Source organism: Nocardia caishijiensis NBRC 108228 (assembly GCF_001612825.1).
GTDB lineage: Bacteria > Actinomycetota > Actinomycetes > Mycobacteriales > Mycobacteriaceae > Nocardia > Nocardia caishijiensis.
In genome coordinates this window covers 1-57,671 of the sequence record NZ_BDBE01000026.1, presented here as the reverse complement: position 1 = coordinate 57,671, position 57,671 = coordinate 1, and the positions used below count along the sequence as shown (strand labels likewise).

Genomic DNA, 57,671 nt, shown 5'->3' with positions numbered 1-57,671 from the left:
GACGAACTCACCGCGCGGCTGCGCGAGACCGACGCGGCCGCGATCATGAAGCTGGGGCGCACCTTCCCCGGCGTGCGGCAGGCGCTCGCGGACGCCGGTCGCCTCGACGACGCCTACTACGTCGAACGGGCGAGCAGCACCCGTCAGCGGGTGCTCGCGGCCGCCGATGTCGACGAGGCCGATGTGCCGTACTTCTCGATCACGCTGGTTCCCGGGCCAACCCCGACCACCGGGGTCGCGTCCCTCGTCGGCGCCAAGCACCGCGGCGCGCCGACGTACACGTCGGAGGCGGCGACCGTCGCCGGGCAACGCACTACGGCGGCTGCTGCCGACACCCAGGTACCCACCCTCGGCAGCCCGCTCCTCGCCACGCCGAGTACGGCAGAAGGCACCGAACACCACGATGCGCTCGCCCTGCGGACCGAAACTAGTCCACGCGTCGAATCGGTGAGCGCAGCAGGCGAAGTCGTCGTTGTCGGCCTCGGGCCCGGCGCGGCCGACTGGACCACACCGGAGGTCACCGCCGCGCTGGACGAGGCGACCGATCTCGTCGGCTACACCACCTACATCGACCGCGTCCCCGAGCGGGCCGGTCAGCGCAGGCACGCCAGCGACAACAAGGTCGAGTCCGAGCGCGCCGCGATGGCACTCGACCTGGCCAAGCGGGGCGCGCGGGTGGCCGTCGTCTCCTCCGGCGATCCCGGCGTGTTCGCGATGGCGGCGGCCGTGCTCGAGGTTTCGGCCGAACCGCAGTTCAAGGACGTACCGGTGCGGGTACTGCCCGGGCTCACCGCGGCCAACGCGGTGGCAAGCCGGGTCGGTGCGCCGCTCGGCCACGACTACGCGATGATCTCGCTCTCCGACCGGCTCAAACCGTGGGAGGTCGTGGCGCAACGACTTTCGGCCGTCGCGGCGGCGGACATGGCCATCGCGATCTACAACCCGGCCTCCTCCCAGCGGCGCTGGCAGGTGGGCGCCATGCGCGAGATCCTGCTCGTCCACCGCGACCCGGAAACCCCGGTGGTACTCGGTCGCGATGTCGGCGGCCCGACCGAGTCGGTGCGGGTGGTGACGCTGGCGGAACTGAACCCCGACGAGGTCGACATGCGCACCTTGCTCATCATCGGCGCCTCCACCACCACGGCTTTCGACACGCCGGAGGGGACCCGCGTTTTCACCGCGCGCCGCTACGAGCACGCCTGAGCACGACACGCCGCGACACGGGCCGTTTTGGCGCGACCTCCACCCTGGCCTAACATTCCACATAGGAATGTAGTTCGAAGGGAGTTGACCGTTGACCGACACCGCGACTCGACGCCGCCCACTGAACTCCACCGCGGCCTCGCTGCTGGGGTTCCTGCACGAGGGTCCGATGTCGGGCTGGGACCTGGCGACCCTGGCCCAGCAACGCATCGGCGATTTCTGGACCATCACCCAGAGCCAGGTCTACCGCGAACTCGCCACGATGGACACCGCGGGCCTGGTGACCAAGGGTGAGCGGGGCGCGCGCGAGCGCATCCCCTATCGGATCACCGAGACCGGGCGGGAGGCGTTCGCCGAATGGATCGCGCGCGATCCCGGTGCCGAGACCATCCGGGTGCCACTGCTGCTCACCCTGTCGTTCGGCGAGCATCTCGATCCCGCGCACCGCGACCGGATCATCAAGGCCAACCGCAATATCCACCAGGACCGACTCGATCGCTATCTCGACGAGGACGCGGGCGCGCTCGCGCCGCATCAGCGCGCAACCCTCGAATTCGGGATCTCCTACGAACGTGCGGTCCTGGAGTGGTTCGACCAGCTGCCCGCCGTCTTTGCCGAGCAACCGCCGCGCTGAGCTCAGGAAACGCTGTGCGCGGTCGCGAGCCGCAACCAGTCGAGAGCAGCGCCCACCTCGTCGACGACCTCGGCGCCCTCGGGCAGGGGTGGGCGTTCGATCATGACGACCGGCACGCCCGCGGTGCGCGCCGCGGCGATCTTCGCCTCGGTCTGCGCGCCGCCGCTGTTCTTGGTGACCAGGACGTCGATGCGATGACGCGACATCAGCACCAGCTCCTCGTCGAAGGTGAACGGCCCGCGCGCGAGCAGCAGTTCGTAGCGGGGCGGTAGGGGGCCGGTCGGCGCGTCGATCGACCGGATGACAAAACGCTGTCTGCGACAGCCGGTGAAGGCGCCGACGCCTTGACGGCCGATGGTGAGCAGCACGTTCTCGCCCCGGTCGGCCAGGGCGGAGGCGGCACCGGCCAGATCCGGCACGCGCGTCCACAGGTCGCCCCGGCGCGGCACCCACTGGGGGCGGCGCAGGTGCAGCGCGGGCAGGCCGAGGTCGGCGGCCGCGGTCGCCGCATGGGAACTGACCTGGGCCGCGAAGGGGTGGGTGGCATCCACGACGGCATCGATCCGGTTCTCGCGTAGCCAGGTTCGGAGGCCCTCGACACCACCGAATCCACCGATACGCACCGGGCCGACCGGCAATCGCGGGTTGGCGACCCGTCCGGCCAGCGAGGAGACGATGTCGACTCCACGCTCGCCGCACGCCAGGTTCGCCAGCTCACGAGCCTCGCCCGTACCGCCGAGGATCAGAACTCTCAGGACTGCCCGCTGACGTCGTCCCGGTCAGGGGTGGTCGACCTGGTGCACCGCATACAACTCCGTCCATCGAAATCGAGGCCCCGAGTTTTGCCCGGGCCGCGCCCGACCATACCCCCGTTGAGGAAGTGTTACACCTTCGGTGCATAACTTTCTGGGTGAGCTTGCAGATGCACTCACCGATGGTCCGTGATCTGGTCGTGATCTGTCCGTGATCGGTCGAGCATGGATATGGACGGTTGACCAGCACGTTCGCCGTCGGCGGCGACCTCAGCCGTCCGCGCCGTTTCCCACGCCCGGCACCGGTTTCGAGTCCGGCAGCGGCACTGGGCGATTGCCCAGCATCTCGATGCCCTGGCGGGCACGAGGTGTCGCCGGGCGATGTCCGGCCGGTGGGGTGCGAGGCCACGCCAGGACTGAACAGTCGCGGCCACCCGCCGGGCGTAAAGGAGCAAATTCGGGGCGCACACCCTCTGACATCGTTATGCGAGGGCAGGTGACTCGTCAGGAATTGCCGAACGGCTTGACGACAATCCACTGTGCCACCGGGAGCTGTGGGCGCCACGCCGTGAACCCGCCGAGCGGCTCGCCACGGTAGATCTGGAATTTGCGCAGGACGCCACCGTGGCGCCCGCACCAGGCCAGCAGCAGCGCTTCCGACTCGGCCGTGACCGCATTGGCCACCAACCGCCCACCCGGCCGCAGGCGTTGCCAGCAGGCGTCGAAAACGCCGTCCTGGGTGAGACCCCCGCCGAGGAAGACCGCATCGGGTGCCGGGGCGCCGGTGAGGTCCTCGGGAAACGCGCCGCGCACCGCGACGGCGGGCACACCGAGCGCGTGCGCGTTGGCGGCGATCTGCTCGCGACGGGCGGGCAGGCGTTCATAGGTGACCGCGCGACACGCGGGATGGGTGCGGCACCATTCGATCGCGATGGTGCCCGAGCCACCGCCCACGTCCCACAGCAGTTCGCCGGGAGCCGGGGCGAGGGCGGTGACGGTGAGTGCGCGGACCTCGGCCTTGGTGAGCTGGCCGTCGCCGGTGAACGAATCGTCGCGCAAGCCGGGCATTCTCGTGCGGCGGGGGTGGTCGGGGTCGGCCACGCAGTCGACGGCACAGAGGTTGAGCGGGTCGCCGGGCGGGTGCGGCCAGTCGTCGGCCGTGCCGGTGAGCAGACGCTCGCGCTCACCGCCGAGCTGTTCGAGAACGGTCAGCGTCGAGGCACCGAAACCGTTGTCGCGCAGCAGTTCGGCCAGTGCGACGGGGGTGGTTTCGTTCTCGCTCAGGACCAGGAGGCGACGGCGGTCGGCCAGTTCGGGCAGCACTGTGGCGAGCGGCCGGGCCACGACGCTCACGACCGGGGTCTCGGCCAGGGGCCAGCCGAGCCGGGCGCAGGCAAGCGATGCCGACGAGGGCTGCGGGTAGACGTCGAGGGCGCCGGGTCCGACGAGGCGAGCCAGGGTGACGCCGATGCCGTAGAACATGGGGTCGCCGCTCGCGAGCACCGTGAGGCGCCGATCATGGTGGCGCGCAAGCAGTTCCGGTAGGGCGGGCAGCAGAGGTGTCGGCCACGGAACCCGCTCGAAGTCGCCGTTCGGGAGGAGCGACAGTTGCCTGCGCGACCCGAAAACGACTTCGCTGTCCTCGACGACGGTTTTGACCCGCTCCCCCAACCCTGCCCAGCCGTCGGCGCCGATACCGACCACCCTGATCGGTGCGCCTGACCTCGCGGCAGCGGTCATCGGATCGCCCTCCCCGTCCGAGGAGAGAGCGGGATCGGCACAACCGCCCCGGCTGCGTCGACGGCATGCTGGGCGACCAGTGTGGTGGTCACCGTGGCATCCGGCGCCAGATCGATTGCGGCAGCAGGCGCATCACGAAGAACGCCACGGCGAGACGGCCGGGGATCGCGACGCGGGTCACGCCCTTGCCCAGCGCGCGGACCACGCCGTCGGCGACCTGATCGGGAGTACTCGCCGCGGGTGCGGGCGTCATCCCCTCGGTCATGCGGCCGATGACGAAACCCGATCGGACGAGCAGCAACTGGACGCCGGTGCCGTGCAGGGCGTCGCCGAGGCCGCTGGCGAAACCGTCCAGGCCCGCCTTGGCCGAACCGTAGACATAGTTCGCGCGCCGCACCCGCACGCCCGCGATGGAGCTGAACACGACGATCTGACCGCTGCCCCGCACCCGCATCAGATTCGCGAGCGTGGTCAGGACGCTCACCTGGGCGACGTAGTCGGTGTGCACGACGGCGACCGCGTGGTCGGGGTCCTGTTCGGCGCGGGCCTGGTCGCCGAGCACACCGAAAGCCAGGACGGCCGTGGCGATGCCTCCGTGTTCGGCGGCGATCTTCTCGAGCAGGGTGGCGTGCGACGCGGTGTCGTCGGCGTCGAATTCGACCGTGTGCACCGCGGTCGCCCCGGCCGCGCGCACCTGGTCGACCTCGGCGGCCAGCGCGTCGGAGCGGCGGGCCGCGAGGATCACCACCCGATCGGGCGCCAGCCTGCGCGCCACTTCCAGCCCGATCTCACTGCGCCCACCCAAAACCAGAACCGGCCCCCGGTTCGCCTGCTGCTTACCCATGCGCCCAGTCTGTCATCCCGGATCACCGCCACCACCGGGCCGTCCCCCGATCACGAAGCGCGATCGCCTGGGTGTAGCGCCCGCCGACCGGGCGCGCGTGGTGACGGACTAGCGTCGAATCCATGCCCACCGCGACCACACAGCTCTCCCCCGCCGCCCTCGCGTTCGTCGCCGAGCGGCACCTGGCCACCCTCACCACCCTGCGGGCGAACGGCACACCCCACGTTGTCGCCGTCGGGTTCACCTGGGACGCCGACAGCGGCATCGCACGGGTGATCACCGATGGCGCGTCGGTGAAGGCCCGTAATGCCGCGCGGGGTGGGTACGCGGCGGTCAGCCAGGTCGACGGGGCGCGGTGGCTCACCCTCGAAGGACCGGCCACCGTGCTGACCGAGGCCGACGACGTCGCCGAGGCCGTTCGCCGCTACACCGAGCGCTACCGGGTGCCGCGCGAGAACCCGACGCGGGTGGTCGTCGCGATCCAGGTGGGCCGGGTGCTGTCGTCGAGCACGCTCAAATAGCTTGTGGCCGCTTACAGCACGGTGAGGCCGTGCGGGCGCTGGTTCATGGACTCCACGCCGTCCTCGGTGACGACCACGATGTCCTCGATCCGCGCGCCCCATTGCCCCGGGAAGTAGATGCCCGGTTCGATACTGAACGCCATGCCCGGCTCGAGCACCAGGTCGTTGCCCGCCACGATGTAGGGCTCCTCGTGCACCGACAAGCCGATGCCGTGCCCGGTGCGATGCACGAACGCATCGCCGAGGCCCGCGTCGGCCAGCACGGTGCGGGCGGCGGCGTCGACGGATTCGGCGGTGACACCGGGGCGGACCGCAGCCACCGCAGCCGCCTGCGCCGCCTCGAGCAACGCCATCCGCTCGCTGACCTGCTTGCCCGGCTTGCCGAGTACATAGGTGCGGGTGGAATCGGAGTAGTAACCGGGCGCCACCGGACCACCGATGTCGATCACCACCACATCACCCTGTTCGATGACGCGGTCGGAGAACAGGTGGTGCGGGATGGCGCCGTTCGGGCCGCTACCGACGATGACGAACTCCGCCTCGGTGTGCCCCTCCTCGCGAATCGCCGCCTCGATATCGGCATGCACCTCGGCCTCGGTGCGGCCCGCCCGCAAGAACTCGCCCATCCGGGCGTGCACACGGTCGATCGCGGCGCCCGCACGGCGTAAGGCGTCGATCTCGGCCTCGTCCTTGATCATCCGCGATCGGCGCAGGACGGGAGTGGCCGAGGACGGCAGCCCCGTGGTCTGCTCGGCCAGCGGAATCAGGTGCAGGGCGGGCATGGCGTCGGCGACGGCGATGCGGGAACCGGCGTGCAGGGTGGAACGGACCAGCTGGTACGGGTCGACGCCGTCGACCCAGTCGAGGATCCGTAGACCCAACTCCGCGGCCGCCGAGCCGTCGAGCGCGGCGAGTTCGAGCTTCGGCACGATGATCGACGGGGTCGCGCCGTCGGCGGTGATCACCAGGCAGGTGAGCCGTTCGAACGATTCGGCATCGGAACCGACGAGGTACCGCAGGTCGGGGCCGGGGGTGATGAGCAGGGCGTCCAGATGCGCCGCGCGCATCAACTCCACCGCCCGCTCGAGCCGCTGACCGTAGACATCCGCCGCGAACCTGGCATTCGTGTGCGCGCTCATAGTCTCCGACGTTACCCGCCGCGCCGCGTGACGCGCAGATTCGCCCGCACGACGTGCGATCCCGGGCGAACGCACCACAACAGCCGCCGAGCGCGACGGCCGACGCGGCACCGATCTCGCTCACCTGTCGGAGCCACAGGGCACAATCACCGGGTGACCGTTGCCGAGAGCACCCGTGGACCCCTGTTGATCCTCGACGGCGCCAGCCTGTGGTTCCGCGCCTACTACGCGATCCCCGACAAACTGCGCGGCGCCGACGGCCGCTCGGTGAACGCGGTGCGCGGCTTCACCGACATGGTCGCCTCGCTGATCACCAAACACCGGCCGAGCAGGCTCGTCGTCGGACTCGATCTGGACTGGCGCCCACCGTTCCGGGTGGCGCTCGTGCCGTCGTACAAGGCGCACCGCCTCGACACCAGCAGCACCGCCGCACCGGGCGCCGAGGAGGTGCCCGACACCCTCACCCCGCAGGTGCCGATGATCCTGGACGTGCTCGCCGCGGCCGGGATCGCCACCGGCGGTGCCGAGGGGCTCGAAGCCGACGACGTCCTCGGCACTCTCGCCCACCGCGAACGCACCGATCCCGTGGTGGTCGTCAGCGGCGACCGCGACCTGCTGCAACTCGTCCGCGACGACCCGGCACCGCCGGTCCGGGTGCTCTATGCGGGGCGTGGCCTGGCCAAGGCCGAGTTGTACGGGCCCGCCGAGGTGTCCGCGAAATACGGTGTGCCCGTGGTCAACGCGGGGCCCGCCTATGCCGATATGGCCACCTTGCGTGGCGACGCCTCCGACGGGTTGCCGGGTGTGGCGGGCATCGGCGACAAATCCGCCGCCCAGCTCATCTCCCGGTTCGGCTCCCTCGACGCCCTGATGGCGGCCGTCGACGATCCCGCTTCCGATCTCGCCAAGGGCGTACGGGCCAAACTCGTTGCCGCACAGGACTATCTGAAGGCCGCCGCACCGGTGGTCCGGGTGGTCTATGATGCCGACGTCGAACTGTCGGGACCCGACGCCCTGCCCGAGGTTCCCGCCGACCCGGAGCGGTTGCGCGAACTCGCGGCCGCCTACAACGCCGAGAGCCCGATCACCCGCCTGATCACGGCACTGACCGCCGCGCACACCGCGTGAACGACGCCGGACCGCCCGCAGGGTGTGCGGGCGGCCCGGAAACCACCTGGCGGTAGGCTGAGAACTGCGGTACGACAGCCTAGTTGGGGCGGCCGACCTCGTAGGTACCGTCTTCCTTCGTGATCTTCACGGTGACCTTCTTGTCCTCACCGCTGACCTTCAGGTCACAGGTGAAGGTCGCGTCGACCTCGACCTTCTGACCCGACGGGCACGACACGTCGGACACGTCGGCGATGCCGTAGGACTCCGTCAACACGGAGGAGACGCCGTTCTGCACCGCCGACTGGTCGAGTTCGTCGGCCGAGAACACGACGAGCAGCAGACCGACGACGGCGGCCACCACCAACACACCGGCCACGACGAGGCCGATGATCAGGCCTTTGCCCTTGCCCTTACCGGCGGGACCCTGCTGGCCCTGCTGCGGCTGCTGACCCCACTGCTGCTGGGGCTGCTGGCCCCACTGCTGGGCGCCCGCGCTCTGCTGAGCGTTCCAGTCCTGCGGCGGCGGCTGGGTCTGACCCCACTGCTGCTGCGGGCCGGTCGGCTGCTGGGGCTGCGGCTGCCCCCACTGCTGCTGGGGCTGCTGCGGCTGGCCCCACTGCTGCTGGGGTTGCTGCTGGGGCTGACCCCACTGCTGCTGGGGCTGCTGACCGGCGTTGGGGTCACCCCACTGCTGGGTGGGCTGTGCGCCCTGGGGCGGCTGTGCCGCACCACCCCAGTGTTGGGTTGGACCGGCGCCACCAGCCCCCTGCTGACCCCCCCAGTGCTGGGTGGGATCGTTGCTCCCCTCCCCTGGGCCGTTCGGTCCGTACGGGCCGCTCATCCACTCGCCTCCACTCGCATAGTTGTACACACGGTAGCCCCCCGCGCCAGGCCGGCTACGCCAGGAAATCAAATCACAGACGAAACATCTACGCGGCGTCCACCGCGACGACACCCCGTCGGATGGCACGCACGGCCTTGGCCGCGGTGCTCGCGATCTCGGGATCGTCGGCGGTGTTGTGGATCTGGTCGAGCAGATCGATCACCTGCCTGCACCAGCGCACGAAGTCGCCCGCCGACATCACGCTGCTCTGGTCGCCGCTGGCCAGCAACGCCTCGGCCAACGCGTCACCGCGCGCCCACTTGTACACCCCGTTCACGAAGCCGAGATCGGGTTCGCGGGTGGGCGGCAGCTTGTGTCTTGCCTCGTCGGACCGCAGCTGCGCCCACACCTCGATGGTCGCGGCGACCGCGCGCCGGATGGGATCGGTCGGGCCGTGTGCGGTGAGCAGACCGGACTCCTGCCGCGATTCGTACACCAGCGCGGACACCACTCCGGCCAGTTCGGCAGGGCCGAGACCGCGCCACAACCCCTGCCGCAGACATTCGGCGACGACCAGATCGCTTTCGGCGTAGACACGGGCCAGCCGCCGCCCGTCGGGTGTCACCTCGCCGTGCTCGACGAAACCGCGTTCCTCGAGCAGCCCGACAATGCGATCGAAGGTACGCGCGAGCGAATTCGTGGTCGCGGCAACCTTCTGGCGCATCGACTCGGTCTCCCGGGCCAGCCGGACGTAGCGTTCGCCGATGCGGCTGAGCTGTTCACGATCGGGCCTGCTGTGGGCGGGGTGGGCGCGCAGGCTCCGGCGCAGGGTGGCCAGCTGGCGGTCCTCACCCGCGCGGGTGTGGTCGTTGCGTCTGCGCCTGCCGCGGCCGGGCGCCGAGATTCCGGTACCGCGCAGCGCCGACGCGAGGTCGCGGCGGATGCGGGCGGTGCGGTGGTCGACTCGACGCGGCAATCGCATGTGCCCGAGTGCTTCGGCGGGCACCGGGAAGTCCGCGGCGGAAACCCTTCCGGCCCAATGGTCTTCGGTCAGCACCAGGGGACGAGGATCGCCAGGGGTCTGATCGGGTTCGAGGATCACCGCGAGTCCCGCCCGCTTGCCCGACGGGATGGCGACCACATCACCGCGCCGCAACTCGATCAGGGCGCGCACGGCGGCGCCGCGCCGGTCGGCCCGGCCCTGCTGCTGGATGTCGCGCTCGCGCTGCTTGATCCGGTCCCGCAGCGACAGGTACTCCATGAAGTCACCGTCGACGCCGCCGAGCTGGCTCTCCAGCTTGCGCAGCGCGCCCTGGTTCTTCTCGATACCGCGCACCAACCCGACCACCGATCGGTCGGCCTGGAACTGGGCGAAGGATCGTTCCAGCAGGTTGCGGGCGTCTTCGGCACCCATGCGGTCGATCAGATTGATCGACATGTTGTAGCCGGGCCGGAAGGAACTGCGCAGCGGGTAGGTGCGGGTGGAGGCCAGACCGGCGACCGCGCTGGTGTCGACCTCGGGCTGCCACAGCACCACCGCGTGGCCTTCGACGTCGATCCCGCGCCTGCCCGCGCGACCGGTGAGCTGGGTGTACTCGCCGGGGGTGAGCTCGGCGTGCGTCTCGCCGTTGAACTTCACCAGGCGCTCGAGCACCACCGTGCGGGCGGGCATGTTGATGCCGAGCGCCAGGGTCTCGGTGGCGAACACGGCGCGCACGAGGCCCTTGACGAACAGTTCCTCCACCGTGTGCCGGAAGGCGGGCAGCATGCCCGCGTGGTGCGCGGCGAGGCCGCGTTGCAGCGCCTCACGCCACTCCCAGTACCCGAGCACCTCGAGGTCGGCCTTGGGCAGGTCACCGGTGTGCTTTTCGACGATCTCGTCGATGACGTCGGCATCACCCGGGCGGCTCAGGTCGAGCCGGGCGCGCAGGCACTGGGCCAGCGCGCCGTCACAGCCCGCCCGGCTGAAGATGAACGTGATGGCGGGCAGCAGACCTTCCTCGTCGAGGCGGGCCAGCACCTCCGGGCGCGGCAGCGGCCGGAAATTACCCCGGCCGCCGCGACCGCGCGGACCGCCGTAGCCGTGCATGCGGTCGCTGGCCTCACGCTGACGGATGAACCGGACCAAGTCCTCGTCGACGACGACCTTCTGGTCGCTGGACTTCGTGTCGAACAGGTCGAACATGCGTTTGCCGACCATCACGTGCTGCCACAGCGGCACCGGCCGTGTCTCGTCGACCACCACGGCGGTGTCGCCGCGCACGGTCTCCATCCACGCGCCGAACTCCTCGGCGTTCGACACCGTGGCCGACAAGCTCACCAGGCGCACGTCCGGCGACAGATGCAGGATCACTTCCTCCCACACCGCGCCACGGAAGCGGTCGGCCAGGTAGTGCACCTCGTCCATGACGACATACGACAGTCCACGCAGCGCGTCGGAGGAGGCGTAGAGCATGTTGCGCAGCACCTCGGTGGTCATCACGACCACGGGCGCGTCGGGGTTGACGGACTGGTCGCCGGTGAGCAGGCCGACACTGTCGCGGCCGTAGCGGGCGGTGAGATCGGCGAACTTCTGGTTCGACAACGCCTTGATCGGGGTGGTGTAGAAGCACTTGCCGCCCGAGGCAAGGGCCAGATGAACGGCGAACTCGCCGACGATGGTCTTACCCGCCCCGGTCGGCGCGCAGACCAGGACGCTGTGCCCCTCCTCCAGCGCCTCGCACGCGGTGCGCTGGAAAGGGTCGAGGTCGAACGAGATTTCGCTGGCGAACTGCGCCAACTCGCTGGTCCGCGCGGGAGAATCGGTCACATCTCAGAGCGTATCGGAGTAGTCCGACACCGGGCGCTCTGTTTTTCCCGCCTCCTCGACAGGCCCGCTCGGCGCGACCGGGTCGGGTGTGCCCAGCGGCGATGCCTCGTCGTCGGACAGCGCGCCCAATCCCTCGGCCGCCTCCCGCCTGGCCCGGCGCGCGTCGTTGAACCGGGCGAACTGGACCGCCAGCTCGAACAGCACGGTCAGCGCCAACGCCAACGCCAGCATCGAGAACGGGTCCTGCGGGGTGACGATCGCGGCGAAGACGAACAGACCGAACACGATGCCGCGTCGCCACGCCTTGAGCTTCGCGTACGGCAGCACACCGACGAGGTTGAGTCCGATGACGACCAGTGGCGTCTCGAAGCTGACACCGAAGATGATGAGCAGCTGGATGATGAACCCGAAGTACTGCGTACCGCTGAGCGCGGTGATCTGCACGTTGTCACCGATGGTGAGCAGGAACGACAGGGCGTGCGCGACGACGACGTAGGCGAGCACGGCACCGGTGACGAACAGCACCGAACCCGCACCGACGAACCCGAAGGCGTACCGGCGTTCCTTCGCGTAGAGGCCGGGGGTGATGAACGCCCACAGCTGATACAGCCAGAACGGCGCGGCCAGCACGACGCCCGCGGTGAAACCGACCTTCAGGCGGAGCATGAACTGCTCGAAGGGGCCGGTCGCGAGGAGTCGGCAGGCACCGTCGGGGGTGAGGCTGGCGCGGGCGGAGGCGGGCAGCTCACAGTAGGGGCCGCGCAGGATCTCACCGAGGCTGTCGAGACCGAAGAGCGGCGTCGCGTACCAGAAGAAGCCGAGCAGGGTGGTGACCGCGATGGCGGCGAGGGCGAGCAGCAACCGGGTGCGCAGCTCCTGCAGGTGCTCGACCAACGACATGGTGCCGTCGGGATTCGTCCGGCGCTTGCTGCGCCGTGGATCGAACGGGATGCGCATGGTTGGTGTGGCCTCTAACCCTCGGATCGGCGGATGCTCGGCAAACAGCACAGCGCCCCGGAGCGGCCGCTACCGCCCCGGGGTGGATGGGTGAGTCAGAGCGTCTTGTGCTGCGGCTGCGGCTGCGCGGCCGGGGTGGCCTGGGCCTGCGGGGCCGAGGCGGGCAGCTGCTGCTGCGGCGCCGGGTCGGCGGCGGGCGCGGTGGTCGACGCCGTGGACTCGGCCTGCATCTGCCCGACCTCGCTCTTGAAGATCCGCAGCGACCGGCCGAGACCGCGCGCCGCGTCCGGCAGCCGCTTCGCACCGAAGAGCAGGACGAACAGCAGCGCGATGATCAGCAGGTGCGACCAGCTGAACGTTCCCATGATCAGTTACCTCCAAAGACTGTGGTGATTACCGATGCTACCTGTGCCCGGACGTTCGCGGACCCGAGGCCGTGGAGGTGTTCGCCACCCGTTCAACGGGCAACGGCACGGGCGGCGGCGGTCAGTTCGGCGAACAGTCGACTGCCGGTGAAGCGTCGGTCGTCACCGGCTTCGGCGGCTCGGATCAGTTCGACGAGCCTGCGGTTGACCGGGGTCGACCGCCCGACCATCTCCCCGAGGCGCACGATTTCCCCACACAGCCAAGCGATTTCGGTGCGCTTTCCCCTGGCCAGGTCGTCGGCCATCGATGAGCGCGCCACCGGGTCGATGGCGAGCACGCGACCGAACACCCGCCGGAACAGCGGGTCGGGAACGCGCAGCAGGTGCACCATCAACTCCGGCGGCACGGGGGTGAGCTGAGCGGGCCGAATTCGCGCAGTGTTCATCACCGCGAGGGCTTCGGACTGGGTGAGGGCGAGGCAGCGCCGGTAGTCCCGGTCCGACAGTTCCTCGCGCAGCGGCTTGCCCGAGAGCGCGTTGATCGGGTTGTTGAGGTTGAGCAGGAGTTTGGCCCACTGCACGGGCCGCAGGTCGCGGTGGCGACGCAGCGGCAGCCCGGCGTCGCGGAACCGGGCGGCGAAACGATCGACGACCGGGTCGTCCTGGATGGCCAGAACGCCGTCACTGGCCCGGTGGAACCGGCCCTCACCCCGGTACACCACGTTGAACATCACCATTGCGGCCAGCACCACACTGGTCGGCAGGATCTCGCGGATGACGGTGTCGTTGCCGATGCCGTTCTGCAGGCTCACCACCGGGGTGCCGGGGCGTAATCGTCCCGCGACGGCGCGCGCGGCGGCAGCGGTGTCGGCGGACTTCACGGTGACCAGGACCAGGTCGGCGCGTTCGGGTTCGTCGGGCGCCAGGGCCAGCCCGAACCGGTCGGGGCCCACCTCGGTGGCGCCGCCGTCGAGGTCGGTCAGGCGCAGACCGTGCTCGGCGATGTCGTCGAGCACACGCTGACGTCCGACGAAGATGACTTCCATGCCCGCCGCGGCCAACTGACCACCGACGAAGACCCCGACGCTACCCGCGCCGAGGACGAGGACTCGCTGACTCACGCGGGTTCGGTCTCCCCCACCAGTCCGGCCGCCGCGTAGGCGGCCAGGGCGGCGTCGGCGCGCTCCCGCACCGCCGTCACCAGCTCGGGCGGTCCGAGCACGCTCACCCCGGTGCCGAATCCGAGCAGCAACCGCGCCATCCAGTCGGGTGAGGCGAACCGCATACCCGCCTCGATACTGCCGTCCTCGCGCGAGCGGATGCGGTGCATCGGGTACTGGTCGAGCACCCAGGCGTAGTCCGCGCGGATGCGGAGACGGGCCAGGGGTACGTCGGGATCGTCCTGGAACAGGTCGAGCGCGGCGGCGTCGGCGGCGGCATGGCTCGGCGGGTGTGCCCGTTCGTCCAGTTCGGTGGCGTCCTCGATGCGGTCGAACCGGAACAGCCGAACACCTTCGGCCTGACGGCACCAGGCCTGCAGGTAGCTGTTGTTGTCGACGAGCACCACCCGAATGGGGTCGACGACGCGTTCGGAGACCTCGTCGCGACTGGCCGAGTAGTACACCAGGCGCAGGGCGTGCGCGTCGGCGAGGGCGGCGCGCACGGTGGCCACGACCGGACGTTCGACGGGCACCCGCACGGGCGCGCGGGACACATCTCCGCTTCCCGCGATGGCGGATTCGATCTTGGCGATCGCGGCGTGCGCGGCGGTCGGGTCGACCATGCCCGGCATCTCGACGATCGAGCGCAACGCCACCAACAGGGCGGTGGCCTCGGTGGAGGTCAGCCGCAGCGGACGTTCGATACCCGCCGAGAAGGTGACCTCGATGCTCTCCTCGGAGAACGACAGGTCGATGAGGTCGCCGGGACCGTAGCCGGGCAGCCCGCACATCCACAGCTGGTTGAGATCGCTCATCAGCTGCTTGGTGGTGACGCCGAGCTCGGCCGCGGCCTCGGCGGCGCTGATACCAGGGTGCGCGAGCAGATACGGCACCATGTTCAGCAGGCGCGAAAGTCGTAGGGACAGCCGCGAACTCACGATGTCACCTCCGTGTGGTCCAGCACCGACCGTAGCCGGTTCATCACGTCGGCGCGCAGTTCCGGTGGATCGAGGACGAGCACGTCGGGGCCGAGTCCGGTGATGAGCCGGGCCACCCAGTCGCGCGAGCGCACCGGAACCTCGAGCACCTCGCCGGGGCGTCCGCCCAGGTCACGGGTGTCGACCTCGGTGCCGATGCGGCGCAGTTCGCGGCCGCGACCCTTGGCGACCCACACGGTGGCGGTCCCGGTGACGGGCGCGTCGCCGGTGACCCGGTCGACGATGGCGCGCAGGTCGGCGTCGGCCGGTTTGTGCACCGCGTTGACGGGCCCGTACGCCTTCACCTCACCGCCGATCCGGGAGAGCCGGAACGTGCGCACCGCGTCGCGTTCCCGGTCGTGGCCGACCAGGTACCAGCGGCCGTGGCGGGTCACCACGCCCCACGGTTCGACATCGCGGGTGACGAACGGGTCGGTGACGGCGCTGTGATGCCCGAACCGCACTGCCTGTCCCGCGTCGATGGCGGCGAGCAGTTCGCGCAGCACCGGTTCGGAACCACGGGTCCGGGCGGGCACGGCGGGCACCGAGACACCGACGTTGTCGGTCTCCACGGTGACCCCCGCCGCCCGCAACTTCAGCAACGCCCCCTCGGCGGCACCGGCCAGTTCCGGCGAGGCCCACATCTGCACGGCGACCGCGACGGCCGCGGCCTCTTCGCTGGACAGGTCGATATCGGGCAGTTCGTAGGCGTCGCGATTGATCCGGTAACCCTCGAGTGTCGAGAAACGTCCCACCGGGCCCACTTCCAGCGGGATGCCCAGATCGCGTAGTTCGTTCTTGTCGCGCTCGAACATCCGACTGAAGGCCTCGTCCGTCGCGGACTCCTCGTAACCGGCCACGCTGTCACGGATACGTTCCGCACTCAGGAACTGCCGGGTCGACAGCAGCGCGATGACCAGATTCATCAGCCGCTCGACCTTGGATATCGCCACCCGATAGAGGGTAATGGTCGAGGGCATGGGCTCGCGCGTCGGCGCACGATTCCGCCGACGGACCTCAGGCGCCGCCGATGACCAAGCAGAACGGGTGCCCCGCCGGGTCGATGAGGACACGCCACCGATCCGGTGCCGGTTGCACCTCGGCTCTGGTGGCGCCGAGCGTCAGCAGCCGGGCCTCGCCTTCGTCGAGGTTCGGGACCGCGAAATCGAGGTGGCACTGCTGCGGTGTCTGCTGTCCCGGCCACTGCGGTGGGCGGTAGTCGGCGACGCGCTCGAAGCCGAGTGAGACTCCGTTCGGTCCGGTCAGCTCGATGTACTCGGGATCGGAGTCGGGGCTGCGCTCGAACCCGGTGGCCCGCGTGTAGAACTCGGCGAGCGCATCCGGGTCGGGACAGTCGATCGTGACGGCGGCCAGCTTCATCCCTGCCTCCTGCATCGATGGCGAGAAGTACCTGCCCTCCGAGCGTGGCACGACGAGCGGCTTCTCGCCACCGGTTTGCCAGGTCAGCGACCACCGGCGCGGATCTCACCACGAAAACAGAAGGGACCCTGTGTGATCGCGCCGACACGTCATGGCAACTATTGTTCCCCGGAACCGAAGCGCTGTCGCAATTCCCGCTTGAGCACTTTGTGCGTCGGCCCGAGCGGGAGTTCGGTGACGAACTCGACCCGACGCGGGTATTTGTACTTGGCGACCCGGGATCTGGCGAATTCGATCACCTCCTGCTCGCTCACCGCGCCGTCGGGGACGACCACGGCGACGATCTCCTCGCCGTAGTGCTCGTCGGGCACCCCGATGACCGCCGCCTGGGCGATGCGTGGATGCCGCGTCAACGCTGCCTCGACCTCCGTCGGGTACACATTGAAACCACCGCGCAGGATCATCTCCTTGATCCGGTCGACGATGCGGATCCGGCCGGTCTCGTCGCGCGTGCCGAGGTCGCCGGTGCGGAACCAGCCGTCGATCACGGCGGCAGCGGTCGCCTCCGGCTTGCCGGTGTAGCCGTTGAACACGTTGTGCCCGCGCACCACCACTTCCCCGACCTCGCCGACCGGCAGCAGCTCGATGCGATCGGCGATGTCCGGGTCGGCGATCTCCACGTCGACACCCCATACCGGGTGCCCGACGGTGCCTGCCTCGGTGCCGTACACCGGCTGGTTCACCGCGGCCGTCGGTGAGGTCTCCGACAGGCCGTACCCTTCGAGCACCGGTGCCAGGAAGAGCCGTTCGAACTCCTCGAGCACGGACACCGGCAGTGCGGCACCGCCGCTGACACAGAGCTTCAGCGCGGGGAGCCCGGTCGCGGTCGCGGCGGCCTCGATCAGCGACAGGTACATGGTCGGCACCCCGTGGAAGAGGTTGACCCGTTCGGCCGTCATCAACGCGATCGCCTGCGCCGCGTCGAATCTCGGCATCAGCACCAGGGTGCCGCCGACGCGCCAGTGCGAGTTCATCGACACGGTCTGCCCGAACACATGGAACAGCGGCAAGGCGCCGAGGGCGATGTCGTCGCGGTGGATCTCGTTGGCGTCGAAGGTGTTCACCGTCGCGCACATCACCATGTTGAGATGGCTCAGCTCGGCACCCTTGGGGGTGCCGGTGGTGCCGCTGGTGTAGAACACCACGGCCGTGTCGAGCGGCCCACGCGCGACGAAGTTCGGGATCGGTTCGCCGACAAGGTCTTGCGGCGCCACCACCTCGATTCCAGCGGCCCGCGCGGCCTCACCGCCGGTCTGCGCGACCATCGGGTGGCAGATCAGCAGGCGGGCGCCGCTGTCGCGCAGGACGTATTCCATCTCCGGCGCGGTGAGCAGCAGATGCACCGGCACCACCGTCGCACCTGCGGCCAACACAGCGAAGTAGGCACGTGGGAAGTCGGCGGTGTTCGGGCACAGCAGCGCCACCCGGTCCCCGGGTTTCACACCACGCGCGATCAGCGCGGCGGCCTGCGCGCGGGCTTGTCGCCACAGATCGGCGAAGGTGATGCGGTGTTCGCCCTCGATCAGGGCGAGGTGCTCGGGGCGGCGGCGTGCGGGTTCGGCGAGGATGCTCGCCAGGGAGAGGGTGGCGTTCACGGGTGCTCCTGGGTTCGACGGCGTCGGCGAGGTGTTGTCCGAACCCGCTGGTGCGAGCGGACATGGTTGGCGGTGACGGGCGAGAGATCGACTCCGACCCGGTCGGGACCTTCATGGATGGCGGGTGCGGACGTCGAGTCGCACGACGGCGGCCGATATCGAGGCCGCTCAGGCAGCCGGTGTCACCCGGGTCGGGCAGCTGCGCGTGACGACCGGGACGTTTCGTCCGGTGCGGGCGTGTCGCGGGCGCGATCCGGATGGCGCGAGGTTCGGCCGTTGTACAGGCCGGTCACCGGTGCAGGTGGACAACCAGACCTTGGCCCACGCCGACGCACAGGGTGGCGATCGCGTAGTGCGCGTCGCGTTCGGCCAGTTCGAACGCCGCGGTGAGTGCCAACCGGGCGCCGCCGGCGCCGAGCGGATGGCCGAGGGCGATCGCCCCGCCGGTCGGGTTGACGTGCTCGGCGTCGTCGGGCAGACCGAGCGCCCGCACCACTGCGAGCACCTGCGCGGCGAAGGCCTCGTTGAGCTCGACCACGTCGATGTCACCGATGCCGAGACCCGTTCGGCCGAGTAGCTTGCCGACCGCTGCAACCGGACCGATGCCCATCGTGCGCGGCGGCACGCCCGCCGCCGCGACCGCACCTACCCGGGCGAGCGGGGTGAGACCGTAGCGGTGTACGGCGGCTTCGGAGGCGAGCAGGACCGCCGCGGCACCGTCGTTGACGCCCGAGGAGTTGCCCGCGGTGATCGACCCGCCCGCCACCACCGGTGGCAGGGCGGCGAGCTTGTCGGCGCTGGTCTCGCGCGGATGCTCGTCGCGCTCGACGACGACCGGTTCGCCTCTCCGCCGCGCGACCGGGACCGGCCGCCTGATTGGCGCAGCCGACGACCACATCGTCGACGGCAACCCAGTCCACCGCCGGTAACCGTCGCACCAGGGCAGAAATCACATGGGCGGCCAGGTCGTCGGGCCGCACCTCGGCCAGTGCGCCACCGTAGCGGCCGAAGGGAGTTCGCACACCGTCGACCAGGTACGCGGGGGCCATCACAAACCCATGTTCTTGGCGATGATCATCTTCATCACCTCACTCGTGCCGCCGTAGATCCGGTTCACCCGGTTGTCGGCGTACAAGCGCGCCACCGGGTATTCGGTGATGTAGCCGTAGCCGCCGTGCAGTTGCAGGCAGCGGTCGATCACCCGCGAGGCCACCTCGGTGCAGAACAGCTTGGCCGACGCGGCGTCGGCGGGGGTGAGCTCACCGCTGTCGAGCGCTTCGAGGGCCCGGTCCACCACCGCTTCGGCCGCGTCGACCTCGGCCTGGCAGGCGGCCAGCTCGAACTTGGTGTTCTGGAACTGCGCCACCGGCTGACCGAAAACCATGCGGTCCCTGGTGTATTCGACGGCGAACCGGATCGCCGCCTTCGCCTGCGCGTAGGCACCGAGCGCGATCGACAGCCGTTCCTGGGGCAGATTCTGCCCCAGATAATCGAAACCCTGGTGCGGCTCACCCAGCAGATCCGACACCGGCACCCGCACATCGGTGAAGGACAGTTCCGCCGTATCGGACACCTTCAGCCCGAGCTTGTCCAGCTTGCGCCCGACCGCGTATCCCGGCGAGGTCGTGTCGACCGCGAACAGCGAGATCCCGTGTCTGCGATCGGTATCCGAGGGCGGCGCGGTGCGCGCGCAGACGATCACGCGATCGGCGTGTACTCCGCCGGTGATGAACGTCTTCGCGCCGTTGAGCACATAATGCGTACCGTCCTCGGACAACTGGGCGGTCGTGCGCATTCCGGCGAGGTCGGAGCCGGTGCCCGGCTCGGTCATGGCGATGGCGAACATGATCTCGCCCGACACGAAACCCGGCAGCCAGCATTGCTTCTGTGCCTCGGTGGCGAGGTTCTTCAGATAGGGCAGGCACAGCCCCACGTGCACACCGGACCCACCGAAAGACACACCCGCACGGGCCGTTTCCTCGAGCAGGACGGCCTGGAACTTGAACGAATCGATACCGGCGCCACCGTATTCCTCGGGCACCTCGATTCCGAACACACCCAGCTCGGCCAGCTCACGGTAGAACTCGCGCGGCACGATGCCCGCCTCGTACCACTGGTCGTACACGGGAACGACCCGCGACTCGACGAACGCGCGCACCGTTTTACGGAACGCTTCGTGCTCGTCGGTGAAAACTGTTCGCTGCATGATGATCTCCGCGATTCAGAGACGGCGTCCGCCGTCGACGTACAGGGTTTGCCCGGTGACGAATCCGGCGTCGTCGGAGGCCAGGAACGCGACCACGTTCGCGATGTCGGCGGGGGTGCCGACGCGCCGCAACGGCGTGATCTCGGCGGTCTTGGCCTGCAAGTCCTCGGCGCGCACACCCATCCGTTCGGCAGTGGCCGCGGTCATCTCGGTAGCGATGAAGCCCGGCGCCACCGCGTTGACCCGGATACCGAACGGGCCGAGTTCCATCGCCAGCGTCCGGGTGAGTCCCTGGATACCTGCCTTGGCCGCGGCGTAGTTGGCCTGGCCGCGATTGCCGAGCGCCGACACACTCGAGGTGTTGACGATGGCCCCACTTCTGTTGTCCACCATGTGTTTCTGCGCGGCCCGGCTGCACAGGAACGCGCCGCGCAGGTGCACGGCCAGCACGGTGTCCCAGTCGTCGAGCGACATCTTGAACAGCAGGTTGTCGCGCAACACGCCCGCGTTGTTCACCAGGACATCGAGGGAACCGAGGTCGGTGACCGTGCGCGCCACCGCCTCGGCGACCTGGGTCTCGTCGGCGACGTCGCAGCCGATGCCGATGGCGGTGCCGCCCGAGGCGTTGATCTTTCCGGCGGCCATGACCGCGGCGTCGGGGTCGAGGTCGACGACGGCCACCGCGCAGCCGTCCTCGGCGAGGCGGGCCGCGGTCGCCGCGCCGATGCCGCGCGCGGCGCCGGTCACGAAGGCGGTTCTCGAAGGCATGGGGTGTACTCCTGTGTCAGACGATGGCATTGACGCCGGTGAGGGCGCGGCCGATGAGCAGTTTCTGGATCTGGGTCGTGCCCTCGTAGAGGGTCAGCACGCGGGCGTCGCGCAGGTATTTGGCGACGGGATATTCGTCGATGTAGCCGTAACCGCCGAACACCTGGATGGCGTTGTTCGCGGCCTTCACGGCGGTTTCGGAGGCGAACAGCTTCGCCATCGACGCGGCCGTGCCGAACGACTCGCCCCGGTCGACCAGGTCGGCGGCACGCCAGGCGAGCAGTCGCGCGGCGTCGGTCTCGACGGCGATATCGGCGAGCAGCTCCTGCACGAGCTGGTATCCCGCGATCGGTTTGCCGAACTGTTCGCGTTCACCGGCGTAGCGCACCGAGGCCTCGAGGCAGGCCCTGGCGACACCGACGCACCCGGCGGCGACACCGATGCGGCCTTTGTCCAGCGCGCCCATCGCGATGCGGAAGCCCTGGCCGAGCTCACCCAACCGGTTCGCGTCGGGCACCCGGACACCGTCGAGAACGAGTTCGGCGGTGGCCTGACCACGCAGCCCGAGTTTGCCCTTGATCTCGGTCCGGCCGAAACCCGGTGCGTCGGTTGGCACCAGGAACGCGGTGATGCCTTTCGGCCCGGGCCCACCGGTGCGGGCGAACACCAGCGCGACATCGGCCCAGGTTCCGTTGGTGATGAAGATCTTCGTGCCGGAGATGACCCAGTCCGCGCCCTCGCGCGTCGCGCGGGTGATCAATCCCGCCGCGTCGGAGCCGGTGCCCGGCTCGGTGAGCGCGAAGCAGCCAAGCCTCTGGCCCTCGCACAGCGACGGCAGGAACCGACGCTTCTGTTCCTCGGTGCCGTAGGCCGCGATGGACTTGCCGACCAGGCCGAGTGAGACCGACACGATGCCACGCACCGCGCTGTCACCGCGACCGAGTTCCTCGAGCAACACGCAGTAGGCGAGCATGTCGCCTCCGGAACCGCCGTATTCCTCGTCGATCCCGATGCCGAGGAATCCCATCGCACCGAGCTTGCCGACGATCGCCGGATCCACCGACTCGTCGCGATCCCACCGCGTCGCGTGCGGAACGACCTCCTTGTCCACCCAGGTACGGGCGAGATCGCGCAGATCGCTGTGCGCCGACGAGAGTTCGAAATCCACGGGACACTCCTGAACCAAACAGCGTTAGGTTTACTCGGGCACCGTATCCTAACGCCGTTCGGACAATCAAGAGGTGTGGTCGTTCTCGGTGATACGGTTCGTGTCCCGAGGAATTCGCCGCAGGAGAGGACAACGCATGGCCAGGCCGCGCGTACCGCTGTTGAGCCGCGATCGCATCCGCGACGCCGCGCTGGCCCTGATCGACCGTGACGGCTTGGCCGAGGTCTCCATGCGCAAACTGGCCGCCGAACTGGGTGTCCAGGCCGCCTCGCTCTACGGCCACTACCCCAACAAGGACGAACTGCTCGACGACATCGCCGCCCGGGTCATGAGCCGCGTCGACACCTCCGCCTTCGACTCGGCGCCCTGGGACGAGGCCTTGGCGTCCTGGGCCCGCAGCTACCGGACAGCCCTGGCCACCCACCCCAACTTCGTGCCCTATCTCGCCGCGGGACCCGGCCGCCGGGCCGAGAACCTGCGCGCGGCCGACGCCGTCCACGGCGGCCTGGTCGGGGCAGGCTGGCCCCCGCGTTACGCGACGATGATCGGCGCGGCCACCCGGTACCTGGTCATGGGATCCACCGTCGGCTCGTTCGCCGGTGGGTTCGCCGATGATGTACAGGTCTACCGTGACCGGTATCCGCACCTGAACCAGGCTCACCTGTTGCGCGCGATCGCGGACGAAATCGACGACGACAGTTTCGAATTGGCGCTCACCGCCTTCATCGGCGGGCTACGGACCACCTACGTCACGGTCGTTTCGACCGGCTGAACGAACAACGGGAACCGGTGCCCCTCCAGCGGACACACAAAACCGGTGGCGCCTACGCGATCGCTCCCACGCGCCACCGGTTTTGTCGGCCCCCCGCCTGTGGGGGTTCGCCTACATCGAGGCGATGAGTCGGTCGACGCGTTCGTCGACCGACCGGAACGGATCCTTGCACAGCACCGTGCGCTGCGCCTGGTCGTTCAGCTTCAGGTGCACCCAGTCGACGGTGAAGTCGCGACCGGCCTCCTGCGCGGCGGTGATGAAGTCGCCACGCAGTTTGGCGCGGGTGGTCTGCGGCGGGGTCTCGACGGCCGCGTCGACCGCCTCGTCCTCGGTGATCCGCTTGGCCAGGCCCCTGCGTTGCAGCAGGTCGAAGACGCCGCGGCCGCGCTTGATGTCGTGGTAGGCCAGGTCGAGCTGGGCGATCTTGGGATCGGACAACTCCATGCTGTACCGATCCTGGTACCGCTGGAACAGCTTGCGCTTGATCACCCAGTCGATCTCGGTGTCGACCTTGGCGAAGTCCTGCGCCTCGACCGCGTCCAGGGTGCGGCCCCAGAGGTCGACGACGGCGTCGATCTGCGGGTCGCGGTCCCGGTTGCGCAGGTGGTCCACGGCGCGCGCGTAGTACTCGCGCTGGATCTCGAGCGCGCTGGCCTGACGTCCACCGGCGAGCCGCACCGGTCGGCGACCGGTGAGGTCGTGGCTCACCTCACGAATGGCACGGATGGGGTTGTCGAGGGCGAAGTCGCGGAACGACACCCCGGCCTCGATCATCTCCAGCACCAGCGACGCCGTGCCCACCTTGAGCATCGTGGTCGGTTCGGCCATGTTCGAGTCGCCGACGATCACGTGCAGGCGCCGGTACTTCTCGGCGTCGGCGTGCGGTTCGTCGCGAGTGTTGATGATCGGACGCGACCGGGTGGTCGCCGAGGAGACGCCCTCCCAGATGTGTTCGGCGCGCTGCGAGAGGCAGAAGGTGGCCGCCTTCGGCGTCTGCAGGACCTTGCCCGCACCGCAGATGAGCTGACGCGTCACCAGGAACGGCAACAGCACATCCGAGATCCGGGAGAACTCGCCCGCGCGCACCACGAGGAAGTTCTCGTGGCAGCCGTAGGAGTTGCCCGCGGAGTCGGTGTTGTTCTTGAACAGGTAGATGTCGCCGCCGATGCCTTCTTCGGCCAACCGCTGTTCGGCGTCGATGAGCAGCTCCTCGAGCACCCGCTCACCGGCCCGGTCGTGGGTGACCAGCTGCACCAGGCTGTCACATTCGGCCGTGGCGTACTCGGGATGCGATCCGACGTCGAGGTACAACCTGGCACCGTTGCGAAGGAAGACATTAGAGCTACGGCCCCAGGACACCACCCGGCGGAACAGGTACCGGGCCACCTCGTCGGGGGACAGCCGACGGTGACCGTGGAAGGTGCATGTCACACCGAACTCGGTCTCGATCCCCATGATTCGTCGCTGCACACCATCGACACTACAGCCATGACCGATGCCCGCGCGGCGCTCTGAGATCCCATTCGCATACGTGTTCACAACGATTCGGACAGCGAAGGAGTTTCTGCCCACCACGAGGTCGGGCCCGTGAACCGAGGTGGTTCACGGGCCCGATCGCGATCTCGACGCAGGCGTCAGCCGTCCGAACCGTCCTCGGGTTCGGGCAGCTTCGCCTCGGTCACCTTCTTGCCGGTGGTCCCGGCCAGTGCCTGCTCGAGCGGAGCGCCCTGCAGGCGCCGGAACGCCCGGCGCGGACGTGCCTGTTCGAGGGTGGCCACCTCGAGCGAGGAGACACCGAGCGAACGCTTGTCCTTGTCGGCTTCGGGCTGACCGGCCTGCAAGGCGCCGATCGCCACCTTCAGCGCCTCGTCCAGGGTGAGCCCCGGCTTGTAGGCGGCCTTGAGGGCGGTGACGATGGGTTCGGTGGTGCCACCCATCACGACGAACTCACGTTCGTCGACGATCGACCCGTCGAAGGTGATCCGGTACAGCACCGAGGTGGGTGCCTGTTCCGGATACCCGACCTCGGCCACACACAGCTCCACCTCGTAGGGCTTGAGCTGATCGGTGAAGATCGAACCCAGGCTCTGGGCGTAGAGGTTGGCCAGCGACCGACCGGTGACGTCGCGCCGGTCGTACTGGTAGCCCTTCAGGTCGGCCTGCAGGATGCCGCCCCGACGCAGTGCCTCGAACTCGTTGTACTTACCGACCGCGGCGAAACCGATGCGGTCGTAGAGCTCGCTGATCTTGTGCAGGGTCGCCGACGGATTCTCCGCGACGAACAGCACACCCTTGTCGTACACCAGCACGACCACGCTACGACCACGACCGATGCCCTTGCGAGCCAGTTCGGTCTTGTCCCGCATGATCTGCTCGGCGGACGCGTAGTAAGGCAGCGTCATGCGCTGGCACCCCCGTTCACTGCGGCCTCCCGGTCGGCGGCGATCGCCGCGGCGACCGCACCGAGCCGTTCCTCGGTGACCTCGACCGCGCCCTCGGCGTCGATGGTCACCACCGTCGGATAGATCCCGCGCAATGCGTCGGGTCCGCCGGTGGCGGTGTCGTCGTCGGCCGCGTCGACCAGCGACTCCACCGCGATCCGCAGTGCCTGATCCGCGTCGAGTCCGCGCCGGTAGAGCTTCTTGAGCGAGGACTTGGCGAAGTTCGAACCCGAACCGACGGCGGTGTAGCCGAAGCGTTCCTCGCTGCGCGAACCGACTACGTCGTAGGACACGATGCGTCCGGCCTTGTCGGGGTCGGTCACCTGGTCGTCGTAGCCGACCAGCAGCGGGATCACCGCCAGTCCCTGCATGGCGGCGGGCAGGTTCTCGCGCACCATCTTCGACAACTTGTTGGCCTTGCCGTCGAAGGTGAGCGAGACACCTTCGATCTTCTCGTAGTACTCGAGTTCCACCGCGAACAACCGCACCATCTCCACCGCGAGCCCGGCCGTACCGGCGATGCCCGCGGCCGAGAAGGTGTCGGTGATGTAGACCTTCTCCATGTCGCGCGAGGCCACCAGGTTGCCCTGGGTGGCCCGGCGGTCGCCCGCGATCAGCACACCGCCGCGGTAGTTCACCGCGACGATGGTGGTGCCGTGCGGCGCGAAATCCGCCCCGGCGAGTTCGCTGCCGCCGAACCTGTTGGCGGGCAACAGGTCCGGCGCGTGCATGCGGAGATGTTCGGTGAACGAGGACAGCGTCTGACCTGCGTTCAGACGCAACGGGTCACCTGGGGTCACTGGCCGCCCTTCTGCACATATGCCCGCACGAAGTCCTCGGCGTTCTCCTCGAGCACATCATCGATCTCGTCGAGCAGGTCGTCGGTTTCCTCCGCGAGCTTCTCGCGCCGCTCCTGTCCTGCCGCACCGTCGCCCTCGGGGCCCTCGTCCTCGTCGCCACCCCCGGCGCGCTTGGTCTGCTCTTGTGCCATGGCAGCCGACCTCCTCTTCCACTCAATGATCGTGCTCGTTCTTCAACCCTACCGAGCGGATCCGACAACATGGTCGATTAGCGACCGTATTGTCGCCCGGTCGTGCCGGTGATCGCCTCAGTGGGTGAGCTGTTCGACGAGATCGGCCGCCGATTCCGCCGCCTCGAGCAGCTTACCGACGTGGGCTTTCGTGCCGCGCCGTGGCTCGAGCGTCGGGATGCGGACCAGCGAGTCGCCGCCGAGATCGAAGATCACCGAATCCCAACTGGCGGCGGCGATATCGGCACCGAAGCGACGCAGGCACTCACCGCGGAAGTACGCCCGGGTGTTGGTCGGCGGGTTGGTCATCGCGTCGAGCACGTCCTGCTCGCTGACCAGGCGTTTCATCGACCCCCGTGCCACCAGGCGGTTGTAGAGTCCCTTGTCCAGGCGCACATCGGAGTACTGCAGGTCCATCAGGTGCAGTTTCGGCGCGGCCCAGCCCAGGCCCTCACGGCTGCGCATGCCCTCGAGCAGGCGGAGCTTGGCGGGCCAGTCGAGCAGGTTGGCGCATTCCATCGGGTCGCGCTCGAGCAGGTCGAGCACCATGGCCCAGTTCTCCACGATGTCGCGTACGCGTGGGTCGTCGTTGCCTTCGCGGTCGATGAACTTCGCGACCCGCTCGTGGTAGAGACGTTGCAGCGCAAGGCCGGTCAGCTCGCGGCCGTCGGCGAGCGCGACGGTGGCGCGCAGGGTGGGATCGTGGCTGATCTGGTGCACGGCGGTGACGGGGCGGGCCAGCTGGAACTCCGAGAGGTCCTCGCCCGCCTCGATCAGGTCGAGCACCAGCGCGGTGGTGCCGACCTTGAGGTAGGTCGACATCTCGGCCAGGTTGGCGTCACCGATGATCACGTGCAGGCGCCGGTACTTGTCGGCGTCGGCGTGCGGTTCGTCGCGGGTGTTGATGATGCCGCGCTTGAGGGTGGTCTCGAGACCGACCTCGACCTCGATGTAGTCGGCGCGCTGGGACAGCTGGAAGCCCGCGTGGTCACCGGACTGGCCGATGCCGACCCGGCCGGAACCACAGATCACCTGCCGGGAGACGAAGAACGGGGTGAGACCGGCGATGATGTGGCTGAACGGCGTATCGCGGTTCATCAGGTAGTTCTCGTGGGTGCCGTAGGAGGCGCCCTTGCCGTCGACGTTGTTCTTGTACAGCTGTAGGCGCGGGGCACCGGGCACGCTGGAGGCGTGGCGTGCGGCGGCCTCCATCACCCGTTCGCCCGCCTTGTCCCAGATGACGGCGTCGAGCGGATCGACGACCTCGGGCGCGGAGTACTCCGGGTGGGCGTGGTCGACGTAGAGCCGGGCCCCGTTGGTGAGGATCATGTTGGCCGCGCCGACCTCGTCGGCGTCGATGACCGGGGCGGGCCCGCTCATCCGGCTGAGGTCGAAACCACGCGCGTCTCGCAGCGGGGATTCCACCTCGTAGTCCCAGCGGGTGCGCTTGGCGCGCGGCACCCCTTCGGCGGCCGCGTAGGCGAGAACGGCCTGGGTGGAGGTGAGGATCGGGTTGGCCGTCGGCTCCGTGGGGGTCGAGATGCCGTACTCGACCTCGATTCCGATGATGCGCTGCATGCTGTCGAGCCTAGGCGACGTGCCACCCTCGCACCGTCATCTCGGTCGCACGGGGTCGGTCCAGCACGACCACGGACCGGCGGGCACGTCCCCCGGATGGGGGACCCGCGGTGGTCCTCGTGGGCGATCCGGACCGCACCGACGCTCGCGATACTCGGATCATGAGCGAGATCATGACGCAGACCGGTACCGAGACCGTGGCAGTCGTCGGGTCCCGGCGACTACCCGCGCTGGACGTCCTGCGCGGCATCGCGATCCTCGGCACGCTCGGCACCAATGTCTGGATCTTCACCGATCCCCTCGGTCTGGTCGGGTACCTGGACGGACTCGGCGCGGCCGCGGGGAGCGGTTGGATGTGGACCGAGCGGGTACTGCAGCAGATCGCGCAGGGCAAGTTTCTCGGCCTGCTCACGGTGATGTTCGGGATCGGGCTGGCGATCCAGCAGGATTCCGCCCGTCGGGCGGGCCGTCGCTGGCCGGGGAAGTATCCGATCCGGGCGGCCTTGCTGTTCCTGGACGGATTGCTGAACTTCCTGCTCGTCGCGGAGTTCGACGTGCTGATGGGGTACGCCGTCACCGGCCTGGTCGTGGCCTACCTGCTGGCGACGAGTGACCGCGCGCAACGCCGTTGGGTGATCGCGGCGACCGCCGTACACGTGACCGTGCTGACGCTGCTCGCCGCCGCCCTGGCCTTCGAACCGGGCGATACCCGAGGCGCACCGTCGACGCTCGACCCGAATCCCTATGCCGACGGGTCGTTCTGGGACCTGGTCGCGTTCCGGGCCGACCATGCCTTCACGTTCCGCATCGAGGCGATCTTCGTCTTCCCGATGTCGGTCGCGCTGTTCCTGCTCGGCGCCCGCCTCTACCGCGCGGGAGTGTTCCGCGCCGAGGGGGCGCGACTTCGCCGGTGGCTCATGGTGATCGGCTTCGGGGTCGCCGCCCCCGTGGACTTCGTCGTCGGTGTGTTCGGCGGTGGCGATCTGGTGCTGTTCACCCGGTACGGGACCGCACCGTTCGTGGCACTCGGCATCCTCGCGGCCGTCGCCGCCTACTACCTGCGTGATCCGCGCGTCGGTTTCGCCGGGGCACGCCTGAGCGAGGTCGGCCGGACGGCGCTCAGCTGCTACATCCTGCAGAACCTGATCGCCGGATTCCTCTGCTACGGCTGGGGTTTCGGGCTGGCGGCGCAGGTGTCCGAGAGTGCGCGTGTGCCGTTCACCATCGGGATCTACGCGCTGACGGTCGCCCTCATCGTCTGCTGCGCCCACCTGTGGTTGCGACGGTTCGAGCGCGGGCCGGTGGAGTGGCTGTGGCACCGCACCTATCGCGCACTCGCCGGTGTCTGAGGCTCAGCGCAGCCGGTCCTCGGGCGGCGGGGCCGCCTCGGGGGCGACGAGTAGGTCGGCCACGAGCGAATCGCGTTGCAACGGCACACCGAGGCTGCGCGCGTTGCCCTCCAGCAGCGACAGCACCGATTCGGTGAGGATGCCCTGGATCTGCTCGGTGCCGAGCACCGGTTCGGGTTCGGCGCGCCACCCGGCGACCACCGCGTCGACCAGACCGACCACGGCGAAGGCCATCGGCCGGGCACGCGCCGGGTCGATCCCGAAGCGGGCCAGAGTCGCCGAGAACATGTCGGCCAGTTGACCACCCATCTCCCGACCCGCGGGCGACAGCGTCGGAGCCCCTTCCACCTGCGGCGCGGCGTCGCTGAGGAACCGGTGCAGGTTCGGATGACGTTCGATCCAGCCGAGATAGGTGCGGATCACCGCGCGCGCCACCTCTTTGAGGGTGCCGTCGGGGCGCAGGGTGGGCAGCAGCTCGTCGAGCAGCAGATCGAGGATGCGCCTGCGGGCCAGGGCGTCGAGTTCGGAGCGTCCGCCGACGTGCCGGTAGACCACCGGCCTCGGCAGTCCGAGGTGCTCGGCGATCAGCTGCACCGAGATCTCACTGCCGTGTTCCTCGATCACCTCGATCGCGGCATCGATCATCTCCGTGCGGCGGCGGGCCTTGTGCCCCTCCCAGCGGGTGGCACGCCCGTCCCCTGCGGTCTGTTCGGCCTGCGCGGATGATGCGGTCACAGTGCCAACGATACGCGGCACAGAACTGACCGTGACATCACGTACCAGGAACAGGCGACCACGGTCCGGTTCCTCCGCGAGCGTAGTGCGCCGGACAGCGATCGTCGACACCGGGGCACCGTGCGGCGAGGGCGGTATGCTCGGCGACGTGCAGGCACGGGCGATGATTCTGGCGTACGCGGTTCTCGCGTGCGTGCTGCCCGCCTTCGTCCTCATGACCGCCCCGGGCGGCGGGACCGCGCGCATGCTCGCCTTCGGCGCGCTGGCCGCTGCCATGGTGTGCGCGCTGGTCGCCGTCACCAGCGGTCGCCGCGTGCCCGTTCGCGTCGCCTGCGCGGGGCCGCCCCGTTCGGCGCAGCGCAGGCTGCGTGGCGCGTTCCTGCCGCAGAGCAATCCGGACGGCGCCGGTCGTCCACGTCCTCGGGCACCAGGAGTCGATCGCCACTGACAGGCCCCCGGCCTGTCGGATTCCGTGATCCCACTCCCCTGCCGTGCCGTCGCGCACGCCTCTCGGACAGGTCTTCCCGTCATGCTCGATTTCGTGTACTTTCCCGTGTCCGCGCTCCTGTGGTGCTGGCATCAACTTCTCGCCCTCACGTTCGGGCCCGCCACCGGCCTCACCTGGGTGATCGCCGTCGTCGCACTCGTTGTCACCGTGCGCGCACTGCTGATCAGGACCGCGCTGCGCCAAGCCCGCTCACACGCGGTTCTGCGCACACTGCAACCACGCATCGACCGCATCCGCAGCGCCCACAAGGACGATCCGCGCGCGCAGGCCACGGCGATCCGGCAGTTGCACCGCGAGCACGGTGTCCGCGTGTTCGCGGGTTTCGGCCCGATGATCGCGCAGGCCCTGGTCTTCCTCGGGCTGTTCCATGTGCTGCGTTCGTTCGATCGGACCGCGGCGTTCGCCGTCGGGCCGTTCACGTCGACGAGTTCGCCCCTTTCCCCCGAGATCAACGCCGCCACCGCGAACTACTTCTTCAGCGCCGACGAGGTGCGCGCGTTTCTCGACGCCCGCCTGTTCGGGGTGCCGCTCTCGGCGACGTCGACCGGGGCGGGCGCGTCGGCGGCGCTGCTGGCGGTGGTGCTGGTGGTGACCGCCGCGCTCGCCGCGCACGGCACCGCCCGCCTCACGCCGGTCCCGGCCGACAACCCGACCGCCACCCTGATGCGCACGCTGTCGCTGTGGGTCTTCCCGGCGGGTGCGCTGGTGAGCGGCGCGATCCTGCCGATCGTGGTGCTGGTGTACTTCGCGGCCAACGCGCTGTGGACGCTCGCGCAGCAATTCCTGATCCGTCGAACGCTCGCGACCGAAGCGCCGGGGCGCACCTCGCGAACCGACGCCGGACCACGACGCCGCAAGGCCGGTTAGTCTCGGGCCGTGTCGCCGCATCCGGAGTCCGAACTGCTCGCCGTCTACGACGCCGCGGGTCGCGTGACCGGCGCGGCCGAGCGCGGTGTCGTCTATCGCGACGGGCTCTGGCACGCCAGCGCGGGCGTGCTCGTGCGATCCGTCGACGGCACGCGCGTGTACGTGCATCGGCGCACCGACAGCAAACTCGTGTTCGCCGGGATGCACGACTGCCTGGCGGGCGGCGTCGTCGACGCGGGCGAGGACCCGGCCGACACGGCGGTCCGCGAACTCCACGAGGAACTCGGCATCGTCGTGCCCCTCGGCACGCGCCTGCCGCTGCGCGCCACGGCGACCTGGGACGGGCTCTGGGCGGGCAGGCACCTGCGGTGTCACCTGTTCGGTTTCGAGTACCGCTACGACGGTCCGGTCCACCACCAGCCGTCCGAGATCGCGGACGGCTGGTGGTGGACCGAGGCCGAACTGCGGGCCGCGCTGAGCGACCCGACGTGGCCCTTCGTCCCCGATACACGGGCCGTCCTCGACGACCTGCTCACCGGGGACGAAGGCCCCCGAGACTGAGTGTCAGTAGACGACCACCGACCAGGTCTGCATGCTGAACGGCAGGTCACAGGCGGTTTCGGAATGCCAGCCGCCGAAGGCGGGCTGCCCGTAGCGCTCGTAGCTGCTGAACCAGTTCCACCATGCCCAGCAGGTGACGCGCACCTGATGCCACACCGGGTCACCGCACTGGGAGAAGGCGCCGGTGGCCGCGATCGGGTTCACCGAACAGTGCCCCGGCGGCGTGGCCTGTGCCGGTGCGGCGAGCATGGTCGACGCGCCGATGAGTCCGGCGGCGGTGGTCGCGACAGCGATCTTGCGAAGCGATTTCATGTCAACCTCCACGCGCGTGGTCGGGCTGCTCGGCGATCCGCAGACGTGGCCACGCTCGGTCCGAATAGGGTGCAGCGGACACGGTGTCGCGCTGATGTGAGCTACATCATCGGATCGGGTCGACGCGTTACGCCCGTGCTCGAATAGTTATCGCCGGGCAATCGCGGTGTCAGTCGAGCGCGCGCAGGGATTGCTCGTCGCGGGCCACGACGGCGCCGCCGTCGGCGGTGAGCACGATCGGCCGCTGGATGAGTTTCGGATGCTCGGCCAGCGCGGCCAACCACCGGTCCCGGTCGGCGTCGGTGCGGCCCCAGCTCGCCATGTCGAGGTCCTTGGCGATCTGCTCGCCGGTGCGGGTGATGTCCCACGGTTGCTTGCCGAGGCGGTCGAGCACGGCGCGCAGTTCCTCGACGGTCGGCGGGTCGTCGAGGTAGCGCCGCACGGTGTATTCCACGCCGTTCGCGTCGAGGTGGGCGGTGGCGTTCCGGCTCTTGGTGCACCGCGGGTTGTGCCAGATCTCGGTCTGTCCAGATGTCATGAACGCAGCCTAATCACGGCCGACGCACCGACCGCCGGGAGCGTCGCGTTGCTCGCGCTCCCGCGCAGCGCTCAACGCGCGGATACTGGACGGCATGAGCTCCCCCTCGCAAAACCCTTACGGCATACCGACAACCACCGGTCCCGAGCCGTTGCGGCCCTATCAGAACCGGATCAACTCCATCGTGCGTGGCCTGCTGAAGGTGCCGGTGCTGTCCGGCATCGTCGGCAAACGCCTGGCGACCCTGCATGTCACCGGACGCAGATCCGGCACGGTCTACGACGTTCCCGTCGCCTACACCGTGCACGAGGGCACCCTGCTCATCGGGACCGCGCTGCGCCCCTGGGTGAAGAACCTGCGCGGCGGTGCCGAGGTGCGGCTCAGTCGCGGCGCCGCGCCCGAGACCTTCACCGCCACCGTGCATTCCGACGAAGCCGCCGTGCTCGACCTGTACACCGTGATCGCCCGCGACAACAAGCAGAACGCCAAGTTCAACGGCATCGGCTACACCGCCGACGGGGAGCCGTCCAAAGCCGACATCTACCAGACGTGGCAGCAGGGCGGTGTGGTCGTCCAGCTGTCTGCGCGCTGACCACCAAAACCTGACACCGGACGGCCTCGACTGGCAGGATGCGCGGTACATCGTCCGGCAGCACCCCAGTCGAGGAGACACCGCCCAGGTGAGCAGTCATTCACAGGATCGATCCATCGGCACTGTCCGGCGCGCGCTGCTCGGCGTCGGCGTCGCCGCGGCCGCCCTGGTCGCCGTCGCGCCGGTAGCCCAGACCGCGCCGCAGCAGCAGGTGCTTCCCGGCTGCGGCCCGGCCGCACCGGGCCAGCCCAACGGCAAGCAGTGGCCCGCCGAACCCGCGCTCACGATCGACCCGACCGCCGCGTACACGGCGACCCTCGAAACCACCTGCGGCACCGTGGAGTTGGAACTCGACGCCGCCGCGGCGCCGCGCACGGTGAACTCGTTCGCGTTCCTCTCGGGTGAGGGCTACTTCGACCACACCCGGTGTCACCGGCTCACCACCGAGGGCATCTTCGTTCTGCAGTGCGGCGACCCCACCGCCACCGGCATGGGCGGCCCGGGCTACCGGTTCGGCGACGAGAACCTCGCGGGTGCGGTGTACCCGGCGGGCACCGTCGCGATGGCCAACGCGGGCCCCGGCACCAATGGCAGCCAGTTCTTCCTCGTCTACCGCGACAGCACACTGCCGCCCAACTACACCCCGTTCGGGCGGGTGGTCGCGGGCATGGACGCGCTGACCACGATCGCGAACGGTGGCGTGGCGGGTGGCGGTTCGGACGGCACCCCGCTCGCCGAGGTGGCGCTGGACCGGGTGAGCACCGCCGCGAACTGAGCGGCACGCACGAGGGCCGCGCCTCCCGGAGTGGGAGACGCGGCGCTTCGGCGTAACCGGGCTGGATCAGCCCGCGCTGATCGAGCTGAACAGGTTGGCGATCGTCTGCAGGATCACTTCGGTCAGGAAATCGGCGGCCGAACCGGACATGGCAACACTCCCTCATTACTGGTCTCCCTCACTGGGAGAGACAAGTGAAGCGTGCCCTATTCACTTATCCGCGCGCAGCGTTTCGGTGAAAAAAATCCGAACAAAACACCGATCAGGCCGTGCTCCCGCAGCGGGAACACGGCCTGACGTCAGCCGATGGTCACAGGTACTGACCGGTGTTGGACTCGGTATCGATCGCCCGGCTGGCCGAGGCGTTCTTGCCTGTCACGAGCGTGCGGATGTAGACGATCCGCTCGCCCTTCTTGCCCGAGATCCGCGCCCAGTCGTCGGGGTTGGTGGTGTTGGGCAGGTCCTCGTTCTCGGCGAACTCGTCGACGATCGAGTCGAACAGGTGCTGGATACGCAGACCGGGGTTGCCGGTGTCGAGCACCGACTTGATCGCGTACTTCTTGGCCCGGTCGACGATGTTCTGGATCATCGCGCCGGAGTTGAAGTCCTTGAAGTACAGGACTTCCTTGTCGCCGTTGGCGTAGGTGACCTCCAGGAACCGGTTGTCGTCGCTCTCGGCGTACATCCGGTCGACGACCTTCTCGATCATCGCCTCGACGCAGGCCTGCTTGTCGCCGTCGAACTCGCGCACATCGTCCTCGTGCAGCGGCAGCGTCTCGGTGAGGTACTTGGAGAAGATGTCCTGCGCCGATTCGGCGTCGGGCCGCTCGATCTTGATCTTCACGTCCAGGCGGCCGGGCCGCAGGATCGCGGGGTCGATCATGTCCTCGCGGTTGGACGCACCGATCACGATGACGTTCTCGAGCCCCTCCACACCGTCGATCTCCGAAAGCAGCTGCGGCACAACGGTGGTCTCCACATCGGAGGACACACCCGAACCGCGGGTGCGGAAGATCGAGTCCATCTCGTCGAAGAACACGATCACCGGGGTGCCCTCGGAAGCCTTCTCGCGCGCCCGCTGGAAGATGATGCGGATGTGGCGCTCGGTCTCACCGACGAACTTGTTGAGCAGCTCGGGGCCCTTGATGTTGAGGAAGAAGGACTTGGCCTCCTTGGCGTCCTCACCACGGGCTTCGGCGATCTTCTTGGCCAGCGAGTTGGCGACGGCCTTGGCGATCAGCGTCTTACCACAGCCGGGCGGGCCGTAGAGCAGCACGCCCTTGGGCGGGCGCAGCGCGTACTCACGGAACAGGTCCTTGTGCAGGAACGGCAGTTCCACCGCGTCGCGGATCTGCTCGATCTGGCGCCCGAGACCACCGATGTCGGTGTAGTCGACGTCGGGAACCTCTTCCAGCACAAGGTCTTCCACCTCGGCCTTGGGCACCCGCTCGAAGGCGAAGCCCGCCTTGGTGTCCACCAGCAGTGAATCACCCGGGCGCAGTTTGCGAATGGGCGAATCGGGGTCGTCGATGTCGTCGTACTCGGCGATCTTCGACAGCGGGCCAGACAGCCAGACCACGCGCTCCTCGTCCGCGTGGCCCACCACGAGGGCGCGGCGGCCGTCGTCGAGAATCTCTCGCAGGGTGCCGATTTCGCCGATGGCGTCGAACTTGCCCGCCTCGACCACGGTGAGTGCCTCGTTCAGGCGCACCGTCTGGCCGTACTCGAGCGTCTCGGCGTCGATGTTGGGCGAGCAGGTGAGGCGCATCTTGCGACCGGAGGTGAACACGTCGACCGTTTGATCGTCGTAGGTGTGGATGACGATGCCGTAGCCGCTCGGCGGCTGACCGAGGCGATCGACTTCCTCACGCAGGGCGATCAACTGCTGGCGCGCTTCCTTGAGCGTGTCCATCAGTTTGCCGTTGCGGATGGTCAACGAATCGATTCGTGCTTCCAATTCGCGTGCGCGATCCGGCGAGTCGGCGAGTTGCCTGCGGAGAGCAGCCGCCTCGGCGCGTACCGCCTCGAGCTCTCGCCAGGCCGCCGAATCCGAATTCTCGTTGGGGCTCATGATGCTGCTCCTCCCAGTCCCGGTCTATCAACGCTACCGGGCGCGGTCCGTTCTCGCTTTCCGACATGGTTTCGTCGTGATCACATCTTGTACGGTCGGTACGACATCAAACCACCGAATACATCCTGTTAGGCTCCCCTAAGCCCGTACGGGGCACAGGGCGGGCTACTCGCCCATCGAGCCGAAAGGTTGTCGCCGAACATGCTCCTTCCTACCCGCACGATCCGTGTCACCGTCGCTGCCGCCGCCGCGGCCCTCGCCGTCGGCCTCACCGCTTGCGGTTCCGACGATTCCTCGACGAACGCCACCAGCAGCAGTACCAGCATCTCGGCCGCTCCGTCCAGCGTTTCGACAACTCCGGCTCCCTCCGGGGACAACGCCGGGGCGCCGTCCGCCGATTCCCTGAAGGCCACCCTGGTCCAGTTCGCCGATCCCGGGTTGTCCAGCGACGAGAAGGCGAAACTGATCGTCAACGGTGAGGCGCGCAAGGCCAATATCGACCAGATGAACGGCATGCTGGCGGGCTACACCCTGACCTTCGCGGTCGACAACGTCGCGACCAGCGGCGACAAGGCCACCGCCGACGTCACCATCACCTCGCCGCACGGCACCGCGCCCGCGTTCCCGGTGACCTGGGAGCGCGTCGACGGCACCTGGAAGCTCTCCGACGCCAGCGGCTGCCTGCTCCTCGGCTTCGCGCAGGCGCCCTGCACGCCCGCCTGACGCCCCGCTCCGGCCCGGGGACCCCGATGTTCCGCCCCGGGCCGACAGGCGCCGTAGCGGCCCGCTCAGTCCCGTAGGCGGCGCACGTAGAGCGTCTGCCCGGCGCGCGCGACGAGCGTCCCGTCCCGGTCGACGATCTGCGCGGTGTGCTGGGTGAGCGACTTCGCCCCGTCGGCGGTGGTCTCCCTGATCGCCGCCACCTCCTCGGTCGACAGGGTGATCTCGGTGGCGACCGCGCCTCGGCCCGGTGTGAGGAACTCGATCGACCCGGTGGTGTTCCAGATCCGGTACCCGCGTCCGAGCTGGCCGTAGGCGAGGATCGCGAAGAACGGGTCGGTCATCGAGTACAGCGTGCCGCCGAAGGCCGCCCGGTTCGGGCTGTTGCGGTTCCACCACCGGACCGTGTAGGTGATGTGCGCCGAAGTCCAATCGGGGGCAATGCTTTTCACGCGCACGCCGCCGAACAGGTACGGCGGGAACACGTTGAACGCGGCGCGGTAGAACCGGGTCGAGCTGCCCGGGTACAAGCTTCCCGCCGACGGGTCACGCACCGGCTTCTCGGACTGATCGGTCATAGGTTCTCCCCCTCGTGTGCCGCCGGGCGGCGATCCGCCTCCGGCGCGCGGAAATCGGTTCGGCGGATGGTATCCGAGTAGTTCCACGTACGGGGTGGGTAGTTCCGCGCTGTGGTCACGGCCCGGTTTCTGCGATGGTTGCGGCATGAGTGTTGTGCCGAGTGTGGCTGTGGTGGCGGCGAATACGCCCGCCGATCGCGATCGGTTCCTCGATCTGCTGCGGATCTCGTCGCTGGTGGTCGTGGTGATCGGTCACTGCCTGATGCTGACGGTGTCGGTGTCGGGCGACGACGTCCGCTTCGGCAACGTGCTCGCCGATCTGCCCGCCCTCCAGCCGCTGACCTGGCTGCTGCAGGTGCTCCCACTGTTCTTCTTCGCGGGCGTCGCGGCAGGTGCGCGCGGAATTGCACCCGGAACTTCTTGGGGCGCTTGGCTTTTCCGGCGCACGCAGCGGCTGATCCGGCCGGTCGGCTACTTCCTGGTCGCCTCCGCGGCGCTGGTGTTCGCCGCCGGGTCGGCGCTCGGGCCGGGCTGGCAGCGGCCGCTGGCGATCACCAGTGTGCAGCTGCTGTGGTTTCTCGGCATGTATCTGGCGGTGCTGGCCTGCACGCCGCCGTTGGCGGCCTGGGTCACCGGCACAGGCCGGATGTTCGCGGCTGTCGCGGTGATCGTGGTCGCGGCGGGGACCGTCGACGTGGTGCGGCTCGGTGGCGGTCCTGCCGAGGTGGGCCTGCTGAATGTCGCGGTGTGGTTGATCCCGGCCGTACTCGGGATCGGCTACCTGCGCGGTCTGCTACCACGACGGACCGCGGCCGCGGTGGCCTTCGTGGTGCTGCTCATCGATGTGGCGCTGGTTCTCGTCGGACCGTACGAGACGAGCATGGTGACCGTTCCCGGACAGCGGTTGTCGAATCTCGCGCCGCCGTCGCTCCTGCTCGCGGGGCACGCGGTGGCGCTGTGCTGCGCGGCGGTCGCGGTGGCCCCGTGGATACGGCGGCTGGCGGCGCGGCCACGCGTGTGGTGGCTCACGGTCATCGGCAACACCGGCGCGATGACGCTCTACCTGTGGCACATGCCCGCATTGCTCACGGTGCTCGTCCTGAGTCACCTGGCCGGTGGCGATCGGGTCGGCCCGACCCACCAAGGGTTCTGGCAGCTCACCGCCGCGCAACTCGGCGCGACGCTGGTCCTCACCGCGCTCGCGTTCCTCGCCCTGCGCGGGCTGGAGAACACGCCGATTCGCTGGTGGGACGGCTCGGTCGCGCCGGTGCGCGGCGCCCGTTCCGCCGCCGTGCTGTTCGCTGTCGCGGCGGCCGGGCTCGCGATACTGCAGGCCACTCGAGGCGGCCTCACCACGGAGGGTCTGCCCTGGTTCGCGGTCGCCGCCACAGCGCTCTTGGGCGCGCGGCTGCTCACCAGGTCATGAACGGCCCACGGCTCCGGGACGGCAACGGCGGTGTACCTTCGCTCGGCGCCGACCCGCGATGCCGTGCCGACCTTCCGTCAGCTGTTCATCGGCTGGGCGGAGCACGCGATGCGGGGGCAGACCGTGATCGAACTCAGCCCTTCGACGGACGACGCTGCGGCTTCGGTGTCACCGTGCCTTCGGCGAGGCGGCGCGCACTCACCAGGAACGCGGTGTGCCCCTGCATCCGGTGTTCGGGACGCACCGCGAGCCCGACCACATGCCACCCGCGAACCATCGACTCCCAGGAGCGCGGCTCGGTCCAGCACTCCTGCTCACGCATCTCCTCGACGACCTTGGACAACTGGGTGACCGTGGCGACATAGACGATGAGCACGCCACCGGGCACCAGAGCCTTCGACACCGCGGGCAGCGCGTCCCAAGGCGCGAGCATGTCGAGCACTACTCGGTCGACCTGCTCGCCGTCGTAGTTCGCCACGTCGGCGACGGTCAGCGACCAGTTCGGCGGGCGCTCACCGAAGAACGTCTCCACATTGCGCACGGCGTGCTCGGCGTGGTCGTCGCGGATCTCATAGGAGATCACCTGCCCCTCGGAGCCGACCGCGCGCAGCAGCGAGCAGGTGAGCGCACCGGAACCGGCGCCTGCCTCGAGCACCCGCGCACCGGGGAACACGTCGCCCTCGTGCACGATCTGGGCGGCGTCCTTGGGGTAGATGACGGTGGCGCCGCGCGGCATCGACAGCACGTAGTCGGTGAGCAGCGGGCGCAGGGCCAGGTACGGGGTGCCGTTGATCGACTTCACCACGGAGCCCTCGTCGGCGCCGATGAGGTCGTCGTGCTTGATGCCGCCGCGGTGGGTGTGGAACTCCTTGCCCTCCTCGAGCACCACTGTGTAGAGGCGCCCCTTGGCATCGGTCAGCTGCACCCGGTCCCCGATCACGAATGGACCGGTCCGTCTGGCCGTCATGTATCTCCCGTTCTTCGAATGGAAGTCTCAAGCCTGCCAGGTGCGACGATCCGCGCGATCGACGGGTCAGCTATTTCGCGGCAGTGAGCGCACGGTGCTGTTCGGCGAGGAGGGAGTGCGCTTCGGCTTCGGTGTCGGCCGGGACCTGCGCGACGTAGCGACCGACCGAGACCAGACATGCCCAGCTGCTCCCATCGGTCTCGGCCCAGCAGACCGATCCGGGGACGGCCGTCGGGGCAGCCGTCGACTTCCAGTCCCGATCGGAACCGAACTCGGCGGTGTCGGCCGCGAGCAAGGTCGCCGCTCCTGTGGCGTCGGCCGCGCGGTAGACGATGCTGCCTTCGACGCCGAACGCGCTCACCCCGGCCCTGTCGAACAGTGCGCGGGCCGCCTGCTGGTCGTCGGCGTAGTGCGCCGCGGCGCGCCTGCCGAAGGCTCCCCGGCTCGCACCGCCCTCGCCGACGGCGAGCGCGTGGATCCCGGTCGGGTCGTAGGGGACTTTCGCCAGCTCGGTGACCGGGGTGGCCGCGAACGAATCCAGTTCGGGGCGTTGACGTTCGAGCGCGGCGCGGATGATCTTCCCGATGTCGGGGAGTGCGCCGTTGCTCACCCGGGTGAACATCACGTATTCCCGGTGCGGGGTGAAGGCCATGCCGTCCAGCCTGCCGCGGTTCGTCATGGTGACGACCCGGCTGTCCGGTGCCTCCGGCAGGTCGGTGACCACCCAGTCACCGGATTCGAGCAGACCGCTCTGTGTGGTCGCGGCGGTGGCCAGAGCGCCGGCCGCCCTGGTCGCGGACGCGCTGTCGGGGAAACGCATGATGCCGTGGGTGAGCCACTTGGTGTCGGTGCTCGTCTCGCCGCCGTTGGACCGCTGGACGGCGAAGCCGGTGATCAGGCCTTCGGCCGCGGCGGCGGCGCTCACGGCGTTGTTGTGGCCCGACATGATCGTGAGCATGGGCTCGGTGAGGACACCGAGTGGTCCCCGGCGCACGAAAATCGGGTCGATATCGGAGCCGAGGGTCAGCGCGTCGGCCATCCGAAAGCCCTCGGCGAGTTTGCCGGTCCGCAAATCCTGCTCGGGGCTGATCGCGATGGTCGTCGGTGCACTTGCCGATGTGCTCGTGGCCACCGGCGGCAGTTTTTCCTCGCAAGCACTGAGCATGATCATCGCGGCCACGGCCGCCCCCACCCGGATCGTTCGCATTCGGCGATCTTGACAGACATCGCCCCCATGGACGAATCGTGAACCTGTCGGTGGTTGCCGTTACCGTGGCGAACATGTCAGTGCCCCTGCCCGCGTCGATCGCCGACGAGAACCCCGCCGAACCGGTCACCCGGTCGCGTCCGGCGTTGTCCCCTTCGCGCGCAGCCGATTTCAAGCAGTGCCCGTTGAAGTATCGACTGCGGGCGATCGATCGGGTGCCGGAGCCACCGACACGCGCGGCGGTGCGTGGCACGGTGGTGCATGCGGTGCTCGAGGACCTGTTCGGGTTACCCGCGGCCGAGCGTGGACCCGACCGGGCCGCCGAACTGGTTCCCGACGCGTGGGAGCGAGTGCGCGCGGGCCGGGAGGGGCTCGACGATCTGGTGGCGGCGGGCGGTCCGGAGGTGCTGTTCGAGGAGGTGCGCCGCCTGGTCGCCGGGTACTACGAACTCGAGGACCCCACCCGTTTCGAGCCGGACGGGCTCGAGGAGCGGGTGGAGGTCGACCTCGACGGTGAGATCCCGTTGCGCGGCTTCGTCGACCGCATCGATGTGGCGCCCAACGGCCTGCTGCGCGTGGTCGACTACAAGACCGGCCGCTCCCCCGGCCCGCAGCACGAGGCCCGCGCCCTGTTCCAGCTCAAGTTCTACGCCCTGGTCATCCTGCGTACCCGTCGCATCCTCCCCGCCCAACTGCGCCTGATCTACCTCGCCGACAAGGTGCTGCTCACCTACACCCCCGACCGCGAAGAACTCGACCGCTTCGCCCGCATCCTCACCGCCCTGTGGCAAGCCATCCTCGACGCGGGCCGCACCGGCGACTTTCGACCCCAACGTAATTCGATGTGCCGCTACTGCGATTTCCACGCCCTGTGCCCCGAATACGGCGGCACCCCACCGCCCTATCCCGGCTGGCCCACACAGGAACCCGCCTCCACAGATCTCGGGCTTCCCGAGGTCCGGACCCCCGAAGACGTCTGATCCACCGCTTGCCGACCGTTCGCGAACTGTCACCGGCCAGCGATGAGCTGCCGGATCTGCCCCGCGATCCCGTCCCGACCGACCGCGCGGTAGGTTCAACCGTGTTGCGATTCGATCGATTTCAGGGGTGGGCGTGCGGTTCTCGAGAAGGGTGCGCATCGTCGCACTGGTACTGACCGGGGTAGTGATCGCACTCGTGGTCAACGCGTTCCTCGTGCACCGCGACTCCCACGACGCGACACCGTTCGCGGGCGGACGCGTTCTCACGATCGACGGCCCCGATCTGAACGTGCGCGACTACGGCCCGGACGACGAGCGGGCAGTCGTCCTGCTGCACGGCTACCTGTCCTCGATCGAATGGTGGGAGCAGGTTGCTCCAGCGCTCGCCGCGCCGGGTCACCGGGTCGTCGCGATCGATCTGGTCGGGCACGGCGGGTCCGAGGCGACCACTGCCGACGACGACTATGGCGCCTCCGGCCAGGCCACAGCCGTCAGCCGCGCACTGGACGCGCTGGGTATCCACCGAGCGGCGCTCGTCGGCCACTCGATGGGCGGACACATCGCGACGTTACTAGCCGAACGGGAGCCCGAGCGGGTTGAGCGGGTCGTCGTGATCGACACCCAAGGCGGTCCCGGGCTCAAGGACATGCCCGCGATGAAGACGGTGGGCTGTTGGCCCCTGGTCGGTGCCGTCATGGATCGCTTCCGCGGCGTCGACGCGATAGCCAAGGGATCGCTGCAGGCCGGATTCGCCGAGGATTTTCCGCCACCGGCCCTCGCGCATCGATCACTCGAGCGGGCCACCCACCGGACGGTGTGCCGATCGACCGCGGCGACCACGATGAACGACGAACGCGCCGTGGCCGAGCGGCTCGCCGCGCTCGATAAGCCGGTGCTGGTGATCTGGGGCGAGCACGACACTCTGGCGCCCTCGGCCGCGAACATCGCGAAATTCACCGAGGCCGGGCTGACACCGCGCGTCGTCGCAGGTTCTGGACACAGTCCGCAGGTGGAACGGCCCGAGGCCGTCGTGGAACTGGTCGGACCGTTCGTCGCCTAACGCAGGCGGCGTTCCTCTTCTTCTTCCAGTCTGCGGCGTTCTTCCTCGCGCTCGACCTGTTCCTTTTCGATCTTCTCTTCGTGTTCGTTCTTGTTCGACATCGTTCGCCCCGATCCGTTGTTGTCCGGACAAAGCCCCAGGTTCAGCCTACGCGCCACGATGTTGCCGGTCAGGAAGCCGCTCGGTTCCAGCGGACGCGCAGGGCACTGGGGCCGCGGAGCGCGGTGCCCACCTGGCTGGTCACGGTGGCGTCCTCGACCGCCGCCGCGTCGGCCAGCCGCACATCGGGGAGTCGGGTGAGCAGCGCGATCAGGGCGGTGCGGAGTTCGGCCAGGGCCAGCCCGCTGCCGAGGCAACTGTGTGGCCCCTGGCCGAAGGAGAGCATGGTGGTGGCGCGGCGGGTGATGTCGAACTCGTGTGGCGCGGGGTATTTCGCCGGGTCGCGGTGAGCGGCGTTGACGGCGAACAACATCGGGGTCAGCGCGGGAATGTCGAGACCTTGCCAGTGGGTGTCTCTCGGGCAAGCTCGTGGCAGCAGCCCGACCGGTGGTTCCCAGCGCAAACCCTCCCAGATCGCCCACTCGGCTTGTTCCTCCGGGGCGGCTGTCACCAGGTCGAGCTGGTCCGGGTGAGTGAGCAAGGCGGACAACGTGTTTCCCAGAGCCAGCATGGTGGTGTCGGCGCCCGCCGGGAACAGCAGCCGCAGGAAAGCGAGTATCTGATCGTCGGACAGGGTGGTTCCCTCGACGCTCTCAGTGACCAGCTTCGAGATCAGGTCCGCACCGGGCTCCTCACGCCGTGCGGCGATGATCGGCAGCACATGGTCGGCGAACTCACGCGAAGCCCGGTGCGCGGCAGCAGGATCCAGTGGGAAGTAGAACAGGTCGTGTGCCCAGCGCAACACCGTCGCCTCGTCACCGACGGGCAGACCGAGCAACCTGCTGATCACGAGAACCGGGTAGCGCGTGGTGAATTCGGCCACCAGGTCGGCGGCGCCGAGCGGAGCGAAGCGATCGATCACCTCGTGGGCGACCGGCGCGAGGAGCGGTTCGATCCAGCCGCTCACCAGACTGCGGCGGAACGGCGGGGCGACGATGGCCCGGTTCACCCGGTGTTCGTCGCCGGTCATGCACTGCAGGGTGCGGCCGAGCACCGGCTCGGTGGTGAGCGAGTACACCGCCTGGGCTGGAAAGGTTTCCTCGTCCTTGAAGGCCGCCGACACCAGGTCATGGGTGAGCAGCAGCACCGCACGCGTCCCCGCGAAGGGGACGATCGCGTACGGCCGGTGGGTGCGCAGGTCGGCCAGCACACGGTGCAGGTCGGGCGTGTCCTGGAAGGCGAAGTCGATGTCGGTGACGTCGAGGTGGTCCAGGAGCGACGAGTTCGGCATAACATTCCTCCGGACACGAATATTCGTGTCGTCGAATCGGGTTTTCGGCACGCGGACGGTAGACGACCGCGTCGGGAAGAACAAGAGGGAATGCGTGAGCGCGTCACCACCGACCGACCGGGTCGTCTCCGTCGTCGAACTGCTCGCCGCCGAGGCGCCGCTCACCGCCGCGAGCGTCGCCGACCGACTCGCGCTGAGCCGGTCGACGGTCGCCGCCGTCCTCACCACCTTGGAGTCGCGTGGCTGGGCGCAGCGTTCTCGCGACCTGACCTACCGGCTGGGGCCCACGTTCCCCACCGCGCACCGGGCAGCCACACCAGCGGGCGCGGACGCCGCGTTACGCGAGCTGGCCCGCCGGGTGGGGTGCGGTGCCGCGCTGTCGGTGGTCTCGTCGACCTCGATGACTTTCGTCGGCCTGGCAGCCCATCACGGCCGGGTGCCCGCCGGGATCGAGGTCGGTGCCCGCGTGCCGCTGCGCGCCCCCGCGGGCGCGAGCGTCATCGCGTTCTGCCCGCCGGAACGGCAGCACGCGTGGCTGGCCACCGCCGACCCCGGCCGACGCGACGAACTGGCCACCGCGCTCGCCGAGATCCGCTCCGCCGGACTCGTGGTCTGGGGCATCGACCCCGCCGACCTCGCCACCCTCGATGTCCTCGCCGAAGTAGCGGGCCACTTGGCACATTCACCGGCTTCCGGACCACTGCGCCGTCGTGTCCTCGGTCTGCTCGGCGACCTCAGCGGCTACCCCCACACCGCCGCCGACCTCGCCGCCGCGGCGCCGTTACCCATCGCCTACCTCGCGGCACCGGTGTTCGCCCGCGACGAGGTTCCGCGCTGGGAGCTGCAGATCGGGCCCCTGCATCCGGCCGTCTCCCCCGGCGACCGCGAGTTGTACCGTACAGAACTCCTCGCCTGCGCCCAGAAGCTCGGCGCCGCGACCTGACCGCGCAGAGCGCCCTGGCCGCCCCTACTCAGCCGCCGACGGGCTCGGCGCTGCCGGTGGTGCAGCCCGATCCCGGTACCCGCCGGGCGAGCAGGCGTTCGACCACGTCACGCCGCGAAGTCACGGAACAGCAGCACCGAAAGGCCGAGTCCGGCGGCAAGGTTCACCAGGACCGCCGAACCGAAGACGGCGATCGGTCGCCACCCCGCCTCGCGCAATCCGCGCAGCGAGAATTCCAGGCCGATGGACACGAAGGCCAGGATCAGGAACCAGGTTCGCAGGTCGTTGACGATCGCGATGTGCGCGGCACCGGTCTTCTTGTCGACCGACTGCAGGTACAGGGTGCCGATGATGGAGGCGGCGACGAACCCGAGCACGAATTTCGGGAACCTGGCCCAGAATTCGCCGAGACTCGGGCGCGCGGCGCCAGGGGTGCGGTCCACCCGGAACGCGAACCAGGCGGTGAGCGCGATCGCTACGAGCCCGATCAGCGCGTTCTGTGTCGTCTTCACGATCGTGGCGATCTGCAACGACCCCTCCCCCGCGAGCGCACCGGCGGCCGCCACCGCCGCCGTGGTGTCGATGTTTCCGCCGATCCAGGCACCCGCGACGGCATCGGAGAGCCCGAGCAGGTCGGCGAGCCAGGGCAGCAGGAAGATCGACGGCAGCGCGAAGATGATCACCAGCGAGGCCGCGTAGGCGATCTGCTCACGTCGCGCCTGCACCGCCCCTGCCGCGGCGATGGCCGCACTCACGCCGCAGATCGACACCGCCGAGGACAGTAGGGCCCGCAGTTTGTCGTCGAGCCCGAGCACCCCGCCGAACCACCAGGTGAACCCGAAGACGATCGTGATCAAGGCCAGCGCCTGCACGATCGCGGGCGCCGCCGCCGTCACCAGAATCTTCAGATTGACGGAGGCACCGAGCAATACGACGCCGGTCTTGATGAAGAACTCCGTGCGGAATCCGGCCGAAAGCCGTTCCCGTAGACCGAGTTTGCCGAGCACCAGGTTCCCGATCAGGCCGATCGCGATCGCGTACACCGGGTACTCGATGGTCTTGGCGACTCGCTTCAACGGAGTGTCGGCCGCCCACTGCGGCACCTGCGTATCGAAGAATCGCGTGAGCGCGCCGAGTACGAGCACGAGGAGGATCCCGGCGGCGATATCGGCACCCGTCGCCCGCGTATCGCCATGCACCGCCGCCGTTTCTGATGTGGTCTTCACCTCCGACATCACGGCACCAGCCACTCGGGAATCGCCCCGACCAGCACGAGACCGATCAGCACGAGACCGACAACGGTCGCCGCCCAATCCTCGTTCCACCTGAAAGCACTGCCCGGCCGCGGCTCGGTCTCTGCTTGCGACACTGTGACTCCTTGCGTTCCTCATCGAGAACCGCAAATTAACCGCGCCACCTACCCGCGCACACCGATTGCACTCACCCTGAACCGATCTCGACCGATCGAACCGCGGGGCTCACCACCTCGACATTCGCGGCAGGTCCACGGGGATCGCGCTGATTACGCGACAAACTCCTGCATTTCGGGGCTCCCTACGACGGCCGTCATTCGCGTACACTCCCGTTCGAGAGTGAAGGATGGGGTGCGGGGGGAGGTTGCGTCGGATGACCGATGGCGACGGCAGGCAGCGCCTGCACGCCGAAATAGCCGCCTTCTACGCGGGATTCGGGCAGCCCGACGCGTTGTCGGCCGCGTTTCGGGACGCGGCGCTGCTGGTCCCGCTCAACGCCGAGGACCGAGTCTTCTTCCTGCCGTTCGGTGGCGTCGACTGGTTGTGCGCGTTCACCAGCGTCGAGGAATACGCGAGATTCATCGCCGCGCGCGATCGGCTCGCCGACACCGCCGACAAGGTTCACGATCAGGATCACCGCTACCACTGGATTTTCGGTAGGCGGCTGCACGATTACGTGGAATCGCGCCAGGAGCCCGCCGGAATAGCCATCGACATCCTCGGTGCGGCGCCCATGGCGTTCCCGCCGGAAGTCGGCGAGTAGACGAGAGATCGGGAGGACATGCGATGACCACGCTCAAAGTCGACCCGGCGGTGCTGCAACAGGCCGCGAAGGGCATCGACGGCACCATCGGCCAGTTGTCGGAGATGGGGATCGGCGAAACCGGCAACATGGGCCGGGGGTTCGCGCTGCTCACGATGTCCACCCTCGAGGCGGGCAAACACACGGTGCAGAAGACCTTCGAGGAGTTCACCGAGCGCTGGTCGTGGGGTGTGCGCGCACTGGTACAGGCGGGCAATTCGATCGCCCGCACGCTCGGCTTGGCGGCGGGCCGCTACGACGAGATGGAAACCAAATCCGAGGACACTCTCAAGACGATGTGGACGCATATGGCGGGCAATCCACATCTGTCGGGTGAGGAGATCACCAAGCGTTCCTGGGGTGAGACGTTCGCCGACAATTCTTTCAACCACATCCGTAACGCCGATTACAGCGTGAAGTCCTTTCAGGACGCCGGTCAGCACATCCAGACCAATATGAAGGTGATCGAGGCGGTCGGGCCGCAGGCGTTCGCGAATGTGAGCCCGGTGACCGGCAGCCTGCTCACCGGCGAAACACCCGGCTGGAACACCGGTGCGAGTCAACGGGCCGCCGAGATCATGAAGAAGGAGCAGGGGGGCCAGTAAACGGTGGGGATCGGCGATTTCTTCGACAAAGTCGGCAGCGCGATCGAAGACGGTGTCGAGAATGTCGTCGAAGGCGCGGGCCAGATCATCGACGACGGTCTGGACGTGGTCGGTGACGCGGCCAAACATGTCGGGCTGGAGAAGATCGGCAACGCGCTCGACGATCTCGGCGACAACATCGCCTCCGCGACCGGCGGCGATGTCGAAGAGGAAGAGCTGGGTCGGACCGAGGACCCCAAAGAGCTGATTCTGGGCGAGCCGTCCGAAATCGGCTCCGCCGCCGACACGTTGACGAAGATGGCCGAAGCGATCGAGTCGACCGGTCAGGCGCTGCAGAAGATCGATGCCGCCGAATGGACCGGCAAGGGCGCCGACGCGTTCAACTCCGTCTACGACAAGCAGCCGAAACTCTGGTTCGACGGCGCCGACGCGATGGCGGCCGCGGCCGAGGCACTGAAAGCCTGGCAGAACGAGGTGAAGACCGCCCAGGACAAGGCCCAGACCGCCATCGACCGCTGGAAGGCCGCCGATGCCGAGGAACGTCGCCAGAAGACCTGGTGGAACGGCCTCACCGGCGAGCAGCAGCAGGCCAATCCGCTCATCGATACCTGGACGACCATTCGCAACGAGGCGCGCGAGATACTGCGCGCCGCCCGGGTCCAACGTGACAACGGCGCCTCGATCGCGGTCGGCGCGATCGAGACAGCCACCGAGCGCGCGCCGAAGGAGCCGCCGTTCAGTGAGCGGTGGATCGCGAACATCTCCGACCTCAAAGGGGTTTTCGACCACGCCGCCCTGAATTTCACCGCCGGATTTCTCACCGCGGTCACCGGAATGGTGCAACTGGTGCGCCAGGTGAATCCGACCGATATATACAACATCACCCACCCCGCCGAATACGCCAAAGGATTGTCCGATCTGGGGACGGGACTCGTTGTCGCCGTGGCAGATCCGGGTGCGGCCGTCGACGCCATCCTGAAGGAGGCGAGAACCAACCCGTTCGAATTCGCCGGTTCGCTCGCCCCCGACCTCATCCTCACCGCCGCGACCGGTGGTGGCGGCAGTGTGAAGACGGCGATCTCGGCGCTCAAACGCGGCGCGGACGCGGGCAGGCGGCTGTCGGGCAACGGCGCCGACCCGAGCCCCACCCCGACTCGCACCTCGCCGAGCCCGACCCGAGACGTGGACCAGCCCGGGCAGACCGAGCCCCGTGAGGGTGCGGGTCTGCCGCAGGCCGACCGGAGTTCGTCGCCCAGTGACACCCGGCCCATCGAGGCGGCCCCACAGCGCGAAGCGCCTACCCAGCGCAGCGAGGACACGGGCGGCGGCCACTCGAACGCACCCGAGAACACCGAACCGCGCCAGAGCGAGCCCGCACCGCGCACGCAGCAGGACGAGCCGTCACCGACCGCCGAAAGCCCCGGCACAACCCGCGATCCCGAGCCGACCCCCGAGGTGGAGCCCACCCACACCCCGGAACGCGCCCCCGACCCCGAGCCGACGACGAGCCGCCAGGAACCGCGACCCGAGGCGGCGGGTACCACGAACCCCGACACCCCCGCCCCGACCCAGCGGGCAGAGCCAACGCCGACCCACACCGATCAGTCACCCACACAACGCACCGAACCGGCCTCGACCAACCAGGCCGACAACACGCCGACCTCGCGCACCGAACCCACACCGACGCAGCAGACCGACACACCCGCCTCACGGACCGACCAGCAGGACGGCGATCCGGCCCGGCGGACCGAACCCACGCCTCCCCAACGTTCGGAACCCGACGCCACTCACCATGATCCGAGTTCGTCAGCAGCCCGCCCCGAAGCCACGCATACGCGAACCGACGAACAGCCCGGGCCCGAGCCCACCTCGCGTACGGAACCGGACGTCCGCACCGAACGCGACATCTCCGATCGCCCATCGAACAACGGTTCCTCCCCGGACACAACGACCGCTCGCGATCCACAGACCGCCGACACCACACCGGCCGATCCCGCCACCGCCTCCCCCGTCTGGCAACCAGGTCCCACGACCCACGCCGATCCGGGCCCGGGTAGCCGCACGCCCGACCCGACACCCGCTCGCCCCCAGTCCACATCGCCGACCCCGACCCACACCCCGCCGTCACCTTCCCGGCCCGAGACCGCCTCCGCGCCACGACCGACCCCGGACACCCCACGCGCGAGCGCCTCCCCCGACCCGGCCGCTCGCCCGGCCGGGAACTCACCGGTCGCGGCCAGCCGCCCCGACACACCCCGCGCGCACACGGCCCAACCGGCGCATCAGAACTCGCCCACCGCCATTCCCGACCGAACACCGGACCGTCCCGTCGATCACGGGCCGAACCCCACCCACTCCCCCGACCCGGATCGAAACGCACCCACCGACCGCACCCCAGACCCCGATCACGCCCCACCGACGGATCGCACGCCGGACCGCGTCGCACCCGATCGCTCGCCGGACCCACACCGCGCACCACCGACAGATCGCACGCCCGACCGCGACGCACCGACCGACCGCAGTGCGGACCGAGCCACCCCCACCGACCGATCTCCCGACCGCGACTCGGGTACCCTTGCCGACCGCGGACCAGACCGCGACGCACCGACCGACCGCACCCCGGACCGCGATCCCGACAATCGCAGCGATCGCGACCCCGACACACCGACCGACCGCACTCCGGATCGCGAATCCGACACCCCGACCGCGAAAGACCGGGCGGACGCCGACAGCGACGCTCACGATCAGGCGCGCAGATCCGGGGCCGAGCACGATCGCACGCCCGACCAGAAGACCTGTTCCACCGATCCCGTCGATATCAGTACCGGCGAATTCCTGCTACCCGAAACGGATCTGGAGTTGCCGGGCGTACTGGCGCTGGTGCTGCGCCGTTCGCATCATTCGAATTACCGGTTCGGGCGGTGGTTCGGGTGTTCATGGTCGTCGACCCTGGACGCTCGCATCGTGGTATCCGACGACGGTGTCACCTTCCTCGGCGAGGAGGGCATCATGCTCGCCTACCCGCATGCCGAGGTGGGTGAGCCGGTGCGACCGCTCACCGAGGGCCAGTCCTGGACGCTGACCCGCACCGACGCCGGTGGCTACCGGGTGTGGGATCAACGCCGCGAACTGATCTGGCATTTCGCACCGGAGACCGCGCTGGACAACCTCGATGTCGAGCTCGGAAACTTCGCGGTATCGGCGATCACGGACCGCCACCACAACCGCATCCGGTTCCATTACGACGCCGACGGGGTACCGGTCGAGGTGTCGCACTCCGGCGGTTACCGGGTGCGCGTGGAGACCGCGCACGGTCGTGTCACCGGTCTGGTCCTGCTCACCGACCGCGAGCAGGATGTGCGTGTACGCGAATTCGGTTACACGACAGGGGTATTGGCTTCTGTCACCGATGCCGACTCGGCGACGACCCGGTACACCTACGACGCCGATCACCGGATGACCTCGTGGACCGACTCGAACGGCAACCAGATGGTCAACACCTACGACGACGCCGGTCGGGTGGTCCATCAGCGCGGCACCGAGGGCGTGCTGAATTGCGACTTCGCCTATGTCGACTTCCCCGGCGGCGCGGGCAGGCTCACCGCCGTCACCGACTCCCTCGGCGCCGTCACCACCCACGGGTTCGACCGCGAACTGCAACTGCGCGATCTGGTCACCCCCGACGGCGCCCATTTCCACACCGACTACAACGCCGAACGCAAGCCGCTGACCATCACCGGACCCGACCCGGCGACGACGACCACCTATCGCTACAACGGAGCAGGCGACCCGGTGGAAATCGTCCGTCCCGACGGTGTTCCGCTCGAATACGACTACGCCTGGCGCAACCGTCCGAGCACCATCACCACCGCAGACGGGGCGGTGCACAGCCGCGAATGGTCCGACAACGGCGACCTGACCGCCGCCGTCGACCCGGCCGGTTCCCGCACCGAGTTCACCTACCACCCCTCGGGCGCGCCTGCGAGCGTGCTGGTCGACGGCTCGCGCACCACCATCCACGCCGACGCCGCCGGTCTGCCGATCGTCGTGATCGATGCGCTCGGCGCGACGACCCGCATCGAACGCGACGCCGCGGGCCGCCCGATCCGCACGGTCGACCCCACGGGCGGCGTCACCGCCTACGAGTGGTCGCCCGCCGGGAACCTGCTCCGCAGAACCGATCCCGACAATCGAACCGAGTCGTGGGAGTACGACGGCGAAGGCAATATCGTCGCCCACACCGACCCCGCCGGGGGCGTCACCTCCTACTCCTACGGCGCGTTCGACCTGCTGCGGTCACGTCGCGATCCCGACGGCTCGCTCACCCGCTACGAGTGGGACTCCGAACGTCGTCTCACCGCCGTGCACAATCCGCTCGGCCAGACCTGGACCTACCGATACGACGGCGCGGGCCGTCTCGTCGCCGAGACCGATTACAGCGCGACACGAACCACCTATGCCTGGGATGCCGCGGGCCGGGTCACCACCGTCACCGCGGCGACCGGGATCGCCCGCCACCACCGCTACGACATTCTCGGCAGGCGTACCGAGGTCACCACCGACGACGGCGACTGGATCCGCTACACCCACGACCCCGCGGGCAGGCTGCTCACCGCGAGCACCGGCAAGGGCGACCACCTCCATCACACGATCGAATACACCTACGGGCCAACGGGTTTGCTCGAATCCGAGCAGGTCGATGCCCGGCCGCCGACGCGCTCGGGCTACGACCGGCATGCTCGCCGGGTCTCGCGCACCAGCCCGACCGGCGCCGAGACCACCTGGCATCACGACCTGGCCGGACGGGTCGACCGGCTCGGCATCGGCGACCACGACGTCACGTTCGAATACGATCTCGCCGGGCACCTCACCTGCTGGCGCCTCGGCGAGATCGCGGTCGACCGCCTGCTCACCACGCGCGGACAGCTCGTCGGCCAGGAGATCACCGGCTTTCCCACCCGGCTCGTGTCCCTCGATCTCGACCGTCCCACCCGGCCCGCTCCGCGCCGCCTGCGGCGGGACGAATTCCGTTATCGCGCGGACGGGTACCTCACCGCCCACGCTGTCAGCCGTCCGGACGTTCCGCCTACGCGACACGACTACACCCTCGATGTTCGCGGCCGCGTCACCACCGTCGCGCGCGACGATCACCTCACCGAGCGCTACGGCTACGACCCACTCGGCAACATCACCGACACCGACCGCGCCTACCGCGACAACCTCCTCGTCCGCGACGGTGACACCGATTTCCACTACGACCCCGCCGGTCGCCTCCTCCGCAAGACCACCGGCGCACGCACCTGGCACTACCGCTACAACAGCTTCGACCAACTCACCGACGTCTACACCCCCGATCGGCAGTGGTGGCGCTACACCTACGACGCCCTCGGCCGCCGCACCACCAAACAGCACCTCGCCACCGACGGCACGGTCCTCGCCCGCACCGACTACACCTGGGACGACACCCACCTGATCGAGGCCACCACCGCCACCACCACGACCCGCTGGGAATACCACCCCGGCACCCACACCCCACTCGCCCAATCCGTCGAAGGACCGGCCACCTCCGAGTTCCACGCGATCATCACCGACCTCGTCGGCACCCCCACCGAACTCATCGATCCGACCACCGCCGAGACCACGGCCACCGCCACCACCACCCTCTGGGGCAAGACCACCTGGCAGGGCACCACATCCACGCCCCTGCGCTTCCCCGGCCAGTTCCACGACCCCGAATCCGATCTCCACTACAACCTCCACCGCGTCTACGACCCACACACCGCCCGCTACCTCACCCGAGACCCCCTCGGCCTCACCCCCGCCCCCAACCCCAACACCTACCCCCACAACCCCCGCACCTGGCGCGACCCCCTCGGGCTCGTCCCGGACTCGTGCGACAGCGATTCGTCCGACAACGACACGCCCGATCCCGACACCGTCAACCCGCCGGACCCCACACCCACACGACCGGCCGCCGACACGGGGCAGCCCCGCACCACGCCGGATACAGTGCCCGATCCGAACGCCGACGCGGGCACTACGCGCCCGGGATCGAGCGACACCGGCCCGACGACCACCAACACACCGCGAGGCCATCAAGAGCCGTTCGGTGACCGCCGCGATGCGGTCCGCGACCGGATCACCCCACCACGACGGGTCGTCGACGGACCCGAACTGGACCCAACCAATCCCGACCACGCGAATACGCGCGGCACGCTGCGCCCCGACGACTATCCGCTCCCGGTGCCGGACGGCCCGCCGACGCGAATCGTCAACGGAACGACCGAGTCCGGCACCCGGTATACCGACACGATCTACGGAGACCCACCGAACCACACAGTCGTTCGCGATTACCCGCCACGTTCGGTCGAGTACAAGACACGTACGGGCGGTACGTTCAGGGCACTCCGCCACGAGCAGCACGTCATCCATCCACCGGACGCCGACGGAAACGTCCGCTCGTTCTCGCGGTCCCAAGTCGGTGACAACGTCGTCCGTACCGAATCACTCAACGGACGCCATGTATCGACCGAAGGTGTCATCCGACACGATTTCTCCGCCACCGACAAGGTGAAGCGCAAGGGTGACAGTCCCGAGAGCACTGCGGCGACCAACACGGGCCACGAAGGCGTAGATCCCACCGGAACCGGGCTGACCTACGATGGCGGCCACGCGTCCAGCTACCGAACCACTCTCGACCGCGGTCTCGTCAACCTCTTCGCGCAGGAGAGATGGTTCAACCAAAAAGAGTTCAAAGTGTTGGAGGCGGCCATCGCCTCGTGGCCTACCTCCGGCACCGGCCGGGTGACTCATATACTCTTCGAGACCGATCCGCCGGGCGCCGTCACACCGGAGCGAGTGACCGGGGAGATAAGCATGCTCGACGCGAACGGTGAGGTGTTCCGAGAATTTCCAGTCGATTTCAGCAATCGGGGCGGTAATACATTCAATCGCAGCGATTACGGGATCCAGCGAAAAGATTTCACGGCGCATACCGAAAGCCAGAACTAGGAGAGATTGATGACCGACATCGATGAGATCGAGGCTACGACGGAACTGGTGCAGGCAACCGCCCAGGCGGCCGAACTCGCCTATCCCGACTGGACATACGCCGTATCGACCAGGGTGTATCCGTCGCGCGGTGTCGGCACCTGGGGTGCGGTCGCCTACCGAGGTGGCGAAGGCACTGTCGTACGCCTTTTCGGTCATCGGGAAATCAGCCGTCGCATACAGAATTCCTCGGAGAAGCTCTATGACGCACAGGGTGAGGAGTGCGCAGGAATCAAATGCTCTGTCGCCCGGGCAGGAAATTTCCGGATCGAATATTCATACGATATCGACGAGGCCATCAAATGGGCGAACCAGGTCTACAGCGGGCTCACTCCCGAAGAGCTGGTAGAAATCTTGCGACCGCGTGACCTGTGAGTACCGGCGACGATCAGGGGCAGCGTGGGTGAGGTAGCGATCCTGGCTCAGGACATCCGAAACGAGCTGGCGGGGAAGGGGTTCGAGCCGGTATCGCGGCGTGGGTCCGGGGAGGTCGGCCGGTACCAGGAATGGGCTGGCGTGCAAGCTCCGGCTGAGGTCGCCGAGTTGTGGTCGGTATTGGGTGGTCGGGACGTACTGGGGATGCGCCTGGAAAGCCCTGACTCGGCAGGACAGTACGTGGCCGCGCGCGCAGCCGAGGCCGAATCCAGTGCTCCCGGAGAACCTTTCGAGGAGCTGGACGGCTCGACCGACGGTGCGGTACGGAAGGTGTGGTGGGACCGCGGCTGGTGTGCCCTGTACGCGACAGCCGAGCTCGCGATCGCGGTCGATTCGCATCCCGGCGCGAAAGGGCAGGTCGGGCAGGTCGTGTACTGCGAGATGGACATGTACGGCGACCGTGAAGCGGTCTGGGATTCGGTCGAGGACCTTCTCCGTGACCTGCTGGCGGTGGTCTCCTCGGACGGGCTGATCGTGGAGGACGGGTTCGGGTTGCTGGCGGGGACGGATGGTGACCGGTACCTGGTGCCGATGGCGGTCCTCGAGGTGGGGCAGGCACGTCGCGACGGTCGCCCCGTTCCGCTGGTCGCGTTCGCCGACGACCGGCATTGAACAGGCCACCGCCGGAACGCACGAAGGCCCTCACCGGAACGCACCGGCGGGGGCCTTCGAACTGTTCGACTCAGAACGCCCGGCAGGAGCGGATGTCGGTGGCGAGGATCGCTTTGGCGCCGAGTTCGGCGAGGCGGTCCATCAGTTCGTTGCCCTGTTTGCGGGGGACGAGGGCGCGCACGGCGACCCAGTCCGGGTCGCGCATGGGCGAGACGGTCGGTGATTCCAGGCCGGGGGTGATGGCGGCGGCTTGGTCGAGCAGCGACTTGGGGCAGTCGTAGTCGAGCATCAGGTATTGCTGGGCGAACACCACACCCTGGATTCGGTTGATGAGCTGGTTGCGGGCGCGGTCGTCGCGATCGGCACCGGTGCGTTCGATGAGCACGCCCTCCGAGTCGCACAGGGACTCGCCGAAGGCGACGAGGTTGTGCTGACGCAGGGTGCGCCCGGAGCCGACGACGTCGGCGATGGCGTCGGCGACGCCGAGCTGGATCGAGATCTCGACGGCGCCGTCGAGGCGGATAACCTCGGCCTCGATACCGAAACGTGCCAGGTCGGCGCGCACCAGGTTCGGGTAGGAAGTGGCGATGCGCTTGCCGGCGAGGTCTTCGACCTTCCAGTCCTCTCCCGCCGGGGCGGCGTAGCGGAAGGTGGAGCGGCCGAAGCCGAGCGCCAGGCGTTCGGTCACCGGGGAACCGGAATCCAGGGCCAGGTCACGGCCGGTGATGCCGAGGTCGAGCTCGCCGGAGCCGACGTAGATGGCGATGTCCTTGGGCCGCAGGAAGAAGAATTCGACCTGGTTGGCGGGGTCCAGGACGGTGAGGTCACGGGAGTCGGTGCGTTTGCGGTACCCGGCCTCGCTGAGGATGGATACGGCGGATTCCGACAGCGAGCCCTTGTTGGGAACTGCGACGCGCAACATGCGGAGGGGTCCTTTCGGGATGGCGGGAGGAGTGTCGAACCGGACGGATCAGCCGTCACAGATGTCGGTACACGTCCTCGAGCGTCAGCCCGCGACCAACCATCATCACCTGCACCCAGTACAGCAACTGGGAGATCTCCTCGGCGAGTGCCTCGTCGCTCTCGTGCTCGGCGGCCAGCCAGATCTCCCCGGCCTCCTCGAGCACCTTCTTCCCCTGGAAATGCACACCCGCGTCCAGCGCGGCCACGGTGCCCGACCCCTCGGGACGGGTCTTGGCACGCTCGGTCAGCTCGGCGAACAGGGACTCGAAGTTCTTCACGGTGACCGATTCTTTCACACCCACCGGCCGTCCCCTCGGGCGCACCGAGCCCCGCCCGACCC

At 68.7% G+C, this 57,671-nt stretch carries 55 protein-coding genes and 1 pseudogene (1 of these 56 running past the window's edge); 21 read left to right on the top strand and 35 right to left on the bottom strand.

Translation table 11 applies throughout. The annotated features are described in order from the left end of the window. A protein-coding gene (gene cobJ / locus NC7_RS10410; protein ID WP_067981385.1) for a precorrin-3B C(17)-methyltransferase crosses the window boundary here: on the top strand, positions 1–1,203 show its 3' portion. The gene continues 492 nt to the left of window position 1, outside the view; only the last 1,203 of its 1,695 coding nucleotides appear in the window; the start codon falls outside the window, past its left edge; it ends in the stop codon at positions 1,201–1,203. A gap of 91 nt (positions 1,204–1,294) precedes the next feature. After that, positions 1,295–1,837 carry a PadR family transcriptional regulator gene (locus tag NC7_RS10405; RefSeq protein WP_067981384.1) on the top strand — a complete coding sequence of 181 codons (543 nt, stop codon included), beginning with the start codon at positions 1,295–1,297 and terminating at the stop codon, positions 1,835–1,837. A 2-nt stretch (positions 1,838–1,839) separates the two neighbouring features. Here NC7_RS10405 and NC7_RS10400 read toward each other — a convergent pair whose 3' ends face one another. From NC7_RS10400 to dprE2, 3 genes are all read right to left on the bottom strand, one after another. Further along, the gene (locus tag NC7_RS10400; protein WP_067981383.1) at positions 1,840–2,592 is read right to left on the bottom strand and encodes a cobalt-precorrin-6A reductase; all 753 of its coding nucleotides are present in this window, start codon (positions 2,590–2,592) and stop codon (positions 1,840–1,842) included. 501 nt (positions 2,593–3,093) lie between these two features. Beyond that, the gene (locus NC7_RS10395; RefSeq protein ID WP_067981382.1) at positions 3,094–4,329 is read right to left on the bottom strand and encodes a bifunctional cobalt-precorrin-7 (C(5))-methyltransferase/cobalt-precorrin-6B (C(15))-methyltransferase; all 1,236 of its coding nucleotides are present in this window, start codon (positions 4,327–4,329) and stop codon (positions 3,094–3,096) included. Between the two features lie 88 nt (positions 4,330–4,417). Continuing rightward, positions 4,418–5,173: a decaprenylphospho-beta-D-erythro-pentofuranosid-2-ulose 2-reductase gene (gene dprE2 / locus NC7_RS10390; protein ID WP_067981381.1), complete on the bottom strand. Its 756-nt coding sequence runs from the start codon at positions 5,171–5,173 to the stop codon at positions 4,418–4,420. Positions 5,174–5,295: 122 nt separating this feature from the next. Between dprE2 and NC7_RS10385 the strand changes: the two genes are divergently transcribed. Further along, entirely contained in the window at positions 5,296–5,694 is a 399-nt protein-coding gene (locus NC7_RS10385; protein ID WP_067981380.1) for a PPOX class F420-dependent oxidoreductase, read from the top strand. A gap of 11 nt (positions 5,695–5,705) precedes the next feature. Here NC7_RS10385 and NC7_RS10380 read toward each other — a convergent pair whose 3' ends face one another. Continuing rightward, positions 5,706–6,833, bottom strand: a complete 1,128-nt coding sequence (locus tag NC7_RS10380) for a M24 family metallopeptidase (RefSeq protein ID WP_067981379.1) — start codon at positions 6,831–6,833, stop codon at positions 5,706–5,708. Between the two features lie 153 nt (positions 6,834–6,986). Here NC7_RS10380 and NC7_RS10375 point away from each other — a divergent pair, with 153 nt between their 5' ends. Beyond that, complete coding sequence (locus tag NC7_RS10375) at positions 6,987–7,961, top strand: 5'-3' exonuclease (RefSeq protein WP_067981378.1); 975 nt, start codon at positions 6,987–6,989, stop codon at positions 7,959–7,961. A gap of 79 nt (positions 7,962–8,040) precedes the next feature. Here the strand turns inward: NC7_RS10375 and NC7_RS10370 are convergent, their stop codons facing one another. From NC7_RS10370 to NC7_RS10310, 14 genes and pseudogenes are all read right to left on the bottom strand, one after another. After that, complete coding sequence (locus NC7_RS10370) at positions 8,041–8,784, bottom strand: DUF4333 domain-containing protein (RefSeq protein WP_067981424.1); 744 nt, start codon at positions 8,782–8,784, stop codon at positions 8,041–8,043. Between the two features lie 88 nt (positions 8,785–8,872). Further along, the gene (locus NC7_RS10365) at positions 8,873–11,575 is read right to left on the bottom strand and encodes a DEAD/DEAH box helicase (RefSeq protein WP_067981377.1); all 2,703 of its coding nucleotides are present in this window, start codon (positions 11,573–11,575) and stop codon (positions 8,873–8,875) included. Positions 11,576–11,578: 3 nt separating this feature from the next. Further along, complete coding sequence (gene tatC, locus NC7_RS10360) at positions 11,579–12,532, bottom strand: twin-arginine translocase subunit TatC (protein WP_067981376.1); 954 nt, start codon at positions 12,530–12,532, stop codon at positions 11,579–11,581. 95 nt (positions 12,533–12,627) lie between these two features. After that, on the bottom strand, positions 12,628–12,897 hold the full coding sequence (gene tatA, locus NC7_RS10355; RefSeq protein ID WP_067981375.1) for a Sec-independent protein translocase subunit TatA: 270 nt from the start codon (positions 12,895–12,897) through the stop codon (positions 12,628–12,630). Positions 12,898–12,989: 92 nt separating this feature from the next. Continuing rightward, positions 12,990–14,018: a 2-dehydropantoate 2-reductase gene (locus NC7_RS10350; protein ID WP_067981374.1), complete on the bottom strand. Its 1,029-nt coding sequence runs from the start codon at positions 14,016–14,018 to the stop codon at positions 12,990–12,992. Next, entirely contained in the window at positions 14,015–14,995 is a 981-nt protein-coding gene (locus NC7_RS10345) for a helix-turn-helix transcriptional regulator (RefSeq protein WP_067981373.1), read from the bottom strand. The genes NC7_RS10350 and NC7_RS10345 overlap by 4 nt, the downstream gene beginning before the upstream one ends. Beyond that, a complete protein-coding gene (locus NC7_RS10340; protein WP_084458309.1) occupies positions 14,992–15,987 on the bottom strand; it encodes a helix-turn-helix transcriptional regulator in 996 nt (331 codons plus the stop codon). The genes NC7_RS10345 and NC7_RS10340 overlap by 4 nt, the downstream gene beginning before the upstream one ends. A gap of 64 nt (positions 15,988–16,051) precedes the next feature. Next, a complete protein-coding gene (locus NC7_RS10335; RefSeq protein ID WP_067981372.1) occupies positions 16,052–16,414 on the bottom strand; it encodes a VOC family protein in 363 nt (120 codons plus the stop codon). Positions 16,415–16,572: 158 nt separating this feature from the next. Continuing rightward, entirely contained in the window at positions 16,573–18,069 is a 1,497-nt protein-coding gene (locus NC7_RS10330; RefSeq protein WP_067981371.1) for a long-chain-fatty-acid--CoA ligase, read from the bottom strand. Between the two features lie 289 nt (positions 18,070–18,358). Further along, complete coding sequence (locus tag NC7_RS10325; protein ID WP_307613593.1) at positions 18,359–18,979, bottom strand: thiolase family protein; 621 nt, start codon at positions 18,977–18,979, stop codon at positions 18,359–18,361. 18 nt (positions 18,980–18,997) lie between these two features. After that, positions 18,998–19,118 (bottom strand): annotated as a pseudogene (locus NC7_RS30405) (3-oxoadipyl-CoA thiolase); the annotation flags it as partial. Further along, positions 19,118–20,275 carry an acyl-CoA dehydrogenase family protein gene (locus NC7_RS10320; RefSeq protein ID WP_067981369.1) on the bottom strand — a complete coding sequence of 386 codons (1,158 nt, stop codon included), beginning with the start codon at positions 20,273–20,275 and terminating at the stop codon, positions 19,118–19,120. The pseudogene NC7_RS30405 and the gene NC7_RS10320, both read right to left, overlap by 1 nt. Positions 20,276–20,290: 15 nt before the next feature. After that, positions 20,291–21,043: a 3-oxoacyl-ACP reductase FabG gene (gene fabG / locus NC7_RS10315; RefSeq protein WP_067981368.1), complete on the bottom strand. Its 753-nt coding sequence runs from the start codon at positions 21,041–21,043 to the stop codon at positions 20,291–20,293. Between the two features lie 16 nt (positions 21,044–21,059). Then, positions 21,060–22,211 (bottom strand): acyl-CoA dehydrogenase family protein, encoded by a 1,152-nt coding sequence (locus tag NC7_RS10310; protein WP_067981367.1) that lies wholly within the window; start codon positions 22,209–22,211, stop codon positions 21,060–21,062. 136 nt (positions 22,212–22,347) lie between these two features. Here NC7_RS10310 and NC7_RS10305 point away from each other — a divergent pair, with 136 nt between their 5' ends. Beyond that, positions 22,348–22,983 carry a TetR/AcrR family transcriptional regulator gene (locus NC7_RS10305; protein WP_067981366.1) on the top strand — a complete coding sequence of 212 codons (636 nt, stop codon included), beginning with the start codon at positions 22,348–22,350 and terminating at the stop codon, positions 22,981–22,983. 111 nt (positions 22,984–23,094) lie between these two features. Here NC7_RS10305 and pafA read toward each other — a convergent pair whose 3' ends face one another. From pafA to dop, 5 genes are all read right to left on the bottom strand, one after another. After that, the gene (pafA, locus tag NC7_RS10300; protein WP_201449864.1) at positions 23,095–24,453 is read right to left on the bottom strand and encodes a Pup--protein ligase; all 1,359 of its coding nucleotides are present in this window, start codon (positions 24,451–24,453) and stop codon (positions 23,095–23,097) included. A gap of 164 nt (positions 24,454–24,617) precedes the next feature. After that, on the bottom strand, positions 24,618–25,385 hold the full coding sequence (prcA, locus tag NC7_RS10295) for a proteasome subunit alpha (protein WP_067981364.1): 768 nt from the start codon (positions 25,383–25,385) through the stop codon (positions 24,618–24,620). Beyond that, on the bottom strand, positions 25,382–26,224 hold the full coding sequence (gene prcB / locus NC7_RS10290; RefSeq protein WP_067981363.1) for a proteasome subunit beta: 843 nt from the start codon (positions 26,222–26,224) through the stop codon (positions 25,382–25,384). Before prcB ends, prcA begins: the two co-directional genes overlap by 4 nt. Continuing rightward, positions 26,221–26,415: a ubiquitin-like protein Pup gene (locus tag NC7_RS10285; protein ID WP_067492090.1), complete on the bottom strand. Its 195-nt coding sequence runs from the start codon at positions 26,413–26,415 to the stop codon at positions 26,221–26,223. Before NC7_RS10285 ends, prcB begins: the two co-directional genes overlap by 4 nt. A gap of 117 nt (positions 26,416–26,532) precedes the next feature. Next, positions 26,533–28,032, bottom strand: a complete 1,500-nt coding sequence (gene dop, locus NC7_RS10280) for a depupylase/deamidase Dop (protein ID WP_067635717.1) — start codon at positions 28,030–28,032, stop codon at positions 26,533–26,535. Between the two features lie 161 nt (positions 28,033–28,193). Here dop and NC7_RS10275 point away from each other — a divergent pair, with 161 nt between their 5' ends. Continuing rightward, positions 28,194–29,381, top strand: coding sequence for a DUF418 domain-containing protein (locus NC7_RS10275; protein WP_084458323.1), 1,188 nt, complete (start codon positions 28,194–28,196; stop codon positions 29,379–29,381). 3 nt (positions 29,382–29,384) lie between these two features. Here NC7_RS10275 and NC7_RS10270 read toward each other — a convergent pair whose 3' ends face one another. Then, positions 29,385–30,116: a TetR/AcrR family transcriptional regulator gene (locus NC7_RS10270; RefSeq protein WP_067981419.1), complete on the bottom strand. Its 732-nt coding sequence runs from the start codon at positions 30,114–30,116 to the stop codon at positions 29,385–29,387. A gap of 85 nt (positions 30,117–30,201) precedes the next feature. On the opposite strand from NC7_RS10270, the gene NC7_RS10265 reads away from it, so the two are divergent. The 3 genes from NC7_RS10265 to NC7_RS10255 all read left to right on the top strand — a co-directional run bounded on the left by NC7_RS10265 (position 30,202) and on the right by NC7_RS10255 (position 32,052). Further along, positions 30,202–30,564 carry a DUF6412 domain-containing protein gene (locus tag NC7_RS10265; RefSeq protein ID WP_255285050.1) on the top strand — a complete coding sequence of 121 codons (363 nt, stop codon included), beginning with the start codon at positions 30,202–30,204 and terminating at the stop codon, positions 30,562–30,564. Positions 30,565–30,645: 81 nt separating this feature from the next. Then, entirely contained in the window at positions 30,646–31,491 is an 846-nt protein-coding gene (gene yidC / locus NC7_RS10260; protein ID WP_084458307.1) for a membrane protein insertase YidC, read from the top strand. Between the two features lie 9 nt (positions 31,492–31,500). After that, positions 31,501–32,052, top strand: a complete 552-nt coding sequence (locus NC7_RS10255; RefSeq protein WP_067981361.1) for an NUDIX hydrolase — start codon at positions 31,501–31,503, stop codon at positions 32,050–32,052. Between the two features lie 3 nt (positions 32,053–32,055). On the opposite strand, the gene NC7_RS10250 is transcribed toward NC7_RS10255, so the two are convergent. Continuing rightward, the gene (locus tag NC7_RS10250) at positions 32,056–32,364 is read right to left on the bottom strand and encodes a hypothetical protein (protein WP_067981360.1); all 309 of its coding nucleotides are present in this window, start codon (positions 32,362–32,364) and stop codon (positions 32,056–32,058) included. A gap of 169 nt (positions 32,365–32,533) precedes the next feature. Then, positions 32,534–32,902, bottom strand: coding sequence for an arsenate reductase family protein (locus NC7_RS10245; protein WP_067981359.1), 369 nt, complete (start codon positions 32,900–32,902; stop codon positions 32,534–32,536). Between the two features lie 94 nt (positions 32,903–32,996). On the opposite strand from NC7_RS10245, the gene NC7_RS10240 reads away from it, so the two are divergent. Both NC7_RS10240 and NC7_RS10235 read left to right on the top strand, forming a co-directional pair. Further along, positions 32,997–33,494, top strand: a complete 498-nt coding sequence (locus NC7_RS10240; protein ID WP_157101930.1) for a nitroreductase/quinone reductase family protein — start codon at positions 32,997–32,999, stop codon at positions 33,492–33,494. Between the two features lie 88 nt (positions 33,495–33,582). Beyond that, positions 33,583–34,269, top strand: coding sequence for a peptidylprolyl isomerase (locus NC7_RS10235; protein ID WP_067981357.1), 687 nt, complete (start codon positions 33,583–33,585; stop codon positions 34,267–34,269). A gap of 310 nt (positions 34,270–34,579) precedes the next feature. Here the strand turns inward: NC7_RS10235 and arc are convergent, their stop codons facing one another. Continuing rightward, positions 34,580–36,340, bottom strand: coding sequence for a proteasome ATPase (arc, locus tag NC7_RS10230; RefSeq protein WP_067981356.1), 1,761 nt, complete (start codon positions 36,338–36,340; stop codon positions 34,580–34,582). A 201-nt stretch (positions 36,341–36,541) separates the two neighbouring features. Between arc and NC7_RS10225 the strand changes: the two genes are divergently transcribed. Then, a complete protein-coding gene (locus tag NC7_RS10225) occupies positions 36,542–37,063 on the top strand; it encodes a WKL family lipoprotein (RefSeq protein ID WP_067981355.1) in 522 nt (173 codons plus the stop codon). Between the two features lie 65 nt (positions 37,064–37,128). On the opposite strand, the gene NC7_RS10220 is transcribed toward NC7_RS10225, so the two are convergent. Then, entirely contained in the window at positions 37,129–37,638 is a 510-nt protein-coding gene (locus NC7_RS10220; protein ID WP_159372855.1) for a DUF4442 domain-containing protein, read from the bottom strand. Between the two features lie 145 nt (positions 37,639–37,783). Between NC7_RS10220 and NC7_RS10215 the strand changes: the two genes are divergently transcribed. Next, the gene (locus NC7_RS10215) at positions 37,784–39,064 is read left to right on the top strand and encodes an acyltransferase family protein (protein WP_157101929.1); all 1,281 of its coding nucleotides are present in this window, start codon (positions 37,784–37,786) and stop codon (positions 39,062–39,064) included. Between the two features lie 133 nt (positions 39,065–39,197). On the opposite strand, the gene NC7_RS10210 is transcribed toward NC7_RS10215, so the two are convergent. Both NC7_RS10210 and NC7_RS10205 read right to left on the bottom strand, forming a co-directional pair. Then, positions 39,198–40,031, bottom strand: coding sequence for a tRNA (adenine-N1)-methyltransferase (locus tag NC7_RS10210; RefSeq protein WP_067981354.1), 834 nt, complete (start codon positions 40,029–40,031; stop codon positions 39,198–39,200). 70 nt (positions 40,032–40,101) lie between these two features. After that, entirely contained in the window at positions 40,102–41,238 is a 1,137-nt protein-coding gene (locus tag NC7_RS10205) for a DUF7373 family lipoprotein (RefSeq protein WP_067981353.1), read from the bottom strand. Positions 41,239–41,312: 74 nt separating this feature from the next. On the opposite strand from NC7_RS10205, the gene NC7_RS10200 reads away from it, so the two are divergent. Together NC7_RS10200 and NC7_RS10195 are read left to right on the top strand one after the other, a co-directional pair. Beyond that, the gene (locus NC7_RS10200) at positions 41,313–42,218 is read left to right on the top strand and encodes a RecB family exonuclease (protein ID WP_067981417.1); all 906 of its coding nucleotides are present in this window, start codon (positions 41,313–41,315) and stop codon (positions 42,216–42,218) included. 151 nt (positions 42,219–42,369) lie between these two features. After that, complete coding sequence (locus NC7_RS10195; RefSeq protein WP_236573314.1) at positions 42,370–43,278, top strand: alpha/beta fold hydrolase; 909 nt, start codon at positions 42,370–42,372, stop codon at positions 43,276–43,278. 169 nt (positions 43,279–43,447) lie between these two features. Here the strand turns inward: NC7_RS10195 and NC7_RS10190 are convergent, their stop codons facing one another. Further along, a complete protein-coding gene (locus tag NC7_RS10190) occupies positions 43,448–44,668 on the bottom strand; it encodes a cytochrome P450 (RefSeq protein ID WP_067981352.1) in 1,221 nt (406 codons plus the stop codon). Between the two features lie 94 nt (positions 44,669–44,762). Here NC7_RS10190 and NC7_RS10185 point away from each other — a divergent pair, with 94 nt between their 5' ends. Continuing rightward, a complete protein-coding gene (locus NC7_RS10185) occupies positions 44,763–45,611 on the top strand; it encodes a helix-turn-helix domain-containing protein (RefSeq protein ID WP_159372856.1) in 849 nt (282 codons plus the stop codon). Positions 45,612–45,718: 107 nt separating this feature from the next. Here the strand turns inward: NC7_RS10185 and NC7_RS10180 are convergent, their stop codons facing one another. Next, on the bottom strand, positions 45,719–46,846 hold the full coding sequence (locus NC7_RS10180; protein ID WP_067981415.1) for a YeiH family protein: 1,128 nt from the start codon (positions 46,844–46,846) through the stop codon (positions 45,719–45,721). Further along, positions 46,846–46,980 (bottom strand): hypothetical protein, encoded by a 135-nt coding sequence (locus NC7_RS30115; protein WP_255285049.1) that lies wholly within the window; start codon positions 46,978–46,980, stop codon positions 46,846–46,848. The genes NC7_RS10180 and NC7_RS30115 overlap by 1 nt, the downstream gene beginning before the upstream one ends. A gap of 257 nt (positions 46,981–47,237) precedes the next feature. Between NC7_RS30115 and NC7_RS10175 the strand changes: the two genes are divergently transcribed. The 5 genes from NC7_RS10175 (at position 47,238) to NC7_RS10155 (ending at position 56,368) form a co-directional block, all read left to right on the top strand. Beyond that, the gene (locus NC7_RS10175) at positions 47,238–47,627 is read left to right on the top strand and encodes a hypothetical protein (protein WP_084458315.1); all 390 of its coding nucleotides are present in this window, start codon (positions 47,238–47,240) and stop codon (positions 47,625–47,627) included. A gap of 23 nt (positions 47,628–47,650) precedes the next feature. Continuing rightward, positions 47,651–48,271 carry a hypothetical protein gene (locus NC7_RS10170; RefSeq protein ID WP_067981349.1) on the top strand — a complete coding sequence of 207 codons (621 nt, stop codon included), beginning with the start codon at positions 47,651–47,653 and terminating at the stop codon, positions 48,269–48,271. Positions 48,272–48,274: 3 nt separating this feature from the next. Then, positions 48,275–55,282, top strand: coding sequence for a putative T7SS-secreted protein (locus NC7_RS10165; RefSeq protein ID WP_067981348.1), 7,008 nt, complete (start codon positions 48,275–48,277; stop codon positions 55,280–55,282). 9 nt (positions 55,283–55,291) lie between these two features. Further along, positions 55,292–55,696 carry a hypothetical protein gene (locus tag NC7_RS10160; protein WP_067981347.1) on the top strand — a complete coding sequence of 135 codons (405 nt, stop codon included), beginning with the start codon at positions 55,292–55,294 and terminating at the stop codon, positions 55,694–55,696. A 141-nt stretch (positions 55,697–55,837) separates the two neighbouring features. After that, positions 55,838–56,368 (top strand): SMI1/KNR4 family protein, encoded by a 531-nt coding sequence (locus tag NC7_RS10155; protein WP_157101928.1) that lies wholly within the window; start codon positions 55,838–55,840, stop codon positions 56,366–56,368. Between the two features lie 70 nt (positions 56,369–56,438). Here the strand turns inward: NC7_RS10155 and hisG are convergent, their stop codons facing one another. Further along, positions 56,439–57,290, bottom strand: a complete 852-nt coding sequence (gene hisG / locus NC7_RS10150; protein ID WP_067981345.1) for an ATP phosphoribosyltransferase — start codon at positions 57,288–57,290, stop codon at positions 56,439–56,441. A 55-nt stretch (positions 57,291–57,345) separates the two neighbouring features. Continuing rightward, positions 57,346–57,609: a phosphoribosyl-ATP diphosphatase gene (locus tag NC7_RS10145; RefSeq protein ID WP_067492188.1), complete on the bottom strand. Its 264-nt coding sequence runs from the start codon at positions 57,607–57,609 to the stop codon at positions 57,346–57,348. Between the last annotated feature and the right edge of the window lie 62 nt (positions 57,610–57,671).

What these genes read in the sequence shown, in the direction of transcription:
- NC7_RS10395 (WP_067981382.1), bottom strand. Translation starts at nt 4,329, where the DNA reads ATGACCGCTGCCGCGAGGTCAGGCGCACCGATCAGGGTGGTCGGTATC.
- dprE2 (WP_067981381.1), bottom strand. Translation starts at nt 5,173, where the DNA reads ATGGGTAAGCAGCAGGCGAACCGGGGGCCGGTTCTGGTTTTGGGTGGG.
- NC7_RS10385 (WP_067981380.1), top strand. Translation starts at nt 5,296, where the DNA reads ATGCCCACCGCGACCACACAGCTCTCCCCCGCCGCCCTCGCGTTCGTC.
- NC7_RS10380 (WP_067981379.1), bottom strand. Translation starts at nt 6,833, where the DNA reads ATGAGCGCGCACACGAATGCCAGGTTCGCGGCGGATGTCTACGGTCAG.
- NC7_RS10370 (WP_067981424.1), bottom strand. Translation starts at nt 8,784, where the DNA reads ATGAGCGGCCCGTACGGACCGAACGGCCCAGGGGAGGGGAGCAACGAT.
- tatC (WP_067981376.1), bottom strand. Translation starts at nt 12,532, where the DNA reads ATGCGCATCCCGTTCGATCCACGGCGCAGCAAGCGCCGGACGAATCCC.
- tatA (WP_067981375.1), bottom strand. Translation starts at nt 12,897, where the DNA reads ATGGGAACGTTCAGCTGGTCGCACCTGCTGATCATCGCGCTGCTGTTC.
- NC7_RS10335 (WP_067981372.1), bottom strand. Translation starts at nt 16,414, where the DNA reads ATGAAGCTGGCCGCCGTCACGATCGACTGTCCCGACCCGGATGCGCTC.
- NC7_RS10320 (WP_067981369.1), bottom strand. Translation starts at nt 20,275, where the DNA reads ATGCAGCGAACAGTTTTCACCGACGAGCACGAAGCGTTCCGTAAAACG.
- fabG (WP_067981368.1), bottom strand. Translation starts at nt 21,043, where the DNA reads ATGCCTTCGAGAACCGCCTTCGTGACCGGCGCCGCGCGCGGCATCGGC.
- NC7_RS10305 (WP_067981366.1), top strand. Translation starts at nt 22,348, where the DNA reads ATGGCCAGGCCGCGCGTACCGCTGTTGAGCCGCGATCGCATCCGCGAC.
- prcA (WP_067981364.1), bottom strand. Translation starts at nt 25,385, where the DNA reads ATGACGCTGCCTTACTACGCGTCCGCCGAGCAGATCATGCGGGACAAG.
- NC7_RS10285 (WP_067492090.1), bottom strand. Translation starts at nt 26,415, where the DNA reads ATGGCACAAGAGCAGACCAAGCGCGCCGGGGGTGGCGACGAGGACGAG.
- dop (WP_067635717.1), bottom strand. Translation starts at nt 28,032, where the DNA reads ATGCAGCGCATCATCGGAATCGAGGTCGAGTACGGCATCTCGACCCCC.
- NC7_RS10275 (WP_084458323.1), top strand. Translation starts at nt 28,194, where the DNA reads ATGAGCGAGATCATGACGCAGACCGGTACCGAGACCGTGGCAGTCGTC.
- yidC (WP_084458307.1), top strand. Translation starts at nt 30,646, where the DNA reads ATGCTCGATTTCGTGTACTTTCCCGTGTCCGCGCTCCTGTGGTGCTGG.
- NC7_RS10250 (WP_067981360.1), bottom strand. Translation starts at nt 32,364, where the DNA reads ATGAAATCGCTTCGCAAGATCGCTGTCGCGACCACCGCCGCCGGACTC.
- NC7_RS10245 (WP_067981359.1), bottom strand. Translation starts at nt 32,902, where the DNA reads ATGACATCTGGACAGACCGAGATCTGGCACAACCCGCGGTGCACCAAG.
- NC7_RS10240 (WP_157101930.1), top strand. Translation starts at nt 32,997, where the DNA reads ATGAGCTCCCCCTCGCAAAACCCTTACGGCATACCGACAACCACCGGT.
- arc (WP_067981356.1), bottom strand. Translation starts at nt 36,340, where the DNA reads ATGAGCCCCAACGAGAATTCGGATTCGGCGGCCTGGCGAGAGCTCGAG.
- NC7_RS10225 (WP_067981355.1), top strand. Translation starts at nt 36,542, where the DNA reads ATGCTCCTTCCTACCCGCACGATCCGTGTCACCGTCGCTGCCGCCGCC.
- NC7_RS10220 (WP_159372855.1), bottom strand. Translation starts at nt 37,638, where the DNA reads ATGACCGATCAGTCCGAGAAGCCGGTGCGTGACCCGTCGGCGGGAAGC.
- NC7_RS10215 (WP_157101929.1), top strand. Translation starts at nt 37,784, where the DNA reads ATGAGTGTTGTGCCGAGTGTGGCTGTGGTGGCGGCGAATACGCCCGCC.
- NC7_RS10210 (WP_067981354.1), bottom strand. Translation starts at nt 40,031, where the DNA reads ATGACGGCCAGACGGACCGGTCCATTCGTGATCGGGGACCGGGTGCAG.
- NC7_RS10205 (WP_067981353.1), bottom strand. Translation starts at nt 41,238, where the DNA reads ATGCGAACGATCCGGGTGGGGGCGGCCGTGGCCGCGATGATCATGCTC.
- NC7_RS10200 (WP_067981417.1), top strand. Translation starts at nt 41,313, where the DNA reads ATGTCAGTGCCCCTGCCCGCGTCGATCGCCGACGAGAACCCCGCCGAA.
- NC7_RS10190 (WP_067981352.1), bottom strand. Translation starts at nt 44,668, where the DNA reads ATGCCGAACTCGTCGCTCCTGGACCACCTCGACGTCACCGACATCGAC.
- NC7_RS10180 (WP_067981415.1), bottom strand. Translation starts at nt 46,846, where the DNA reads ATGTCGGAGGTGAAGACCACATCAGAAACGGCGGCGGTGCATGGCGAT.
- NC7_RS10175 (WP_084458315.1), top strand. Translation starts at nt 47,238, where the DNA reads ATGACCGATGGCGACGGCAGGCAGCGCCTGCACGCCGAAATAGCCGCC.
- NC7_RS10170 (WP_067981349.1), top strand. Translation starts at nt 47,651, where the DNA reads ATGACCACGCTCAAAGTCGACCCGGCGGTGCTGCAACAGGCCGCGAAG.
- NC7_RS10160 (WP_067981347.1), top strand. Translation starts at nt 55,292, where the DNA reads ATGACCGACATCGATGAGATCGAGGCTACGACGGAACTGGTGCAGGCA.
- hisG (WP_067981345.1), bottom strand. Translation starts at nt 57,290, where the DNA reads ATGTTGCGCGTCGCAGTTCCCAACAAGGGCTCGCTGTCGGAATCCGCC.